The organism is Blastococcus sp. CT_GayMR20 (assembly GCF_004570345.1).
In genome coordinates this window covers 1-55,935 of the sequence record NZ_SPQM01000003.1, presented here as the reverse complement: position 1 = coordinate 55,935, position 55,935 = coordinate 1, and the positions used below count along the sequence as shown (strand labels likewise).

The window sequence follows — 55,935 nt, the reverse complement described above, 5'->3', positions numbered from 1 at the left end:
TCATCGCCCGATGCCTGGACCAGCGGCAGTTCGCCGCGTGAGCGTTGCGAGGTCCTCGGGCCGCGGGAGGTGGACATGCCGTTCCGGGACAGTCAGCCGCGGGGCGGCCGATCGGTGTGGGGTCGGGTCGGCGTCCTGGTGTGCACGCCAGGTGTCCCGCTCCTGGGCGAGGCGGTCGGCCGGCTGGGCGAGGAGAGCCAGCTCGGTCGTCAGGCGCGTGATGCGAGCGCGGACGGCGGCCAGTTCTGCTCGCGCGGCGGTTATGGCCAGGTCGGTGTCGGTCAGCCGCTCCGCCGGGTCGAGGGTCCAGGCGAGGTGTCCGAAGCGGGCGAGCCGGTCCTCAAGCTGACGCCGGGCGTCGGTTGCCGCGGCCCCGGCGTGCCGGTGGGTCTGCTGCGCGGTGGCTGCGGTCGCGCGCAACTGCTCGTGCTCCGGGTGGGCGTGTTCGGCGTGGTGGCGGGCGTAGGAGTCGAAGGCAGTCCACAGCCGCGGTCGGTCGTCGGACCGGTCAGACAGGCGCGCGATCTGCTGCGGGTCGGTGGGCATGGTCGGGAGGTAGGGCCGCCAGGCGTCCGCCCAGTCGGCGAGCTGCTCGCCGGCCCGGTTCACCGCCGAGACCGACCGGATCCGCGACACGCTGCTCGACAGCTGGGACACCGGGCGTGACGCCGCCCGCGACGCCGCGCAGGTCGTGCTCGACGGCCCCGGCCGGCTCCAACTGCGGCGTGCGGCGGTGAACCGGGCCGGCGAGCAGCTCGCCGACTGGGCGGACGCCTGGCGGCCCTACCTCCCGACCATGCCCACCGACCCGCAGCAGATCGCGCGCCTGTCTGACCGGTCCGACGACCGACCGCGGCTGTGGACTGCCTTCGACTCCTACGCCCGCCACCACGCCGAACACGCCCACCCGGAGCACGAGCAGTTGCGCGCGACCGCAGCCACCGCGCAGCAGACCCACCGGCACGCCGGGGCCGCGGCAACCGACGCCCGGCGTCAGCTTGAGGACCGGCTCGCCCGCTTCGGACACCTCGCCTGGACCCTCGACCCGGCGGAGCGGCTGACCGACACCGACCTGGCCATAACCGCCGCGCGAGCAGAACTGGCCGCCGTCCGCGCTCGCATCACGCGCCTGACGACCGAGCTGGCTCTCCTCGCCCAGCCGGCCGACCGCCTCGCCCAGGAGCGGGACACCTGGCGTGCACACCAGGACGCCGACCCGACCCCACACCGATCGGCCGCCCCGCGGCTGACTGTCCCGGAACGGCATGTCCACCTCCCGCGGCCCGAGGACCTCGCAACGCTCACGCGGCGAACTGCCGCTGGTCCAGGCATCGGGCGATGAGGCCCACCCGTGGCGCCCCGCCAGGGACGCGGAGGCATGCGCTGCGCCCCGCAGCCGGTGCGGAAGCCGGACAGCAAGGCTGCGCTCGGGTTGACAGCGTCCGGGCTCGCTGGCCAGCCTGCGCCGCACGGCAATGCTGATCCGGGTGGAAAGCGGAAGCCGTGTCTCGAGGGGTAAGAGGACGGGGACGCACGCGATCTTGGTCCGCAGCCAGTCCGCAACTAGTCCGCAGAATGGCCAGTCACGGCACTCACCAGCTAGCGACTATAAACAGCAAAAGTCCAGCTCAGCGTTGCTTTCCGTCGATGATCGTACGTGGTCAAACGTCCGGAAGTAGTTCTGGGTCAACGAACCGGGCCGGGTGTTCATCGCCCGGCGCGGGCGCAGCGAACTGACGACGACGATCCTCGGGCACGGGGAGCTCGCCGACCTCGTCGAGCGGATGCTCCGCACGTCCGGACGGCGGATCGACATGAGCACGCCGTTCGTCGACGCGATGATGCCGGACGGCTCGCGCCTGCACGTGGTGATCCCCGACATCACCCGCCGCCACATGGCGGTCAACATCCGCAAGTTCGTGCTGCAGGCGCACAGCCTCGACGAGCTCGTCGCCCTCGGCACCATCACGACCCAGGCGGCCCGCTTCCTGGAGGCCGCCGTCGCCTCGGGGCTGAACATCCTGGTCTCCGGCGGCACCCAGGCCGGCAAGACGACGCTGCTCAACTGCCTCTGCGCAGCCGTGCCGGCCCGGGAGCGCGTGGTCACCTGCGAGGAGGTCTTCGAGCTGCAGGTGCCGCTGCCCGACGTCGTCTCGATGCAGACCCGGCAGCCCAACCTCGAGGGCGCCGGCGAGATCCCGCTGCGCCGCCTCGTGAAGGAGGCGCTGCGGATGCGGCCCTCGCGGATCGTCGTCGGCGAGGTGCGGCAGGAGGAGTGCCTCGACCTGCTGATCGCGCTCAACTCCGGCCTGCCGGGCATGTGCACCCTGCACGCCAACAGCGCCCGCGAGGCCGTGGTCAAGATGTGCACGCTGCCCCTGCTGGCCGGCGAGAACATCGGGACGGCGTTCGTCGTCCCGACCGTGGCCTCCAGCGTCGACCTGGTCGTCCACGTCGGCACCGACGTCTCCGGGCACCGCCGGGTGCGCGAGATCGTCGCCCTGCCCGGCCGCGCCGAGGGCGGCGTCATCGAGACCGCCGACGTCTTCACCTCCCGGGACGGGCGGCTCGTCCGTGCCGACGGCTACCCGCCGCACCCCGAGCGGTTCGCCGCCCTCGGCCATGACCTGCCGGCGCTGCTCGGCGACGGGCGATGACTGAGTCCGGCGCGCTGCTGGGGCTGCTCGCCGGGGTCGGCCTGCTGCTGATCTGGCGGAGCGGATCGCGGGCGCCGCAGCCCCGCACCGGGCCCCGGCAGCCGGGTCGTCGTCAGGTTCTGCTCGCCGAGGCGGGGCTGACCGGCATCAACGCCACCCAACTCCTGGCGCTGCAGCTCGGGCTTGGGCTGGCGGTGCTGGTCGTCGTCCTGCTGACCACCGGCACGGTGACCGTCAGTCTGGTGTTCGGCCTGTTCGGCTTCTTCCTGCCCTACGCGCAGGTCCGCCGGCTCGCCGCCCGGCGCAGGGCCGACCTCCGGGAGGTGTGGCCGGAGGTCGTCGACAACCTCGCCTCGGCCGTCCGCGCCGGGCTGTCGCTGCCGGAGGCGCTGTCGGCGCTGTCGACGCGCGGTCCCGAGGTGTTGCGGCCGCCGTTCGCCCGCTTCGCCACCGAGTACCGCTCGAGCGGCCGGTTCAGCGTGTGCCTCGACCGGCTCAAGGACGACCTGGCCGACCCTGTCGGTGACCGGATCGTGGAGACGCTGCGGGTGGCCCGTGAGGTCGGCGGCAGCGACCTCGGCCGGGTGCTGCGGACCCTGGCGACCTTCCTGCGCGAGGACGCCCGTGCACGGGCCGAGCTCGAGACACGGCAGGGCTGGGTGGTCTCGGCAGCGCGGCTGGCGGTGGCCGCGCCGTGGGTCGTGCTCCTGCTGCTGGCGACGCAGTCGACGACGCTCGCCGCCTACGACTCCCCCCTGGGGACGGCGATCCTGCTGGGCGGCGGAGCGGTGTGCCTCGTGGCCTACCGGCTGATGCTGCGGATCGGGCGTCTGCCCGAGGACGTCAGGGTGCTGCAGTGAGTGCGGGTCTCACGGGGATGGTGCTGGGACTGGTCGCGGCGACCGGCCTGGTGCTGGTGCTGACCTACGCCCCGCCGTTCCGCTCGGTGCGGCTGGTCGACCGGCTCGCGCCCTACGTGCACGACACCCCTCCGCCGTCCCGGCTGCTGGGCACCGCGACCGAGCCGGGCCTGCTCACCGCCGTCCGCCGGGTGTTCGGCCCGGCCGTCGGGGACGGCGCACGGCTGGTCGACCGGCTGCTGGGCGGACGGGCCGCGGTCCGCCGCCGGCTGGACGCGCTGGCCGACGAGGCGACCGTCGAGGACTTCCGCGTGGAGCAGGTGGTCTGGGGCGGAATCGGGCTGCTGGGGGCAGCCGTGGTCGCCACCGTCGGCTCGGTCGCGGCCGGCGGGCTGAACGTGCTCTCGGCCGGGCTGCTGTGCGTGGCGGGCCTGCTCGGCGGGGTGCTCGGCCGCGACTGGTGGCTGACCCAGCAGGTGCTGAAGCGCGAGGAGCTGCTGCTCGCCGAGTTCCCGGTCGTCGCCGAGCTGCTCGCCCTGGCCGTGACGGCGGGGGAGAGCCCCACCGCGGCGATCGCCCGGGTCACCCGGCTCTCCGGCGGGGAACTGGCGCGCGAGCTCGGGGCGGCCCTCGGCCGCGCGCGCGCCGGCGTCCCGCTCGTCGACGCCCTGCAGCAGGTCGCCGACCGCACGTCGCTGGACCCGCTGGCCCGGTTCATCGACGGGCTGCTCGTGGCGATCGAGCGCGGCACCCCGCTGGCCGAGGTGCTCCGCGCCCAGGCAGCCGACGTCCGGGAGGCCGGCAAGCGCCGGCTGCTCGAGGCGGGCGGCCGCAAGGAGATCGCCATGATGGTGCCGGTCGTGTTCCTGGTGCTGCCGGTCACCGTTCTCTTCGCCCTGTTCCCGGGGCTGATCAGCATCGTCTCGCTGGCGCAGTGACAGCGGACCTGGAGGAAGGAACACGGATGCGCGGTTACGCGTACCTGACCGCCGCACTGGCTGCGCTCTCGGCCCGGGTGACGGGCGACGATCCCGAACGGGGCGACGTCCCGGGCTGGGTCATGATCACGGTGATGACCGCGGCCCTCGTGCTCGCCATCCTCATCCCGTTCCGGGAGGCGATCGTCTCCGCCGTCGAGAACGCGCTCACCTCCGTCACGAGCGGTGGCTGAACCGTCGGTCGTACCGACGGACGACGACGAGCGGGGCAGCGCCGTCGTCGACTTCGTCATGGTCTCGATGCTCATCGTGGCGCTGCTGCTCGCGGTGCTGCAGGTTGCCGTCTACGTGCACGTGCGCAACGTGGTGACGGCGAGCGCGCAGCAGGGCGCCCGGTATGCGGCGAACGCCGACGTCGACCCGGCCGCCGGGGCCGCGCGCACCGTGGAGGTGGTGGCGCAGGCGACGTCGACGCAGACCGCCGAGGGGCTGGCGTGCACGTCGGCCGAGGAGGTCGACGCCAGCGGGTTGACCCTCGTGGTGGTGCAGTGCTCGGGCTCGGTGCCGTCGCTGCTGTCGGCGCTGGGCAACCTGCTGCCGCTGGACGTCACGGGCCGCGCGGTCAAGGAGGGCCCGTGAGCCGGCTGCGCCGCCGGCTCGGGATGCTGCGCGAGGAGCGGGGGTCGGCACTGGTCGAGTTCGTGTTCATCGCACTCGTCGTCTTCGTGCCGCTGGTCTACATCGTCGCGGGGTTCTCGGCCGTCCAGCGCGGGGTGTTCGCCTCGACGGCGGCGGCCCGTGAGGCAGGCCGCGCGATCGGCACGGCGCCGGACCCCGTCACCGGGCAGGAGCGGGCACTGCGGGCGGCGGAGCTGGCGGTCGAGGACCAGTCGGTCGACGCCACCGACCTGCAGCTGGCCTACGCGCCGGCCGGCGCGGACTGCGCGTCCGCCGGGGGATACACGCCGACTCTGGTGCCGGGCGAGGAGTTCTCCGTGTGCGTCACCGTGACCGTGCGGATCCCGCTGCTGCCGGAGTTCATCGAGTCGAACACCGCGACCGGCCAGTTCGTCGTCGAGCGCGACCGATACGTCGACGGCTGATCGACTGGTCGCCGCGGCGGCCACCCCAGGATGATGCGGCGGTGGGCAGGGGCGCGCACAGGCGGCGGTCGAACCACCGCGTCGGTGGTCTGCTGCTCGGCGTCCTGCTGATCGCCGTCCTCGTCGTGGTACTGGCCGAACCCGTCGCGGAACCGCGCGGGGACCGGCCGTCGGCCGACGCCACCACTGCCCCGTCGGAACCGCCGACCACCACCGCCCCGGTGGTCGAGGAGACGTCGCCCTACGCCGGCGTCGGCACGTGGCTGTCGCGGTACCGGTTCACCCGGGAGTTCGGCGGCGCGGTTCCGCCGGTGACGCCGGCCGTCGTCGACACGATGGCCGAGGCGGGCATCCGCACGATCTACCTGCAGCCGGCCGCCGACGACCCCCGGTACCCCGGGCTGCTGAGCACGGACGTCCTCGGCGACTTCCTCGTGCGGGCGCACGCGCGCGACATGCAGGTGGTCGCCTGGTACCTGCCGCGCTTCGGCGACATCGCCGGCGACCTGCGGAGGCTGGAGGCGATCGCGGAGTTCCGCGTCGACGGACAGGGCTTCGACGCGGTCGCCGTCGACATCGAGTTCACCGACGCCGTCGCGCTCGCACCGCGGAACGCGGCGCTGATCGAGCTGTCGCAGCAGCTGCGGGCCGCGCTGCCCGATGTCGAGCTCGGCGCCGTCGTGCTCCCACCGGTGGTCACCGACGTGCTGAACTCCGGGTACTGGCCGGAGTTCCCATGGGCGGAACTGCGCGACCTCTACGACGTCTGGCTGCCCATGGCGTACTGGTCCAACCGGTCGGAGGAGGGGTTCACCGACCCCCACTGGTACGTCACCGAGAACATCGAACGGGTGCGCCGGCACCTCGACGACCCGTGTGCGACCGTCTCGGTGATCGGCGGCTACGACGCCCAGGAGACGTCCGACGACTACTCGGCCATGGCCCGGGCGGCGACCGAGCAGCAGGCCATCGGCGTCTCCATCTGGGACTGGCCGACCACTCCGCCGTCCGCGTGGCCGGCCGTCGAGGACTACGACGTCTCCGGCTGCTGACGCCTCGCGGAGAAGCAGCGCATGCTGGGCACATGGCCTGGCTGCCACCGGAGGACCTGCCGCCGCCCCGGGTACCGACGTCCGAGGTTGCCGCACTGGTGGACGCAGGCCCTCCCGGACCGGACAACCCGGTGACCGTGGCCGCCGTCTTCTGGACGGCGGTCACCGAGCCCGACGGCCCGAACCTCGACGTCCTCAGCGTCATCGTCACCCCCGAGAGCTGGCGGGGGTGGGGCACCTTCGCCGGCCCCGCCGAGCTCCTGCTCGGCTACGGCATGGCGTCGGAGGCCACTCCGTCGGTCGACGACCCGGACGTCGTCTACATCACCTACCTGCGCGACACCGGCGAGACCACCGGGCCGCCGCCGGACATGGTCCTTGTCGGGGACATCGCCATCGCGACCCTGGTGCGCCGGCCTCGGCTGGGCGGCTGGCGGGTGCACGCGCTCGGCGACTACGTCAGGCCGGAGAACGTTCCGCACGACGACCAGGCCCCGCTACGTTGATCTCCCACTCGACCTGCTCGGAGGGAGCTCCCCGTGACATCTCGGCTGAACCCCTACATCGGTTTCTCGGGCAACGCACGCCAGGCCGCGGAGTTCTACCGGGACGTGTTCGGCGGGGACCTCGCCGTGGACACCTACGGCGGGAGCGGCATGGCCGCCCCGGGTGACGAGGACAAGGTCATGCACGCCCAGCTGGAGACGCCGGCCGGCTACACCCTCATGCTCTCGGACGCGCCCGCCGGCATGGAGCCCAGCACCGGCAGCAACATCTCCATCAGCCTCAGCGGGGACGACGCCGACGACCTCCGCGGCTACTTCACCAAGCTCGCCGAGGGCGGCAGCGTGACCATGCCGCTGGAGAAGCAGGTCTGGGGCGACGAGTTCGGCATGTGCGTCGACCGGTTCGGGATCCAGTGGATGGTCAACATCTCCCAGCCGTCCTAGTCCTCGATCACGTCCAGCCCCTGCTCCCGCAGCTGCGCCAGGTGGTCCAGCATCCCCTTCAGCACCTCGGGGTCGTGGCCCTCCCAGTCGTCGACCTCGCCGACGACGCGCAGCGGATGGCGGGTGCGGTAGGACTCCGTGGGGTTGCCGGGGAATCTCTTGTTCGTCACGTTCGGGTCGTCCTCGAAGGGGCCGACGGGCTCGACGACGTAGATGCGTCCCCGCTCTCCGTTCCCGGCCGGCGCGGTCGCCAGCTCCGCACCCCAGATCGCGGTGTCCACGAGGGCGGTGAAGTAGATGTGGTTCGACACCCGGCCCGCCTGGAAGTTGGAGCCGTAGCCGGGGACCAGTTCGTCGCCGACCTCGAGCACGGACCTCGTCCCGTGGAAGAAGGGTCCCTGGATCTGCTCGCAGTGGTCGTAGGTCACGGGGACGTACGTGCTGCCGTTCTCGCCCATCCCGTCACCGTATGGGGACCCACGACAGGCCGACGAGGGCCAGAGGTGGTACTCCCTGTCCATGAGCGGGAGTGAGTACGTGATCGGTCGGCGAGCAGGTGCCGGCGGCGGTCCGGTCGGGGAGCGGCACGCGGTGGTCGCCGTCGCCACGCGCAAGGACGGGCCGTACCGGGCGGAGTGCGGCGCGAAGGTCGACGTGGTCGACGGCGACTGGCCCCCGGAGGGCGGGGACGAGCACGCCTGCCCGGTGTGCGTCCGTGACACCGGGACTCCCTGGGGCTGACCCGCTCAGCGGCGGCGCCGGCGGTTGCCGAAGATGCCGCGCGTCAGCTCGCGGCCGAGCGCCGAGGCCGCCGAACGCGCGAAGGACCGGAACGCCGCGGACCCGAGCACCGTGCCGACGACGTCGTCCCCGGGCGGTTCCTCGGCCCGGCTCCGCCGACGCTGTGCCGGCTCGCGGATCTCCGGCCACGGGTTCGGCAGCTCGGGCTCCGGTGCCTAGGCCGGCGGGGGCGGCGGCGGGGGAGCGAGGCGGGCGGCCAGGCGCTCGTAGGCCGACTCCCGGTCCACCGGCTGCCCGTACTTCACCCACAGCGGCGAGCCCGCGACGGCAGCCGACAGGACGGCGGGATCGACCGGTGCCATGAGCGAGCGCGGCGCGCGCAGCATCGTCCAGGCCACCGGCGTGGGTGAGCCGCGCTCGGACAGCACCGTCACCGCGGCCTCGCCCGTGCCCAGGGACGTGAGCATCTCCGCGACGTCGTAGTCGTCGGACTCGGGAAACGTCGACACGGTCCTGCGGAGGGCCTTGGCGTCCTCGGGGGTGAACGTGCGCAGGGCGTGCTGCACGCGGTTGCCGAGCTGGCCGAGCACCGCGCTCGGGACGTCGGTCGGGTTCTGCGTGACGAAGAAGATGCCCACCCCCTTCGACCGGATGAGCCGCACGGTCTGCGTGACCGACTCGAGGAACGCCTTGCTCGCCCCGCTGAACAGCAGGTGCGCCTCGTCGAAGAAGAAGACCAGCTTGGGCTTGTCGAGGTCGCCGGCCTCGGGCAGCTCCTCGAACAGCTCGGCCAGTAGCCACATGAGGAAGGTCGAGAAGAGGGCCGGGCGGTCCTGGACGGCGGCCAGCTCGACCGCCGTGATCACGCCGCGGCCGTCGGCCGCGGTCCGCAGGATGTCGGCCGGCTCCCACTCGGGCTCGCCGAAGAAGACGTCGCCGCCGAGCTCCTCCAGCCCGATGAGGTTGCGCAGGATCACGCCCGCGGTGGCCGACGACAGCCCGCCGAGGCTCTTCAGCTGCGGCTTGCCCTCGTCGCTGACCAGCCAGCTGACGACCGACCGCAGGTCCTTGAGGTCGAGCAGCGGCAGCCCGGCGTCGTCGGCGTAGTGGAAGATCAGCCCGAGCGAACTCTCCTGCGTGGGGTTGAGGTCGAGCACCTTCGACAGCAGCACCGGCCCGAAGTCGGTCACCGTCGCGCGCACCGGCACCCCCGGACCCAGTCCGCCCAGCGACAGGAACTCCACCGGGTAGGACGTCGCCGCCCACGGGTCACCGGTGCCGGTGGCCCGCTCCGTGATCCGGTCACCCGCGGCGCCGGGCTGGGCCAGCCCGCTCAGGTCCCCTTTGATGTCGGCCAGCACGACGGGCACCCCCGCCGTCGACAGCTGCTCGGCGATCACCTGCAGCGTCTTCGTCTTGCCGGTGCCGGTCGCGCCCGCGATGAGGCCGTGCCGGTTCATCATGGCCAGCGGCACCCGGACCTGCGCCTCGGGATGCGGCACGCCGCCGTGCATCACGGCGCCCAGTTCCAGCGCCGCGCCCTCGATCGCGTAGCCGGCCGCGACCCGGGCGGCGGTCTCCGCGCCGGCGTCCCGCGCCTGAGGGCTCGACTCGCTCACAGCGGGACCGTAACGGCCGGTCCCGCTGCCCGCTGCGGAATGCCGAGCACAACCGGACGCCGCACCAGTCGTTCCCATACCGGGCGGGCACGTCGCGCGCCCGGTGGAGCGGAGGAGTTCCTGTGCGCCGGAGTCCGTCCAGGCTGGTGATCGTGGCGGCCGCGCTGCTCGTCCTCTTCGGCGGCGGGACGGCGACGGCCACGCCCGCGCCGTCGGCCGGTGAGTTCGCGCCGCTGGACAGGCCCGGTCCCCGGCTCAGCGTGCCGGCCGCCCACTTGGACGCGGCGCTCACCTGCAACGGGTCCCTGAAGGGCCTTTCCCGTGACCCGATCCTGCTCGCGCCGGGCACGACCATGAACCCGGAGGTGAACTTCGCCTGGAACTACGAGCGGGCGTTCACCCGGCTCGGGTGGCGCTGGTGCGCGGTGACCCTCCCGTACGACGCCACCGGTGACATCCAGGTGGCAGGGGAGTACGTCGTCCACGCCCTGCGCACGATCAGCAGGCAGTCGGGCCGCGACGTGGACGTCGTCGGGTGGAGCCAGGGCGGCATGGTCCCGCGCTGGGCGCTGCGCTTCTGGCCCGACACCCGCGCGCTCGTCGACGACCTCGTCGGCCTCAGCCCCTCCAACCACGGCACGTCGGTCGCCGACGCCGCCTGTCAACGTGACTGCAACCCCTCGTTCCACCAGCAGGCGTCGCAGTCGCGCTTCCTGCAGGCGCTCAACAGCGGCACGGAGACGTTCGCCGGCATCGACTACACCGTCGCGTACACGAACGCAGACGAGGTCGTCGTGCCGAACGCCGGACCGGCCCGGAGCTCGGCGCTGCACTCCGGTCAGGGCCGGATCGCCACCATCGCCCTGCAGGAGGTCTGCCCGGCGAACGCGGCCGACCACTTCGCGATCGGCAGCTACGACGCCGTCGGCTACGCGATCGTCGTGGACGCACTGCTCAACGACGGCCCCGCCGTGCGCGCCCGGATCCCGCTGACCACCTGTGGCCAGCCGTTCCAACCCGGGGTCGACCCCGCGACGTTCCACCGCGACTACGCCGCCTTCCTCCGCTACGCCGGCGACGGCTCGGGCAACGCTCCGTCGGAGCCGGACGAGCCGGCCCTGGAGCCGTACGTGTTCGCCCGTTGATGACTCCTCGGGGCGGTCAGCCGTCCGCCGCGTGCTGCCAGTCCCGCGGGCTCAGGCCGTAGGCGGCACGGAACCGCCGGGAGAAGTGGCTGGCGTCGCGGAAACCGCACGCCCGGGCGGTGGCGGCGACCGCCCGCCGCCGTCCGGCCGGAGTCCGGAGTTCAGCGCGCGCGGCCTCGAGTCGCCGGCCGATGATCCACTGCTCGAGGCTCGTCCCCGCCCCCGCGAAAGCCTGGTAGAGCTGCCGCACGGACACGCTGTGCGCCGCCGCGATCCCCTCCGGCGTCAGCTCCGGGTCCCTCAGGTGCTGCTGGACGTAGGTCGTGACCCGCGTGAGCAGGGTGTCGGCCAGGACCGGCGGCAGGAGCCGCTCGTCCGCGGCGGCCGAGACCAGGAGAGCCCGCAGGAGCTCGGTGGTCGCCGTTCCCAGGATCGCCGCGGCCGGGTCGGCTGCCAGCTCGTCGGCGGACCGTGCGAGCCGGGCCAGGTGCCGGAGCACGAGCTCGTACAGCGGGCTCGCGGGTAGTCGCCCTGCGGCGCGTCGGACGACGTCCACCGGCAGGGCGAGCTGCTCGTAGGGGACCTGGAAGGCACGTGAGCCGCCGGTGCCCTCCCAGGAGAAGGAGTACGGGGCGGTCAGGTCGTTGAGCATCAGATCGCCCGCGCCGACGAGCTGGTCGCGGCCGAACTGCGTGAACCGGCCCTGCCCGTGCGGCTGGACCGCGATCGCCACCACGGCCGGCGCCTCCATCCGCACGTGCTTGGGCGTCCGGACGAGCCGGAAACCCGACGAGTCGGCCGTGAAGAGGTTCCCCCGGCCGCACATCCACAAGTTCATCCGTGCCTGGATCCGGTCGGCCGGGGCGAAATGCTCGATGCGGCACGGCACCGATGCCTGGCCCATGGCCGCGCGGAACGCGTCCACCCGCTCGTCGACCGGCAGACCGGCGGTGTCGAGAAGCAGCATGGCGACCCCCGGGGAGCGACTCGGCCGTCGCGGAATCACGCGGCGCGGACCGGCGTCCCCGTTGACCGGCCGAGCATCGCAGAGCGCTCCCGCGCAGGGAACGCCTCAGCGCGGGAGGAGGTCCTGCAGAGAGGGACCGGAGCTGTGCACGTACAGGCCACCTGCGATCCGGGCCGACTGCCAGGCTCGGCGATACGGATGAGCCGACAACTAATTCGCAGGGAGACAGGCATGGCCTTCTTCACGACCGACGACGCCACCGAGATCTTCTACAAGGACTGGGGCAGCGGTCAGCCGGTCCTCTTCAGTCACGGCTGGCCGCTCAACGCCGATGCCTGGGACGGCTCGATGCACCACATCGCGTCCCACGGCTTCCGGGCGATCGCCCACGACCGGCGGGGGCATGGTCGCTCGTCACAGCCGTGGGACGGCAACGACATGGACACCTACGCCGACGACCTGGCCGGGCTCATCGACTCGCTGGACCTGCACGACGTGATCCTGGTCGGCCACTCCACAGGCGGCGGTGAGGTGACCCGGTACATGGGCCGCCACGGCACCGCCCGGGTGGCGAAGGCGGTGCTGCTGGGTGCCGTTCCGCCGCTGATGCTGAAGACCGACGCCCATCCCGACGGCCTGCCGATCGAGGCGTTCGACGGGATCCGCGCGGGCGTCGCGGGGAACAGGTCGCAGTTCTACCGGGACCTGGCCGTCCCGTTCTACGGGATGAACCGGGACGGCGCCGACGTCCCGCAGGGCGTCGTCGACGCCTTCTGGATGTGGAGCATGCAGGCTGGTCTCGCAGGGGCGCTCGACTGCATCCGGGCCTTCTCCGAGACCGACTTCACCCAGGACCTGCACCAGATCGACGTCCCCGTGCTCGTCGCCCACGGCGACGACGACCAGATCGTGCCCTTCGCCGACTCCGCGCCGAAGACGGCGGAGCTGTTGAAGGACGCGACGCTGAAGGTCTACCCCGGCGCGCCGCACGGCCTGACCGGAGCCCATGAGCAGGAGTTCAACGCCGACCTGCTCGCGTTCGCGCGGGCGTGAGAGGAAGCGACATGACCGACATCCCTGCCCCGCGACCGGCCGACGGACCTGCGCCCGGCGGTCCGGACACGATCGTGCTCGTCCACGGCTTCTGGGTGACCCCCCGCAGCTGGGAGAACTGGAAGACCCACTACGAGGCCAAGGGCTTCCGTGTCCTGACGCCGGCCTATCCGGGTTTCGAGGTCGAGGTCGAGGCGCTGAACGCCGACCCCAGCGTCATCGCGGAGCTGACCCTCCCGACGATCATGGCGCACCTGGAAGGTGTCGTCGGTGCGCTGGGGAAGCCCCCGATCCTCATCGGCCACTCCGCCGGCGGCACGCTGGTGCAGCTGCTGCTCGACCGCGGCTACGGAGCCGTCGGTGTCGTCCTGAACTCGGCACCCACCGAGGGCGTGCGGGTGCTGCCGCTGTCCCAGCTGCGGTCGACCTTCACCGCGTTCAAGAACCCGGCCAACCGGCACCGCGCCGTCCCGCTCACCTACGAGCAGTGGCACTACGCGTTCACCAACACCTTCGACGAGCCGGAGTCCCGGGCGCTCTACGAGCGGTACGCGATCCCGGCGTCCGGGCGGATCCTGTGGGACTCGGTGCTGGCGAACTTCATGCCCGGTCCGCAGGACGCGGCGGTGGACTACGAGAACCAGGACCGGCCGCCACTGCTGTTCATCTCCGGCAGCGAGGACCACATCATGCCGCCGAGCGTGCAGCGCTCCAACGTCAAGCACTACACGTCCGGCGTCCTCACCGAGCACGAGGAGTACCCGGGGTACGCGCACCTGCTCCCGGCGCAGGAGGGCTGGGAGGCCCTCGCGGACCACGCGCTGGAGTGGGCGCTCGGGCACGCGGTCCAGCGGCAGGCGGCCGGCCAGCAGTGAAGGACGTGCGGCTCACCCACATCGGCGGGCCGACCGTCCTCATCGAGGTGCACGGCTGGCGGTTGCTGGTCGACCCGACGTTCGACGCCCCCGGCCGGAGGTACGCCTTCGGCTGGGGGACGTCGTCGCGCAAGGTGACCGGTCCGGCCGTGGCGGCCGCCGACGTGCTGCCGGTGGACGCGGTCCTGCTCAGCCACGACCACCACGCCGACAACCTCGACGACGCGGGGCGGGCGCTGCTGCCTGCCGCCGGGGTCGTGGTGACCACGCTGCCCGGCGCCCGGCGGCTCGGCTCCGCGCGGGGCCTCAGGGCCTGGGACACGACGGAGCTCACGGCCGCCGGGCGGCCGCCGATCGAGATCACCGCCACCCCGGCCCGGCACGGCCCACCGCTGAGCCGGCCCGTCGCCGGTGCCGTCGTCGGCTTCGCGTTGCGGTGGGCCGGTCAGGAGGACGGCGTGCTCTGGATCTCGGGGGACACGGTGCTCTTCGACGGCGTGCGCACGGTGGCCGAGCGCCTGCGGGTGGACACCGCGCTGCTGCACCTCGGTGGCGTCCGGTTCCCGGTCACCGGTCCGCTGCGGTACTCGATGACGGCCCGCCAGGCCGTGGAGCTGTGCCGCCTCCTGCGGCCGCGCACCGCCATCCCGGTCCACTACGAGGGGTGGTCGCACTTCCGGCAGGGACGCGACGCCGTGGAGGCGGAGTTCGGCCGGGCGCCGGGCGAGGCCCAGGCCCTGCGCTGGCTCCCGCTGGGGGTGGGCGTGGACCTGGCGGCGTGACGGGAGGTGGGCCCGTCACGCCGCCCGCCAGTCGTCGGGTCAGCCGCCGCGCTCCACCTCCGCCTGGACGACACCGCGCAGGGCGGTGAGCAGCGCCTCGTCCGAGGCGTCGCCACGGTCGATGGCCTGCCGCGCGCCGGCGGGCAGCAGATCGAGGTCCACGGTGTCCAGCCACGCCACGTCCGAGCCGTTGCGGCGGCCCACCTCGAGCCCCTCACCACCGCTGCGGAGGACGTACTCCTCGCTGTCGATCCTGATCGTCATGTCGTCGGTCATGACCGCCACCTACCCGCATCCCCCTCGGATCCACGCCAGGATGGCGGTGTGGAGGAAGAGTTCTGCGAGATCGTCGTGACCGGCCCGGACGCCGACTGGCTCGCCGGCTACACCCGGACCCTCGTCGACGAGCGGCTGGCCGCGTGCGGCCACACCCTGGCCGCCGTCCGGTCGGTCTACCGCTGGGACGGCGCCGTCCACGACGAGCCCGAGGCGCGGGTGGCGCTGCACACGCGCCGCTCGCTGGTGCCGGAGATCCTCGGGCGCACCGCGGAGCTGCACCCTTACGACGTCCCGTGCGTGATCGCCCTGCCGCTCGTGGGCGGCAACCCGGCGTACCTTCGCTGGATCGCCGACGAGACCAGGCCACCGGAGAGCTGAGCCCTCCGGCTCACCCGAGCGGGTGGGCCGGTCCCGTTCCGCTGCTCCTGCGGTCCCCCCTGCCGATGAGAGAAGCAGGGACGTCGGCCGGCGACGTCCGCGAGAAGGAGGGGGACGACGTGGGACCGCTCCCGGAACGCGCCGAGCCGTCCCTCGACGTGCGCCGCGCGGACGGCGCCGCCGCCGACGCCGGGCTGATGCGGTCCGTGCTCGACGCGCTGCCCTCGCCGACGGTCCTGCTCGACCCCGACGGCACGATCGTCATGGGCAACTCCGCGTGGACGGCGGCGGACGAGGAGTACGGCGGACACATCGCCGTCGGCGCCGACTACTACGCCAGCGCGCTGCGTCTCTGCGACGACGACGCCGCCCGGTACCTCGTGCACTCGCTCCGGGAACTGGCGCGCGGCGACCGCGCGCAGGTCTCCGTCGACCGCTCGCTGTCGAGCCCCGCTGGCGCCGGCACGCTGTGGTTCCACGTACAGGGCAGCCGGGTCGACCGGAGCGGGCACGTCGTCGTCACTCACACCGACGTCACCGCGCGCGTGCAGGCCGAGCGGACGTCGGCGTGGCAGGCGCGCCACGACCACCTCACCGAGCTGCCGAACCGGGCCCACCTCCACGAGCTCATCGACGCCGAGCTGCAGCGGGCCGACCGCCCCTCGGTCGCCGTGCTCTTCCTCGACGTCGACGGGTTCAAGGACGTCAACGACTCCCTCGGGCACGACGTCGGCGACGAGCTGCTCCGGCAGCTGGCGAGCCGGCTCCTGGCGGGCACCCGCGCCCAGGACACGGTCGGCCGCCTGGGTGGCGACGAGTTCGTCGTCCTCTGCCGTGACTGCGACACCGACGGCGCGGAGCACCTGGCCGCGCGGTGCCAGGCGGCCCTGGAGAAGCCGTTCGACCTCGGCGGCCGTGCCGTCCGGCTCAGCGCCAGCATCGGGATCGCCGCCGTCGGCCGGACCGACGACCACAGCTCCCGGTCGACCGACCTCGTGCGGGACGCCGACCTGGCGATGTACGCGGCGAAGGCCGCCGGCCGGAACCGGGTCCGCGTCTTCAGCCCCGACCTCAGGTCCGCGGTGCAGCAGCGGATGCAGCTGGCAGCGGAGCTGCGGGACGCGATCGAGAGCGACCAGCTCGTGCTGCACTACCAGCCGGTCATCCACCTGCCGACCGGCCTCGTCGACGGCGCCGAGGCCCTCGTGCGCTGGCGGCACCCGGAGCGGGGCCTGGTCCCGCCGTGCGAGTTCATCCCCCTCGCGGAGCAGTACGAGCTGATCGGCCCGCTCACCCGCTGGGTGCTGGCGACCGCGACCCGGCAGGCCGCCGCCTGGCACTCCTCGGGGCTGTCCCTGCTCGTCGGGGTCAACGTCAGTGCGGTGACGATCGCCGGTGGGACGCTCCTCTCCGACGTCGCCGCGGCGCTCGCCGAGTCGGGGCTGCCGGCCGACCGCCTGGTCATCGAGCTCACGGAGACGACGGTGGCCGACGACCCGGAGCGGGCGGCCGAGCAGTTCGCCTCCCTCCGCGTCTCCGGCGTCGAGGTCGCGATCGACGACTTCGGGAGCGGCTACTCCTCGCTCGGGCAGCTGGTCAACATCCCGGCAGGCGTGCTGAAGATCGACCGCAGCCTGGTGGCCGGCTCCCCGGACCGCCGGAGCCAGTCCGCCGCGGCGATCGCGGCGGTCGTCGCGCTCGCGCGCGCCTGCGGCATGCGGAGCCTGGCCGAGGGCGTGGAGACGGCCGAGCAGCTGGCGCTGGCGCAGGAGCTCGGCTGCACCTACGCGCAGGGCTTCTTCATCGCGCGGCCGATGCCGGCCGAGGACGTGCCCGCCTGGGTCGGCGCCCGGTCCGACGGGCTGCGGGCGCCGAGCGCGCGGCGCTGAACCCGCTCAGCCCGGCTCGCCACGGGCCTTGCGCCGGATGATCACGACGAGGTCCACGAGCGCGACGGCCGCGAGCACGAACAGCGCCACCGCCGTCCAGACCGGGAGTCCGGCCGCGAGGAAGATGATCCCCCCGGCGACGCAGACGACGAGACCGAAGCCGGCGAGCACCAGCCGCAGCGTCAGCGCGGACCGGGCCGGTGCAGCGCCGCCGAAACCGGCCGTCGGGTCGTGGTGGTCGGGGAGGCCCTGTTCGTAGTCCTCCCGCGACCGGGGTCTTCGCGGCTCGCTCATGCCGTGAATCCCTACCCCCGCGAGGGGCGCACTACCCTGGCTAGACGTGGCTGCCGACTTCGCCGTCGTACTCGACGAGCTCAACACGACCCTGAAGTCGATCGAGGCCGTCCTGCGCATCGACGACATGCGCAACGAGATCGCCGACCTCGAGCAACAGGCCGCGGCGCCCGACCTCTGGAACGACGTCGAGGCCGCGCAGGCGATCACCTCGAAGCTCTCCTACCTGCAGGGCGACCTCCGCCGCGTCGAGGAGCTGCGCAGCCGACTGGACGACGTGGCGCTCCTGCACGAGATGGCGGAGGAGGAGGGCGACGACGCCACGACCGCCGAGACCGAGCGGGAGCTGACCAGCATCCGCGCCGTCATCGACGAGCTCGAGGTCCGCACCCTGCTCAACGGCGAGTACGACTCCCGCGAGGCGCTCGTGACGATCCGCTCCGAGGCCGGGGGAGTGGACGCCGCGGACTTCGCCGAGATGCTCATGCGCATGTACCTGCGCTGGGCCGAGCGGCACAAGTACCCCACCGAGGTCCTCGACGTCAGCTACGCGGAGGAGGCGGGGATCAAGTCGGCCACCTTCGCCGTCAAGGTGCCCTACGCCTACGGCACCCTCTCCGTCGAGCAGGGCACGCACCGGCTCGTCCGCATCTCGCCGTTCGACAACCAGGGCCGCCGGCAGACGTCGTTCGCCGGTGTCGAGGTGCTGCCGGTGGTCGAGCAGACCGACCACGTCGAGATCCCCGAGAACGAGATCCGGGTCGACGTCTTCCGGTCCTCCGGCCCCGGGGGGCAGAGCGTCAACACCACCGACTCCGCCGTCCGGATGACGCACATCCCGACCGGCATCGTGGTGTCCTGCCAGAACGAGAAGAGCCAGATCCAGAACCGGGCCGCGGCGCTGCGCGTGCTCCAGGCCCGGCTGCTCGTCGTCCGGCAGGCCGAGCAGCGCGCCGAGATGGACGCACTCAAGGGCGAGGGCAGCAGCTGGGGCAACCAGATGCGCTCCTACGTCCTGCACCCGTACCAGATGGTCAAGGACCTGCGCACCGAGCACGAGACCGGCAACACCGCCTCGGTGCTCGACGGCGACATCGACGCCTTCATCGAGGCCGGCATCCGGTGGCGCCGTCAGCAGGAGACCGCAGCCCTGAACTGAGCGTCGCCGCCCGCGGGAACGAGTCCGGAGAGTTCCCGTGCGTCCGCCTCGGACGAGCAGCCGGGGCAGGTACCGTGGCGCCTCGTGATCGAAATGCAACACGTCACCAAGCTCTACCCGGCCAGCGGCCGGCCGGCCCTCGACGACGTGTCCACCGAGATCGACAAGGGCGAGTTCGTCTTCCTGATCGGGTCCTCCGGTTCGGGCAAGTCGACGTTCCTGCGCCTCCTGCTCAAGGAGGACACCCCCACCTCGGGCACCGTCGTCGTCAACGGCAAGACGCTGAACACGATGAGCAAGTGGCAGGTGCCCAAGCTGCGCCGGACCATGGGCTGCGTCTTCCAGGACTTCCGCCTGCTGCGCGACCGCACGGTCGCCCAGAACGTGGCGTTCGCCCTCGAGGTCATCAACAAGCCCACGCGGACGATCAAGCGGGTCGTGCCCGAGGTGCTGGAGATGGTGGGCCTGGAGGGCAAGGCGCACCGGCTCCCCAGCGAGCTCTCCGGTGGTGAGCAGCAGCGCGTGGCGATCGCCCGGGCCTTCGTGAACCGGCCGCTGGTCCTGCTCGCCGACGAGCCCACCGGAAACCTCGACCCGGAGACCAGCGAGGGGATCATGCTGCTGCTGGAGCGGATCAACCGCACCGGCACCACGGTGATCATGGCGACGCACGACTACCACATCGTCGACTCCATGCGCCGCCGCGTCATCGAGCTCAACGGGGGCCAGATCACCCGCGACCAGTCGCGGGGCGTCTACGGCGTCGGCCGCTAGTCCGGCCCGGCCCGACCGACCCCTCACGAACCCACTGACAGGGAATCCATGCGCGTCAACTTCGTCCTCTCCGAGGTGGCCACCGGGCTTCGTCGCAACCTGACCATGACGGTCGCGATGATCCTGACGACGGCCATCTCCCTCGGACTCATGGGCACCGGCCTGCTGATCGCCGGGATGATCTCCGACATGAAGGAGATCTACTACGACAAGGTGCAGGTCTCCATCTTCCTGGCCGACGACGTCACCGAGGAGCAGCGCACCGCCATCCAGACGGAGCTGGAGGGCTCGAACGAGGTCAAGAGCTTCATCTACGAGTCCAAGGACGAGGCCTACGAGCGCTTCCAGCAGCAGTTCAGCCAGCAGCCCGAGCTGGTCGAGAACACCCCCGCCGACGCGCTGCCCGAGAGCTTCCGCGTGGAGCTGGAGAACCCGGAGCGGTTCCGCGTCATCGCCGAGGAGTTCCCGAACGGGCAGAACGGCGTGGACCAGGTCCGCGACGAGGGCGAGTTCCTCGACCGCCTGTTCAGCCTGCTCAACGGCGCCCGCAACGCGACGATCGCCGTGGCGGTGGTCCAGGCGCTGGCGGCGCTGCTGCTGATCTCGAACACCATCCAGCTGGCCGCGTTCAACCGCCGCAACGAGACGAACATCATGCGGCTGGTCGGCGCCTCGCGCTGGTACACCCAGCTCCCGTTCATCCTCGAGGCCGCGGTCGCCGGCCTGATCGGTGCGCTGCTGGCGATCGGCGGGCTGATCCTCACCAAGGTGCTCTTCGTCGACAAGACGCTCGCCGGGCCGATCAAGGCGGGGATCATCCCGCCGGTCGACTGGTCGGCGATCGCCTTCATCAGCCCGATCATCGCCGCCGCCGGCGTGGGTCTGGCCGGCATCGCCGCCTACGTGACGCTCAGGCTGTACGTGCGCCTGTAGTTCGGCCCCTGCTCTTCCCACCGAGATCGGCGATCTGGTCGCTTCCTGCGCCTCTTGGCGACCACATCGCCGATCTCGCGGTGTTCCGAAGGCAAGATCGCGCTCCCCGGTAGCCTTGAGGCATGCCGCGGGAACAGGGGCGGAAGTTCATCGCCCAGAACAAGAAGGCGCGGCACGACTACTCCATCCTCGACACCTACGAGGTCGGCCTCGCGCTGACCGGCACCGAGGTCAAGAGCCTTCGTGCCGGCCGTGCCTCCCTCGTCGACGGGTTCGCCTCGATCGACGACGGGGAGGTGTGGCTGCAGCACGTCCACATCCCCGAGTACGTACAGGGCACGTGGACCAACCACGCCCCGCGCCGCAAGCGCAAGGTGCTCATGCACCGCAGCGAGATCGACAAGCTGGTCAGCAAGATCAAGGAAGGCGGGCTCACGCTCGTCCCGCTCGACCTGTACTTCAAGGACGGCAAGGTCAAGGCGACGCTCGCCCTCGCGAAGGGCAAGAAGTCCTACGACAAGCGGCACGACCTCGCCGAGCGGGACTCCCGCCGCGAGATCCAGAAGGCCTTCGGGCGGTACGTGAAGGGACGCCGTTGAGGGGTATCGCCTACGACCGGTTCGGCGACGAGAGCGTCCTGCAGCTGCGCGACGACCTGCCCGAGCCCCCGGTCGGCCCGGACACCGTCCTCGTCCGCGTGCACGCCGCGGGTGTGAACCCGGTCGACATGGCGATCCGCGAGGGCCACCTCGCCGGCGCGTACCCGCACCACTTCCCGATCGTCCCGGGGTGGGACGTGTCCGGGGTCGTCGAGGCCGCCGGTCCCGCGGTGACCGGCCTCGCCGCCGGCGACGAGGTGTTCGGCTACGTCCGCCGGGACGACGTCCAGTGGGGGACCATGGCCGAGCTCGTGCCCGCCCCGCAGCGCTGCCTGTGGCACAAGCCGGAGTCGCTGTCGTTCGCCGAGGCCGGGGCGCTGCCGCTCGCCGGGCTGACCGCGTACCAGGCGCTCACCGAGGCCCTCGACGTGGGCGAGGGTGACCGCGTCCTCGTCCACCGGGCGGCGGGCGGCGTCGGCTTCACTGCCGTCCAGATCGCCGTGGCGCTGGGCGCCCACGTGATCGGCACGGCCAGCCCGAGGAACCACGGCTTCCTGCGGGACGCCGGTGCGGCCGAGGTCCTCGACTACTCCGCCGGCCCGATCAGCGAGCAGCTGTCGGAGCCGGCCGACGCCGTCCTCGACCTGGTCGGCGGGGAGACGCTGGCCGACTCCCCGAAGCAGGTCCGCAACCCCTCCCGGATCGTGAGCGTCGTCGACCCCTCGGTCCGCGACCTCGGCGGCCGCTACGTGTTCGTCCGGCCCGAGCAGCACGACCTCGAGGAACTGGGCCGGATGGCCGACGCCGGCCAGCTGCGGGTGCCGATCGCCAAGGCGTTCCCGCTGGAACTGGTCGCCGAGGCCCAGCGGCTGGTGTCCGGCGGGCACGTGCGGGGCAAGGTCGTCGTCACGCTCCGATGACCGCGAGAGCGACGCCCGAGCGAGCACCGCAGGGAGCGCCAGCGACCGAGGAGCGGAACGAGGGCGGAGCCGAGCAATGACCTCGCTGCACCCGCCGGCCGACGACGCCGACGTGCCGCGGTACTGGCGCGAGCTGGGGCTGCCCGGGCTGGTCGACGTGCACGTGCACTTCCTGCCCGACCCGGTGCAGGCCAAGGTCTGGCAGTACTTCGCGCAGGCCGAGACGCACTACGGCGCTGGCTGGCCGATCACCTATGCGCTGCCGGTGGACGAACGCCTCGCCGTCCTCGACCGGCTGGGTGTGCGCGCCTTCCCGACGTTGCCGTACCCGCACAAGCCCGGCATGGCCGCCTGGCTGAACGAGTGGTCGGCCGCGTTCGCACGCCGCGACCCGCGGGTGCTGCGGTCGGCGACCTTCTACCCCGAGCCGGAGGCCGCCGGGTACGTCGCCGAGGCACTGGCCGGCGGCACGCGGGTGTTCAAGGTGCACGTGCAGGTGGGGCGCTTCGACCCGCGCGACCCGTTGCTCGACGAGGTCTGGGCCGGCCTGGAGGAGGCCGGGACACCGGTGGTCATCCACTGCGGGTCCGGTCCGCTGGCGGGCGAGCACACCGGGCCCGAGCCGGTGACCGGGCTGCTCGAGAGGTATCCGCGGCTGCAGTTGGTGGTCGCGCACCTGGGCATGCCCGAGTACCGCGACTTCCTCGAGCTGGCCGAGCGGTACGAGCGCGTGCACCTGGACACCACGATGTTCGCCACCGACTTCACCGAGCGGCTGATGCCGTTCGACCCTGCGGACCGGCCGCGACTGTCGGCCCTGCGTGCCAAGGTGCTCCTCGGCAGCGACTTCCCGTCCATCCCGTACCCGTACGCCCACCAGCTGCAGGCGCTGCACCGGCTCGGGCTGGGGGAGGAGTGGCTGCGCGCCGTCCTCTGGGAGAACGGCGCCCGGCTGTTCGACCTGGAGGCCTGATGCCCAGCTTCACCCTGACCGCCGCCGTCCTCGGCACGCCGGACCCCCGTGGACTGGCCCGCTTCTACCAGCGGCTGCTCGGCTGGCCGCTGCGGGACGACACCGGCGAGTGGGCGACGCTGCGGCCGGCCGACGGGAGCACGGGGCTGTCCTTCCAGCTGGAGAACGACCACGAGCCACCGGTGTGGCCGCCCGAGCCGGGCACGCAGCAGATGCAGCTGCACCTCGACATCCTGGTCGACGATCTCGAGGGGGCGTGCGCCGTCGCCGAGGACGCCGGTGCCACGCTCGCCGGTGGCCACGAGGACGACGACGAGATCGTGCGCGTCTACCGCGACCCTGCGGGTCACCCCTTCTGCCTGTTCGTGCGCCGCTGAATTCGGTGGCCGTCACCGCCTGCGCTGCCTAGCCTCGGCGTCCGTGGCCGAGCTTCCCGCGGTACCCGAGGGCCTGACCGTCCGGCCGATGTGCGCCGACGACGCCGTGCCCGTCGCCGCGCTGCTCACTGCGGCCGAGCAGGTCGACCGGACCGACGAGAACTTCTCCCCCGAAGACCTCACCGAGTGGTGGGACGGCTGGCAGGCCGACCTGGGCCGGGACGGCATCGCCGTCTGCGACGCCGCCGGCGTGGTGGTCGGTTTCGCCGTGGCCTTCGCGCCGCCCACGTTCCGGGACGCCTACCGCGTGTACCTCGAGGGGCGGGTCCGTCCTGATCTGCGCGGGCGCGGACTGGGTCGCATCCTGCTGGACTGGGAGCTACGGCGCGGGGCCGAGATCCACGTCGAGCGCCAGCCGTCGGCGCCGGGAAAGCTCGTGCTCAACGTCGTGGAGACGATGCCGTCCCTCGAGGGACTGGCGCGCCGGGCAGGGCTGACCGCCGAGCGCTGGTTCCGGGACATGGAGCGTTGGCTGACCGACCTGCCTGCCGCGCGGGCCGTCGACGGGGTCGACCTCGTCCCGTTCGCGTGGGACCGCGACGACGAGGTGCGGCGCGCGCACAACGTCGCGTTCGCCGAGCACCACGGTTCGGCCGAACGCGACCCGGACACGTGGACGGCGCTGTACACCGGGCAGCGCGCGTTCCGGCCCGACCTCTCGGTGCTCGCGATCGAGGACGACGTCCTGCTCGCCTACGTCCTGGCCTACGTGTACGAGGCCGACACCCAGGCGACCGGGCGCCAGCAGACGTACTTCGGCCAGATCGGCGTCCTGCCGCACGCCCGGGGCCGTGGGCTGGCGACGGCGGCCATCGTCGAGGCGCTCCGGGTCGCGGCCGGGGCCGGCTGCGTCGGCGCCCGCCTCGGCGTGGACACCGAGAACGTCACCGGCGCGCTGCGCCTCTACGAGAACCTGGGCTTCTCCACCGTGCTGACGCAGGTGGCGTGGTCGCAAGACCTCGCGCCGGAAGAGGCGGGCAGCGCTCAGTAGGGTGCGGCGCATGGTCAGTGTCGATCAGCCATCGTCCGTGCTCGAGCCCGCGATGGTGGCCCGCGCCCACCGTGCGGTGGAGCCGCTGCACTCACACATGTACTTCGCGCCGGAGCACGACGAGAAGCTGGGCGCCCTGGGGCTCAAGCCGGGCCGGATGAGCTACTTCGCCGGGCGGGCGGCGCCGATGGGCGCCGTCGGGGCGGGCGTCGTGACCGCGACCTTCTACAACTTCTCGCCGTCCCTCGTGGCGCACATGATCCCGCGCGCCTGGAGCCTGGCGTCACCCGAGCACATCCTCGCCGCGCGGCTCGACATCGCCCGGTCGTCGCTCACCAGGCTGCTCGGCGCCGAGGCCGCCGGGTCGGCGGAGGTGGCGGAGCTCGCCGAGCTGCTGCGCGAGGCGTGCGCCGTCCTGACGCCGGAGGGCCGGGCGCTCTACGCCGGCCACGCGGACCTGCCGTGGCCCGAGGAGCCGCTGCTGGCGCTCTGGCACGGGGCGACCCTGCTGCGCGAGCACCGGGGCGACGGTCACATCGCCGTCCTGCTGCACGCCGGGCTCACCGGTCTCGAGGCGCTCGTCACGCACACGGCCACCGGCCGGGGCTTCACCGAGCCGGCCGCCCGGGCGACCCGCGGCTGGAAGGAGGACGAGTGGGCCGCGGCCTGCGCCGCGCTCGCCGACCGGGGTCTCCTGGACGACGCAGGGCTGACCGACGACGGCACGAGCCTGCGGGCACACATCGAGACGCAGACCGACGCGCTGTCGGCCGATCCGTGGCTGCTGCTCGGACCCGAGCGCACCGCGCGGGTCGTCGAGCTGGGCAAGGGTCTGTCCCGCCGGCTGGTCGCGTCCGGCGCGTTCGGGGCAGGGATCTTCGCCGGGAGCTGACGAGGTCCTTCCTTTAGGGTCCGGGAAACGACCCGTCACGGGAGGTGCCATGACCGCAACGGAGCGGGCATCGGGGGAGCAGGTACAGCGCACCGACGTCGACGCCGCCTTCCGCGGCAGCGCGACCTACCGGAGCCTGGGGGAGCAGGAGCTCAGCCCGGCCGAGGAGCGCTTCGAGAAGGGGCGCCGGACCGTCGGGCTCTTCCTGGCCCCGGTGGTCACGATCGTCTTCGCGTTGCTGCCCATCGACCTGCCCCGGGACCAGCACCTGCTCGCCGCGGTCCTGCTCGGCGTCATCGTCCTGTGGATCACCGAGCCGGTGCCGATCCCGATCGGCGGCCTCATCGGCGTCGCGGCGATCGTCATCCTGGGCGTCGTCCCGTCCGACGACGCGCTGGCTCCGTTCGGCTCCCCGACGATCTTCACCTTCATCGGCGCGTTCATCCTCGCCATGGCGATGCTCAAGCACGGCCTGGCCCGTCGCTTCGCGATGTTCGTGCTCTCGCTGAAGTGGGTGGGCACCTCGACGTACCGCACGATCATCGCCTTCGGTGCGATCACCTGCCTGCTCTCGGCCTTCGTCAGCAACACCGCCACCGTCGCCATGCTGCTGCCCACCGCGCTCGGCATCCTCTCGGTCATCGCCAAGCTCCTGCAGGACAAGGAGCTGGTGAAGCCGGACTTCGACCCGCTGCGGCTGCGGGTCGGCGCCGCGCTGATGCTCATGCTCGCCTACGGGGCGAGCGTCGGCGGTCTGCTGACACCGGTCGGCACGCCACCCAACCTGATCGGCCGCGGGCTCATCGAGGAGGCGACCGGGGAGCGGATCGGCTTCCTCGACTGGATGCTCATGGCGCTGCCGATCTGCGCCCTGATGTTCGTCGCGCTGATCGTGGTGCTCCTGCTGCTCAACAAGCCGGAGATCAAGCGCATCGAGGGCGTCAGCGAGTACGTGCAGAAGGAGCGGGCCGAGCTCGGGAGCTTCTCCCGCGCCGAGAAGAACACCCTCATCGCGTTCGGGATCACCGTGTTCTGCTGGATCTTCCCCGGCATCATCGCGCTCACCGCCGGCACGGAGTCCGACCTCTACACCACGATCAGCGACCGGATGGACGAGGGCATCATCGCCGTCGTCGGCGCCTCGCTCCTCTTCCTGCTGCCGACGGACTGGAAGAACCGGGAGTTCACGCTCAACTGGAGCGACGCGGCGAAGATCGACTGGGGCACGATCCTGCTGTTCGGCACCGGCATCATCTTCGGCTCGCTGCTGGCCAGCACCGGCCTGGCCGAGACGATCGGGACGGCGTCGGCGGACACGCTGGGACTGAGCAGCACCTTCGCGATCACGATCTTCGCGGTGATACTCGCGATCATCATCAGCGAGACGACCAGCAACACCGCCTCCGCGGCCGTCGTGGTGCCGATCATCATCCCGGTGGCGATGGCCGCCGGCATCAACCCGTTCGTCCCGGCGCTCGCGGCCACCTTCGCCGCGTCGTTCGGCTTCATGCTGCCGGTGTCGACGCCCCAGAACGCGATCGTGTACGGCTCGGGTGTCGTGCCGATCACCAAGATGATCCGTTCCGGCATCTCGTTCGACGTCCTCGGTGCCCTGCTGATCGTGCTGCTGCTGCCGGTCATGGTGGAGCTGGTGCTGGGATCGGTCGGCTGAGGCCCGGTCACCCGGACGGGCGACGCCGGCTGGACAGCTCATGACACGATGGACGACGGCCTCCTCGACGGAGGGCGGCCCCGACGGGAGGGAGCGACGCATGCGCAGCGAACCTCCGAGTACCGATCCCGAGGTCCTCCCCGCCTAGCGCCCGCCCCCGACCGGACGGCGTCGTGCGAGGACCTCCCGGTGTCCCTCGTCGTCCCTGCCCTCCGGGAGTCCGTCATGACCGAGCGCCGCCTCGCGCCGCTGACCGCCCTCACCACGCTCGCCCGCCGTCCGGTGCGGGTGGACGCCCGTACCCCGGTGACCCGGGTGAGCCAGCCGCCGTCCCCGGCGGGCCGGTCGCGCGTGGTCGACAACGCCGTCTACTCCGAGGGCCGACGGGTGGCGACCCCCGAGACCGCGGCCGAGAGCCGCGAGGAGCTGGCCGCCGGCGAGGACCGCCTCGCCTGGTTGGGGCTCTACCGCCCGGAACCGGGTGAGCTCGGCGAATTGGCCGAGCTCTACGATCTGCCGGAGCTCGCCGTCGAGGACGCGATCAAGGCGCACCAGCGGCCCAAGTTGGAGCGGTACGGCAACACGCTGTTCGTCGTCCTCAAGGCGGCCCGGTACCTCGACGCCGTCGAGGAGGTCGAGTTCGGGGAGCTGCACCTGTTCCTGGGCGCGGACTTCGCGATCACCGTCCGGCACAGCGAGTCGCCGGACCTCTCGCGGGTGCGGCGCCGGCTGGAGAGCGAGCCGGCGCTGCTGGCCAAGGGCAGCGAGGCGGTGCTCTACGCGACGCTCGATGCCGTCGTCGACGGGTACCGGCCGGTCGTCGACGGGCTGGCCACCGACATCGACGAGATCGAGACCGAGGTCTTCCGCGGTGACCCGGGCGTCTCGCGGCGCATCTACGAGCTGTCGCAGGAGGTCCTCGAGTTCCAGCGGGCCTCGGTGCCGCTGACCGGGATCCTCGCCGCGATCACCGCCGGCTTCGACAAGTACGGCGTCGACGAGGAGCTGCGCAGTTACCTGCGCGACGTCGCCGACCACGTCACCCAGGTCAACGAGCGGGCGGAGGCGTTCCGGCTGCAACTGCGGGACATCCTCACCGTGAACGCGACGCTGGTCGCGCAGCGGCAGAACGAGGAGATCCGGGAGCTCACGGAGGCCTCGATCGCGCAGGGCGAGGAGGTCAAGAAGATCTCGGCGTGGGCGGCCATCCTGTTCGCGCCGACCCTGGTCGGCACGGTCTACGGGATGAACTTCGACGAGATGCCCGAGCTGGGCTGGCAGTTCGGCTATCCGCTGGCCCTGCTGCTGATGCTCGGGGTCAGCCTGACGCTGTACCTGGTGTTCAAGCGACGCGACTGGATCTAGAAGGACGCCCCTGCCCCCACCCCTCGCGCTCTCGTGGTGGCACCCGGCCCGGGCCGGCCTGGCCGCACCGGTCTGTCGCCGCGCGAGGCGGTGACGTGGGCGCGCCGGGAGCACCACGCGCGCGGTGGAGACGCCGTGGCAGCGCTGGTGGCTGCACCGCGTGCGCTGACCGGGGGACACCCCCGTGCGGGGGAACACAGCGCTGGACGCAGCCGTTACGCTTTCTGCACAACTACACAGGGGGTGAATGGTCTCGACTTCGGTCGGGTGACCAGGGGAAGCGAGCCGAGGAAGGCAACGATGAGCTCGTTAACCATCCGTTGCAAAAAACACAAGCGCCGACTCTGATCAGCGCGACTTCGCTCTCGCTGCCTGACGGCAGCTAGGCGAGTCTGTCAGCCCGGGTTCGTCATCGGCCCGGATCCTGGCATCAGCTAGATGACTCACTGCGCCTACCGGTCACGGGTAGGCGCGGGACATCCAACAGTGACTGGGCCCGTCACACCGACTCGTCTGCATGATCGGTGGGGTCGAGCAGAGGCAACGCGGACTGCGCTCGGAGAAGCCCTGGTGATGCGTCGAAGGACGCGGGTTCGATTCCCGCCACCTCCACCACCCCTCGCAGGACGACGAACCGCCCCGGACCGGAAGGTCGGGGGCGGTTCGCTGTCGTCCGGGATCAGCCGGCCGGACGTCGCCAGCTCGACGAGCCCCCGAGCAGACCGGGCCCTCTCACGTCACCCGGGGAGGACCCACGGCGCGTTCCCGAACGGGGTGCCGGTGCGCTTCCCGCACCGCCGGCAGATCTTGTCGTCCGGACTCGAGGGCCCCTCGCGGGTCGCGGGTCGGCGGACGTAGGAGTGAAACCGAACCGGCACCGCAGTGGCTTCCGAGTCATGGACCGACGCTAGGAGTCGTCGGTTCCGCTGAGAAGGGGCGTACTGCCTTGCGGGCCACGCCTGCGCCGCCACGGTGCACGGTGCTGATCTCGCGACCTCGTCGGCGGCGGTCGGTCAGCCGGTCCTGGCATGGAGCAGGCTCGACACCCGCCGGGCAGCCGTCAGCCCGGACTCGATGGCGCCGTCCATGAATCCGTTCCAGCCACTGGCCACGTCGGAGCCGGCGAGGACGACCCGCCCCTCGGGCGCCTGCAGGGCCTCCAGCGACGCCAGTTGGCCGGGCCGCCACACCGACCACGTGCCGCGGGAGAACTCGTCTGCGACCCAGTCGTGCCCGGTGACCGCTTCGATCCGCGCCGTCGAGGGCAGCAGGTCGCGGAAGCCCGCCCGGACGGCACGCTCGTCGCCGGGCGGCAGGCGACCGGCGTCGGGTCCCAGGGCGAACACCAGCTGAGCCCCGTCCGGGCGCGTGTCCCAGCTGCACACGAACGTCAGTGGCTGGTCGTCGGGAGCCATGGCGAAGATCGGCTCCCGCACGCCGGTGACGACCGCCCAGAGCTTGACGCCGTGGCTGGCCTGCCCCTGCGCCACCATCGTCCGCTTGGCATCGCTGAGAGCCGGGCGGAAGTCCACGGCATCCAGCGTGTTCAGGGGAACGGCGACCACCGCCGCCGACGCGGTGAACGACGATCCGTCCCGGGTCGACACCATGACGAGGTCGTCCTGCTGCTCGACCGCGGTCGCGGGCATGGAGCTCCGCACCGCCGGGTCCCCGTCAGCCGCGATCGCCATGACCAGGTCCGCCGTGCGGATCCCCAGGAGACCCGATGCGTCGAGCATCAGGCCGAAGTCCCAGCCGGAGAGTGCCAACTCGCGCATCACGGTGAGGAGTCCCGCCTCCGAGCAGGGCGCAGAGCACGTGGTGCTCAGGACGGGATTGACCAGATCCACTTCCTCGGCGGTGAAGTGGCTGGCGTCGATGCGGTCCTGGACGGACAACTGGTCGAGCGCAGCGACGGCATCGGGAAGCGCGAGCGGTTGATGCGGCAGCGGGAACGTCTCCCGGGCGTCGGGGAAGAGCCGGGCGAACAGCTCGGCCACCCGCGGCCCCAGGTCGGCCACCGTGCTCTCGTGCAGCTGCCCGCCACTGCGGTAGTTCCACCGGTCGGGCATCGGCAGCGGACGGTACGGGATCCGGTAGCGGGTGAGCTCCGCGAAGACGTGCGGCTGGAACCAGTGGACCTGGGCACCGCCGAGCTCCACGTCCCTGCCGACCAGCTGGCTGGTGCAGGTCCGTCCCCCGAGTCGGTCACGGGCTTCCAGGATCAGCACGTCCCGGCCGGCATGCCGTAGCTCACGAGCCGCGGTCAGCCCGGCGAGGCCGCCGCCGATCACGATGACGTCCCGCTCGTGCGTGTTCGCGACCATGACGGGCCTCCTGCCCGCCCGGCGACGCGTGGGGCCGTCCGCCTCGACCGGGCACAGCGCGACTCGGCAGCAGAGGGCGCCACTCTAGGGCGGATCGGGTGGGAGGGACAGCCCGTGGAATCCGCCGGCGCCGCACGACTGCGCGGTCGCGCGGTCCTCCAGTGGGCAGGCCCCCGTGCATTCAGGACCGGGGCTCGACCCATTCGGTGATCATGCGGTCGTGCAGGTGGAGGCAGGTCATCCGCAGGGTTCCCCCGGGCGACGCGGTGAAGCCGTGCACCTCGCCGGGCGGCACGACCACGACCGAGCCCCCCGTCGCCTCGATCGTCTCCTCGCCGGCCAGGAACTCACCCGACCCCTCGTGCAGCACGAAGACCTCGGCGTACGGGTGGGTGTGCGGCCCTGGGCCATGGCCCGGCGGGCTCGCCTGGACGAAGAACGAGACCGGCACCCCGCCGTGGTCGCGACCGAGAAAGGTCCGCGACTCGTCGTTCCCCGGGAGCTCGGTGTTCCGGATGTGGAGGGCCACTCCCGCCTCCTCGCCTCGATGCGACGAGGACGCTAGCGGAGGAGGCAGGTTGCCTCGCTCGTGACCTACGGCTGGGGCATGATCCCCGTCCGGCTCGGCATCGGCGCGAGCCGGGCGACGACCTCGTGGTGACCGTCCGCCTGGCCGTCGACGTCTGAGCGGGGGCGGCGCCGGCCGGCGCGGCCGTCCGGGACCGGCGCCTGGTCTCAGCCGGGCGCCGGCTCGTCGGCGAGACCCTCGACGTCGCCGGCGGGAGCGCCGAACCGGGACAGGAACAGGGCGCTCCCTACGGTCACGACGAAGCCGAGGGCGGCCAGCCAGGCCATCCCGGAGGCGGGACGGTCGCCGACGGCCAGACCCAGCAGCGACCCGGACACGGCTTCCGTGGCCACCATGATCGTCGTCACCGCGACCACCGCGCCCCGTTGCAGCGCAAGGGCGCCGGCGGCCAGACCTGCGACACCGGCCACACCGGCGGCGTAGGCAGCGGGGTCGGTGAGCACACCGGGGATCGCGATCGGGCCGAGGACTCGGGCCGCGAGCGCGAGCAATCCGAAGCAGCTCCCGGCCAGGGCAGCGATCAGGCCGGCTGTCCGCGCGGAGGACCGGGTCCGCGCAGCCGCCAGGGTGAGCCCGGCCAGGAGGACGGCGGCCGCCAGCACCGCCCACCGCACGGCGCCGGGCACGACCGCGGGTCCCTGCGGGGTCGCCGCGAGGGCAACCGCGACGAGCCCGACGGTGACCCCGCCGAGGGCGAGCTTCTCGCGGTCGTGCAGTCCCGTCCCGAGGACGAGCGCGGCCAGCACGGCGGTGACCCCGAGGCTGGAGGCCCGCCCCGCCTGCACCACGAAGAGCGGGAGTGCCCGGATCGCGACGACGGACAGCAGGAAGCCCGCGACGACGAGGAACAGCCCGCCCAGGTACCGCGGGTCCCGTGCCAGCCCACCGAGCAGCCCGGTCAGATCGGTCCGGGCGGACCGTGCGACCGCAGCCGCCTGCAGCACGGCGCTCGCGCCGTAGCAGAGAGCCGCCCCGGCGACAGCCACGACCGCGAGGAGCACGGCGACCTTCTTCCTGCGTTCCGTGAGCAGCGGCCAGGTCCACCGATCGGTGAGCTGTTCCGGGTGGACGGTCGATGATCTCGTGAAGATGTCGACCCGGTTGCGAGTGTCGGTGTACTCGCATCCTCCCCCGACATAGATTTCCCGTGTGACGAGGCCTCTGAGCGGGAGGCTGGAGGGAATCCTCCGGCGCCTGCCCCTCTGGGCACTCGGTGCGTTCGCCCTCCTCGCCGCGTTCCTGTCGGTGCTCGGCTGGTCCATGGTCGGGGTCGTGGACGGACGCACGGAGTTCGCCCAGCTCGACGGACCCGGCTGGCTGGATGCGTGGTTCCAGGGGGACTCGGCCTGGTACCACCGGATCGCCGAGGAGGGCTACTCCTACGTTCCCGGCCAGCAGTCGCCGATCGCCTTCTTCCCCGCGTACCCGCTCCTGGTCCACGGTGTCGGCCGGTTGCTCGGCGGGGACTTCTCCACCGCCGGCGGCCTGCTGACGCTGGCGTGCGCGGCCGGGGGGGTCGTGCTGTTCGCCGACTGGGTGCGCCGCCGGGTGGCGCCCCGCACCGCCGTCGTCGCGGTGGCCCTCCTGCTGGTCTACCCCTACAGCTTCTTCCTGTACGGCAGCGGCTACAGCGACGCCTTGTTCCTGGTGACCGCCCTCGGCTCCTTCGCGCTGCTGGAGCGGCGGCACTACGTGCTGGCCGGGCTGGTCGGAGCGTTGGCGACCGCGGGTCGCCCGATCGGGGTTGCCGTGGCCGTGGGCCTGGTGGTGAGGGCCGTCGAGATGCTCGCTCAGGACAGGGCGGCGCGCCGCGACACGGAGGTGGCTGTCGGGAGCGCCGGCGGCCCGTTGCCCCCTCCCGGGCGACCGGTCGACGCCCCCCTGACCGCGAGTTCCGCGCACGTGTCGTTCCGGGACCTCGTGCAGGCGGTCCGGTTCGTGCGGTGGCGCCAGGCCGCCCTGCTGTCGTCCGGTTTCGGCCTGCTCGCGTGGATGGTCTACCTGGGCGTCCGGTTCGACGACCCGCTGGCGTTCGCGAGCGTCCAGGCCGCCCCCGGCTGGAACCAGGGTGCCGGTCCGTACACCTGGTTCAAGGTGCCCTTCATCGGCACCGTGCTCAAGGGGATCTGGGGGGACGCGGTCCTGCTGGTGCCGCAAGCGCTGGCCTGCCTCGCCGCCGTCCTGCTGATCCGCACCGTGTGGCGGCGGTTCGGCTGGGGTTATGCCGCCTATGCCGTGATCTCGCTGGCCATCCCGCTCATCGGGACCAAGGACTTCATGGGCACCGGCCGGTACGTGCTGGCCGCCTATCCTGTCCTGGCCGCCGCTGCGGTGGTGCTCACCGACGAGCGGCGCCCCCGCTGGCTTGCCCCGAGCGTGCTCGCAGTGCTGTTCATCGGGCTGTGCATCGCCACAGTCGCATTCGTCAACGGCGTGGAGGTCTCGTGAACGCGTCCGCCAAGGTCGACCTGCTGTCGGTGTTCTTCCCGATGTGGAACGAGGAGGACTACGTCGAGCGGGCGGTGCGCGCCGCCGAGGACGAGTGCCAGCGGCTGATCGACATCGGCGAGATCGCCGCCTACGAGCTGATCATCGTCGACGACTGCTCGACCGACCGCACTCCCGAGATCGCCGATGCCCTCGCCGCGACCGACCCCCGCATCCGGGTGGTGCACCATCCCGTCAACCGCGGGCTGGGCGGCAGCATCAAGACCGGGTTCGAATCGGTGCGCGGCGACGTCGTGCTCTACACCGACGCCGACCTGCCTTTCGAGATGCTCGAGCTGGGTCGCGCCCTGCGGGTGCTGCGCCACTACGAGGCCGACATGGTCAGCGCCTACCGGCTGGACCGCACCGGGGAGGGTCCCCGGCGCGCCATCTACTCCTTCGTCTACAACTCCCTGGTGCAGGTGACCTTCGGCACCCGCGTGCGGGACATCAACTTCGCGTTCAAGCTGGTCCGCCGCCACGTCCTCGAGGCCGCCCGGCCGGTCAGTGAAGGCTCGTTCATCGACGCCGAGTTGGTCATCCGGGCCCAGAAGCTGGGCTTCCACATCGTCCAGATCGGCGTCGACTACTTCCCCCGCTCCCGCGGAGTGTCCACCCTCTCCTCCCTGGCCGTGATCCGCCGGATGCTGAAGGAGATGCGGGAACTGCGGGCCGAGCTGGCCCACCTCACGCCGGTCGCCCGGTGACCCGGCTGCTCGTCATCAACGCCGACGACATGGGCCTCACCCGCGGGGTCTGCCGAGCGGTCGCGCGCGCCCACGAAGGCGGGATCGTCACCTCGACGTCCGTACTCGCCGTCGGAAGGGCGTTCGAGCAGGCCGCCACCACGGTGAGGGACGCCGGCGACCTGGCCGTCGGCGCCCACCTGGCGATCGTGGGGGAGGACCGCCCGCTCCTGTCGGCCCGGGAGGTGCCCACCCTCGTCGACCGGGAGGGCCGTTTCCCACTCTCGTACCGCACGGTGGTCGCCCGCGGGGCCGCCGGGCGGATCGACGCCGACGACGTCGCCCGGGAGTTCCGCGCCCAGCTCGAGCGGGTGCAGGGGATCGGGGTGCCGGTGACCCACCTCGACACGCACCAGCACACCCATCTGTGGCCCGCTGTTGCTGCCGTCGTCGTCGACCTGGCCCGGGAGGCCGGGATCCGCGCCGTCCGGTTGCCCAGGAGCCGGCGCCGTGGGCCGCTCGGCACTGGAGTGACGCTGTTGGCCGGGCGGCTGCGCCGCCGGCTCGACCGGGCCGGCCTGGTCACCACCGGCGCCTACGCCGGGCTCGACGAGGCCGGGCACCTGGACGGCGAGCGGTTCGCCGGTGTCCTGGAGCGGCTGACCGCCGGAGGGGCGGCGACGGCCGAGGTCAACTCCCATCCCGGCGAGGCGGGGGACCCCGAGCTCGCCCGGTTCGAGTGGGGGTACCGCTGGGCCGACGAGCAGGCGATGCTGACCGCGTCGTCCACCCGGGCGCTCGTCGAGCGGCGGGGCTGGCGGCTGGGCACGTTCGCCGACGTGGCGGCAGCCGCGTGAGCCGGTGGCCGGACGCGGCCGCACGGGCTGCGCTGCGCGGCTATCGGGCGGCGCCCCCCGGCGACCGCGTGCACGTCGCCGTCCGCTGGTTCAGCTGCCCGTTCCCTCCGGTCGTCGAGGCCCTCCCGTCCCAGGGCCGGGTGCTCGAGGTCGGCTGCGGGCACGGGTTGTTCAGCGCCTACCTGGCCCAGCGGCGGACGGGGCTGCACGTGCACGGGGTGGACATCGACGAGGAGAAGATCGCCGTCGCCGCGAAGTCCGAATTCCCCGCAGGGGGCCGGCTCGACTTCGCCGTCGCGGACTCCGGCTCGGTCCCGTCGGGGCCGTGGGACGCCGTCGTCCTGGTGGACGTGCTCTACCTGCTCGACGAGGCGGCCCAGCGGGCCCTGCTGAAGTCCTGTGCGTCGGTACTGGCGCCGGGCGGGGTGCTGGTGATCAAGGACATGGCCACCCGGCCGCGCTGGAAGGCCCGGTGGAACGCCGCGCAGGAAGCGCTCTCGGTGCGGGTCCTCAAGATCACCGAGGGCTCGCCGGAGTTCGGATTCGTCGACCCCGACGAGCGGGCCCGCTGGCTCGTCTCGGCCGGGCTCCAGCGCGTTCGCGCCCGGCGACTGGACCGCGGCCGGGTGCATCCGCACCACCTCCTCGTCGGCGAGGCGCCCCGATGACCGCGCCCGTGCCGGTCGCGGTCACCGGTGGTGCCGGGTTCATCGGGGGGCACGTGACCGAGGCCTTGGCCGCGGCCGGGCACCGGGTGCTCGTCGTCGACGACCTGTCGACCGGCTCGGCCGGGAATCTCGACGCCGTCGCGGGCGACGTCGACCTGCTGGAGGCCGACGTCGCCGGACCGGAGCTCGGGCCGGCGTTGCAGGCCGCCGGGATCCAGGTCGTCTGCCATCTGGCCGCGGCGATCGACGTCCGCGCCTCGGTCGCCGACCCGGTCCAGGACGCGCAGGCGAACGTCGTCGGCACGGTCGCCGTGCTGCAGGCGGCGTGCGTGGCGGGGGCCCGGAAGGTGGTCTTCGCGTCCTCAGGTGGCTCGATCTACGGATCGGTCACGCCGCCGCCCGTCCCGGAGTCTGCCGTGATCGCCCCGGAGTCGCCGTACGCCGCGAGCAAGGCGGCCGCCGAGCTGTGGCTGCAGACGTTCCAGCGGCTGCACGGCCTGCGGTGGACGGCGCTGGCGCTGGCCAACGTGTACGGCCCGCGCCAGGACCCGGCTGGGGAGGCCGGCGTGATCTCGCTCTTCGGCGCGCGCATGCTGGCCGGCCTGCCCACGACGATCTACGGCGACGGCAGCCAGACCCGGGACTTCGTCTACGTCAAGGACGTCGCCGACGCGTTCCTGGCGGCCTGCGAGCTCCCGGTGGACGGGGTGCGGCTCAACATCGGCACGGGCGTCGAGACGTCGGTCCGGCAGCTGCACAGCGAGCTGGCCGAGCTCTGCGATGCGCGTGACGAGTTCGTGACCGAGCCCGCCCGAGCCGGCGAGCTGCACCGCTCGGCCCTGGACGCCTCGCGGGCGCGGCGGCTCCTGCAGTGGGAGCCGCGCACCGGACTTCGGACGGGGCTGGCCGAGACGGTGGCGTGGCTGCGCGGTGACCTCACACCCGCTCCCCAGGGCGGCTAATGCGTTGACGCGCCGTCCCGCACCCGGCCACGCTGCCGGCAGTCGGAGCGCCACGGCGCGGGACGAGGCGGTCTCATGCGAGTCGCGATCATCGGAGCCGGCCCGGCCGGCCTGTTCGTCGGCAGTGCCCTGGCCCTGCGCGGCCACGAGGTGGTCGCGGTGGACCGCGACAGCCGCCCGCCGCCGGGGCACTGGGCGCGGCCCGGCGTCATGCAGTTCCACCACGCACACGGCTTCCGGCCGCAGGTCGGGCTGGCGCTGAAGCGGGAGTGGCCGCAGGCCCTCGACGCCTGGCTCGCCGCCGGCGCCGAGCCGATCGAGTTCGACGTGCCCGGCATGGGCCTGGTCCGGGCCGGGCACCGGTCGCGCCGCGACACCTTCGAACGGGCGCTCCGGACGGCTGCGGAGAGGGTGCCCGGCCTGACGATCGGCAAGGGGCACGTGGACGACGTCGTCTCGTCGGCCGGCCGGGTGCGCGGCATCGTCGTCGACGGCTCCCCGGTCGCGGCGGACCTGGTCGTGGATGCGTCCGGACGCTCGGGTCACAGCGTCGACGCGCTGCGAGCGCCCGCGTCCCTCGGCGGCCCGTGCGGCATGGCGTACGTCGACCGGCAGTACCGCCTGCTCGAGGGCGCGGAGCCGGGCCCGATGTCGAACCCGCTGGCCTGGCAGGGCGACTTCGACGGCTACCAGGTGCTGGTCTTCCTGCACGAGCAGGGGCACTTCTCCGTGGTCCTGGTCCGGCCCACCGCCGACGCCGCCCTCAAGGACCTGCGGCACCGGGCCGCCTTCGAGGCCGCCTGCCGGGCCATCCCCGGCCTGGCCGCGTGGACGGACCCCGAGCGTGCGGTGCCCGTGACCGACGTCCTCCCGGGCGGTCCGCTGCGCAACACCTACCGGGGGCAGCGCGGGCGCGACGGCCGGCCCTGCATCCCCGGGCTCGTCAGCGTCGGCGACGCGGTCGCGACGACCACGCCCATCTTCGGCCGGGGGGTGGCCACGACCTTCGTCCAGGCGCTCCAGCTGTTGTCCCTCCTCGACGGCGAGCCGGACCCGGCCCTGGTGGGGGAGCCCTTCGACGCCTGGTGCGGGGACAACATGCTGCCGTGGGTCGCCGACCACGTGGAGATGGACCGGGACGTCGTCCGTCGGTGGGAGGGCGGCGACGTGGACCTCACCCGGCGGCTGCCGTCGGACCTGATCCTGGCCGCTGCCCGACGGGACCCCCGGATCGGGCCGGCCACCGGCGGCTACTTCTCGATGCTCGAGCTGCCGGCGTGCCTGGATCCCGTCGAGCCACTCGCCCGTGCGGTCTACGAGACCGGATGGCGGCCGGAGTTCACCCCCGGACCGACCCGTGGGGAGCTCCGGGACGTCGTCGCCGGAGCCCTCCGGAAGGACGAGCGGACCGCGAGCCGCGCCTGACGTGCGTCGGACGGGGGGTTCCCTGGCTCTCCGGAGCGTCCAGCGCGGCGGGTGATGCGTCCGCCGCTCCGACGTCGGTCAGACGATCTCCTGCGGGGCCTGCCGCCACGGGGCGAGGACTGCGTCCGGGTCGCTGTACTCGCTGGGCAGGTCGTCGGTCATCGCGAGGACGGCGCCCATGCGGCCGTACCCGACGAACGTCGCCACCTGGAAGCAGAGCTCCATGACCTCCTGGGTCGTGAAGTGGTCGTACAGGGTCGCGAACATCTCGTCGGTGATCGACAGGTGGTCGGTCGCGAACGCGTCCGCGAACGCGATCGCTGCCTTCTCGGCCGGCGTCAGATCCTCGGACTCCTGCGGCTTCTCCAGCGAGCACACCAGGCCCTCGGTCAGACCGCCGTCCAGGCCGTCGGTGTACCGGATGGACATGCAGGAGCGGCACTGGTTGTGGAAGGACACCCGGAGACGCACGAGCTCCACCAGCCTGGGTGGCAGCGTCCCGTTCGCGCGGAGCGCCTTCATGTACGTGAGGTAGGGGCCCACGATGCCCGGCGCCTGCGCGTAGACCTGCTGCCGCAGCGGAGCGTCGGCGCCGACCAGGGGCGAGTACTGCTCGGCTGGAGCGGGCGGAACGCGGGACATCGCGGCCTCCATGGGTTCGGGGATGCGGCCAGTATTGGGTTCCGCCGGGACGTCGCGCAAGACGTTAAGCGGAATTAAGATTCCGCATAAGGTTGGCGTGTCCAGGAGGGGCCGGTCATGGAGGACGTCGGCAGTGACGGCGGGAAAAGCGCGCCCGTCCGGCGGCGCGCGGTCCGGCGCGAAGCCGTCGAGAACCGCGCACGGTTGCTCCAGGCCGCTCGCGAGGTGTTCGCCCAGCGGGGACCGGACGCACGGGTCGAGGAGATCGCGCAGGCAGCCGGCGTCGGGATGGGCACCTTCTACCGGAACTTCACCACCAGGCAGGCGCTCGTCGACGAGCTCGTGGCCGACGTCCGCCATCGCCTGCTCGAGCTCGCCCGGCGGGCACGGGGCGCCCAGGACGGCACCGGGCTCGAACGACTGCTCCGCGACGCCGGGCGGGCGCAGGCGCGCGACCCCGGCTACATGCAGTTCCTGTGGAGCCGGTCCACGGTGGAACAGGCTGCGGTCGACGAGTTCCTCGTCCTGCTCGCCGACCTGCTCGCCGACGCGCAGGAGGCCGGCCGGATCCGCCCGGACCTCGCGGCCACTGACGTGTGGATGACGCTCTGGTCCCTGCGCGGCATCCTCGAGATGACCCGGACGGCGGCACCTCGCGCCTGGCAGCGCCACGTCGACCTGATGATCGCCGGTCTCCGAGCCCGCCCGGACGGCGATGTCGGACTGACGACGAGACCGATGACCGTCACCCAGGCGCGCCGCTGCATCCAGGAGGCCAGCCATTAGCAGCCACATCGACGGCCCGGTCAAGGTCTACGCGTTGATGGTGAGGAGGGACGGCCTCACCGACGAGCAGTTCCACGCCCACTGGCGCGAGCCGCACGGCCGGCTCGCGATGCGGGTCCGCGACATCCGGCGCTACGTGCAGGACCACACGTTCGGGGCAGCGCCCGACGTGGCCGGCTGGCCGCACACTCGTTACGACGGTCTGCCCGCTGTCTGGTTCGACAGCCTGGCCGATGCCCGGGCACTGCACACCAACCCCGACTTCCGGGAATCCCACGCGGACGAGACGAACCTCGTCGACCGCGACCGCCTGGCCTGGCTGTACTGCACCGAGCACGTCGTCCTCGCCGGTCCGCCGATGGCGACCGGCGACCCGGAGGGCTGGAAGCTGACGCTGCTTATCGGCCGGCGCGCCGACACACCGCGGGGAGAGTTCGACGCCGCGATCCACGCCGCGACCGCACTCGGCTCGACCTCGCTGCCGGCGGTCCGGCGAGCCACGTACGCCCTACCCCGTCCCGACGACGCCGGCTCGCCCCGGTTCGACGCCGTCGTCGAGTTCCTGTTCCCCGGTCGGGCCGAGCTGGAGGTCGCGACGGCGTCACCGGCGGCGGGAACGGTCCTGGACGGGCTGACCCCGGTGGCGGAGCCGGCCGCATCGGAACTCGCCTGGACGTACGAGGAACGCTGGCTGTGGCCCTGAGGGGCGCGGACGGACGTCTTGTCCCGCCTCGCCCGCGGAGAGGACCCTTCCGGCGGGGTGACCTGTCCACGAGGGGCGAAGCGATGGACGTCGGAGATCCCGGGGGACACCGGCTCGACGGTGCAGGCCATCGCGGTGGCCGGCCGGCTCCGCGACCCGGACGGGATGCAGTGGGGCAGGTGCTCCGCACCGCGCTGACGGCGTGCGAGAGGGGATCGCGATGGCGAAGGACGTCGACGTCCTGACCGAGACGGTGATCCGGCGTCCGGTCCGCGAGGTGTCCGCGTACGCGGCCGACCCCACGAACGCGCCCGAGTGGTACGTCAACATCGCCTCGGTCGAGTGGGAGACGCCGCCACCGGTCGCCGTCGGTTCCCGCATGGCGTTCGTGGCGCGCTTCCTCGGCCGCCGGCTGGCCTACACGTACGAGGTGACCGAGCTCGTCCCCGGTGAGCGGCTCGTGATGCGCACCGCGCAGGGTCCCTTCCCGATGGAGACCACCTACACGTGGCAGGCACTGGACGACGGGGCGACCCGCATGACGCTGCGGAACCGCGGCCGTCCCAGCGGGTTCGCCGCCGTGGCCGGCCCGGTCATGGCCGCGGCGATGCGCCGGGCCAACCAGCAGGACCTGGCGAGGCTGCGCTCGCTGCTCGAGCAGGGGTGAGTCGTCGTCCCCCGGCCGGGGGACCGGCCGGGCACCATCCCGGCTGCTCCGCGATCATGAGCCGGTGACCAGTCCGGACGACCCCGAGACGGTCCGCGACGACGGCGCCTGGACCTACTGGGCGCCGTCCGGTCGCGGGGCCGTGCCGGCCATCGTGCTGCTGGTCATCGTGGCGAACCTGGTCGGGGTGGCCACCGTCGTCCTCCTGCTGATCGGCGTGGACGACGGCGCCGGGGACACCGGCCGGGGTCCGGTGCTGCTCGCCGCGGCGATCTACCTCGCGGTCGCCTTCCCCGTGGGCACCGTCGCCGGCCTCCGGCGGCAGCGGGTCACCAACCGCTGGCTCATGGAGGGGCGACGCCCGACCGGGGACGAGGCCGCGCACGCCCTGCGGCTGCCGGTCGACACCGCCCTGATCGCCGGCTCCATCTGGCTGGTCGGCGCCGTCCTCGTCGGACCTGTCACCGCCGCGTCCTTCCCCGATCCGCTCGTGGGCCTGCGCACGAGCGTGGCGACGCTGCTGGGCGGCATGGCCACGGCCGGGGTCACGTACCTCCTCGTCGCGCGGGCGGCCCGGTCGGTCACCGCCATCGCCCTCGCCGCCCACCCGCCCGCGGGCGCCCTGACCCTCGGCGTGCGCCCCCGCCTGCTGCTCACCTGGGGGCTCACCAGCGGGGTCCCGATGCTCGGCGTCGTCCTGCTGTACCTGGACCCCAGCAATCCGCAAGGACCGGGGAAGGGGGCGGTGGTCTTCCTGGTCGTGGTCGCGCTGCTGGTCGGCGGGCTCGCGACCGTGCTCACCGCCCGGGCCGTCGGGCAGCCGCTGCGCGACCTGCGCCAGGCGGTGCAGCGGGTGGGCCACGGCGACTACCGGGTGAGCGTGGTGGTGGACGACGCCGGCGAGATCGGCCTCCTGCAGGAGGGCGTCAACACCATGGCCGCCGGACTGGCCGAGCGCGAGCGGATGCGGGACCTGTTCGGCCGCCACGTCGGGACGACGGTGGCGCAGCGGGCACTGGACACCGGCGTCTCCCTGGGTGGGGAGGAACGCACGGTCGCGGCGCTGTTCGTCGACATCGCCGGTTCGACGTCACTGGTCCGGCGCACCGGTCCGGCGGAGATGGTGGGCCTCCTCAACCGCTTCTTCGAGATCGTCGTCGAGACCATGACCGACGGCGGCGGGCTGGTGAACAAGTTCGAGGGCGATGCGGCCCTCTGCGTCTTCGGCGCCCCCACCGACCACCCCGACCCGGCCGGGGCCGCCCTCGCGGCGGCCCGCCGGATCTGCGACGCCGTCCGCAGCGCGGGCGAGGTCGACGTCGGCGTCGGGGTCGCCTGCGGCCGGGTCTGGGCCGGGCAGGTCGGCGCGGCCAGCCGCCTCGAGTACACGGTCATCGGCGACCCGGTGAACGAGGCGGCGCGGCTCACCGAGCTGGCGAAGGACCACCCCGGCCGGGCGGTGGCGAGCGAGGCCACCGTGCTGGCCGCGGCCGACGGCGAACGCGCGCACTGGCAGCCCGGCGCGCAGGTCGAGCTCCGCGGCCGCGACGAGACGACGACGACCTGGGTGCGCCGCGACGTCTAGGCCCGGCGTCCGAGGAAGTCCCGGGCCGTCTGCTCGCCCTGCTCGATGAGGCGGCGGCGCTCCTCCGGCCCGATGCCGAACTCGGTGATGGCGGTGCCCGCCGTGTCCACGGTCATCGTCCGTTCCCGGACACCCGGCCGGTCCAGGTGCGTCTGGTCACGGCCGACCAGGGCGGTCGCCACGACCTGCTCCAGCAGCCGCACCGCAGGCAGCATCGGGACCCCGAAGAACGGGACCAGGTCGCCGAGCCCCGCGGGGAGGTCTGGGAGCAGCCGGACCCCGAACGTCGGCCACCGCGGCGGGCGGCCGTCGGTGCGGTCGAAGATCTCGATCGCGAAGTTGGAGAGCACCCCGCCGTCGACGATCGTGGCGACGTCCCCCGTGTCGGCGTTGCGCAGCGTGCAGGGCCGGAAGAAGAACGGGATGGACAGCGACATCCGGACGGCGTCGGCGACCAGCTGCTCGTCGGGATCGAGGCCGAAGCGCGGATAGTCCCAGGGCAGCCGCAGCAGCCGGCCGTTCGTGACGTCGGTGGCCGTCACCACCAGGCGGTAGCGGTGGTCGGCCGGGTCGGCTCCCGGATCCTCGCGCCGCAGGTCGCCGAAGGTGCGCACGCCGAGGTCCTCCAGTTCGCGCAGGAGCCAGTCCCGGACCCAGTCACCCGCGTAGGCGCCCCGGCGCGCCACCAGCGAGAAACCCTCGCTGAGCAGGGGTAACGGCACCTGCCGATCGGGGATCCGCCGCAGGTCCAGGCGTCCGAGGACCTCCCGGAACGTCGCGGAGTCGGTGCCGGTGGCGGCGAACGCGGCGGCCACCGCGCCGACCGAGGTGCCGGCGACCCGCGGGAACGTCCAGCCCGCGTCGAGCAGCCCCATGACCACACCCGCGGTGCCCAGCCCCTTGACCCCGCCACCCTCCAGCACCAGGTCGGCCCGGCGATCGGGGTGCGTCATCGCATCGGTCCCTGTTCCGTGTCGGTGGTGCCGGACCCCCGCGCATGTGGTCGAGCAGCGTCCGCCGAAGCCCTGGGGCCGTCAAGGGTCCGCCGGCCCCGCGGACCGCTCCTGCCGCGTGTCGCGGGTTCGCCCCGCGCGTCGGGTCCGGCGCGGGCGACGATGGGGCAAACCCTTGTGATCTCGGGAGCCCGGGAGGAACCTGTGCGCCGCCGGGGGCAGACCCGGTGCGCCATCCACCCAGGGGGAATCCGGCCCGGTCCCTGTCGGAACCGGGATGCGCGCGACGCCAGATCCCTGTTCCGCGCCGCGTGCGTTCCCGCGTGCCCTCCTCCGACGAGTTCGTCCGGTGCGAGCCGGGCGGGGAGGACCGGAGTGTCCGCCATCGGAGCTCTCGGCACGGCCGCCCGTTTCGTCCTCGGGGGCGTCCGCGTCCTGGGCGGGACGGCCGGACTGCTCGCGCCCGCGATGATCATCGGCCGTTTCGGCGACGAGGACCCGGCCCACAACCCGGCCGCGATCTACGGGCTGCGGCTGTTCGGTGTCCGGAGCGTGGTGATCGGCACCGATCTCTTCCGGCTGGAGGGGCGCGCGCTCGAGCGGGCGCTGCGGGCAGCACCCCTCATCCACGCCGGCGACCTGGCCACCGTCCTGACGCTGTGGAGGAACGGGCAGGTCTCGTCCGGTCAGGCCCGCCCCCTGGCCGTGCTGTCGGGGGCGAACACCGCCCTCGCCGTCCTCGCGCTCGCGGGGTCCCGCAGGGGCGGGGGATGACCTTCCGTCGCCCCTGTCCCGCCCCGACCCCGCAGGCCCCCGCCCCACCGCCGTCCAGGAGATCCGATGAGCACCGAGACCCCCGGCCCCAGGACCCTCTCCGGCACGACCGTGCCACAGCCCCGGGCCCACTCCGACGGCCATCCGGCGACCGGCCGCGTCGAGCCGCCGGCCCCCTCGCCCGTGCCCGGCGGGGACTACCGCGAGTCGCTCTTCTGGCGCCTCTACGACACCGTGGCCGAGATCGTCGACCGCAGGGTCGGCTGGGACCGGCTGCCCCTGCCGGGCGGGCTCGCCGTCCTGATCGGCGTCCGCAACGTCCTCCGGAGGGAGAACCTGCACGACCCCTCCACCGTCGTGCCGATCGTCGGCGGCCCCACCGCCCCGCCGCGGACGCCGCAGCACCTGGTGAGCCGCAGCGCCGACGGCTCGCACAACGACCTCGGCTTCCCCGAGATGGGAATGGCGAAGGCCCGCTTCGGCCGCAACATCCCGCTGGACAAGGTCCTGCCGGTCACCCGTGAGCAGCTGATGGAGCCGAGCCCCCGGGAGGTCAGCCGCAGGCTGATGACCCGGACGACGTTCCTGCCGGCCGAGACCGTCAACACCCTGGCCGCCGCCTGGCTGCAGTTCATGATCCGCGACTGGTTCACCCACGGCGAGGGCGACACGACCCGCCTGGTGGAGATCCCGCTGGAGCCCGACGACGACTGGCACCAGAACCCGATGACGATCCCACGGATCCTGCCCGACCCCAGCCGGCCGGAGAGTGCGACCGGCCCGGTCACCTCCGTCAACGGGATCACGCACTGGTGGGACGGCTCGTCGCTGTACGGCTCGACCGCTGCGGAGCAGGACCGGGTGCGCAGCCACGAGGACGGCAAGCTGCGGCTGACCCCCGAGGGGAAGATCCCGCTGCCGGAGGACCCGGAGCTCGACCCGACGCGGGTGCCCGGCTGGTGGACCGGCCTCGGCATGCTGGCCACGTTGTTCGTCCGCGAGCACAACGCCGTCTGCGACCGGCTCCGGACCGACTACCCGACCTGGGACGACGAGGAGCTCTTCCAGCGCGCCCGCCTGGTGATCGCCGCGCTGCTCGCCAAGATCCACACCGCCGAGTGGACGCCGGCCGTCATCAGCCACCCCACGACGGCCTTCGCCCTGCGGGCCAACTGGTTCGGCGTCGCGGGGGAGCGGATCGCCCGCTCGCTCGGCCGGATCAGCGACAGCGAGGTGATCAGCGGCATCCCGGGCTCGCAGACCCAGCACTACGGCGTCCCGTTCTGCCTGACCGAGGAGTTCACCAGCGTCTACCGGATGCACCCGCTGCTGCCCGACCTGTTCGACCTGCGGTCGCTCGACGGCGACCGACCGCTGGCCGAGCTCTCCTTCCCGGAGATGGCCGGGCCGCATTCGAAGGACGTCGACGCCCGGTTCGATCTGGAGGACGTCTTCTACTCCTTCGGGACGACGCACCCCGGGGCCATCGTGCTGCGGAACTTCCCGCACTTCCTGCAGGAGTTCACCCGGCCCGACGGCACCGTGATCGACCTCGCCGCGACCGACATCCTGCGGATCCGGGAGATGGGCGTGCCCCGCTACTGCGAGTTCCGGCGGCTGATGCACCTGCCGGCGCCGAGGACGATCGCCGACATCACCGACGACGCCGAGCTGGTCGAGGAGATGGAGCGGCTCTACGACGGCGACGTCGAGAAGGTCGACCTGATGGTCGGGCTGTTCGCGGAGCAGCGGCCGACCGGGTTCGCGTTCAGCGACACCGCGTTCCGGATCTTCGTCCTCATGGCCTCGCGCCGCCTCAACAGCGACCGGTTCTTCACGACGGACTACCGGCCGGAGATCTATTCACCGACGGGCCTGGCCTGGATCCGCGACAACGACATGCGCACGGTGCTGCTTCGCCACTTCCCGCAGCTGCGCCCGTCCCTGCGGGGAGTGGACAACGCATTCGTCCCCTGGAAGCGGGTCACCGCCTGACGTGACCCGGGCGCGTCACCGTGCGCTGGTCCACCTCATCCTGCTCCCGGGGTGGATCAGCGCACAGCCCGCGAACCGCTCAATGGTGCGAGCGCACGACGACCAGGACGTCCCCGCCCTGCAGGGTGCCGATCAACGGGTCGTCGAAGCGGAAGTTCTGCCCATTGCGCGTGACCGACAGGACGAGGTCGCGCAGCGACCGCGGGTCCAGGCCGACCTCGCTGGCGGACACCGAGCGCTGGTGCAGGTCCAGGCCCGCCCCGCCGGTGACGAGGTCCTCGACGACGTTGACCACCCGCGGTGCGTCGGTCGAGAGACCCAGCAGCCGGCCGGACGTCGCCGACGTGGTGATGACGGTGTCCGCGCCGGACTGCCGCAGCAGGTTGGCGTTCTCCTCCTCGCGGACACTGGTCGTGATCGGCACCGTCGGGTTGAGCTGCCGGACGGTGAGGGTGATGAGGACGGCGGCGTCGTCCCGGTTGGCCGCGACGATGACGGCGCGGGCCCGCTCGACCGACGCCCGGCGCAGCACCTCGGTGCGCCCGGCGTCGCCGACGATGCCGGTCAGCCCGAGGGAGTTCGCCTCGTCGATCGCCCGAGACTCCGGGTCGACGACGACGATCTTGTCCGGGGGCGTGCCGAGGGCCTGCAGGGAACGGATGGCGCTGCGGCCCTTGGTGCCGTAGCCGCACACGATGACGTGCTGGCGCACGCGGGACCTCCACCGACGGATCTGGAACTCCTCCCGGGAGCGCGCGGTCAGCGCCTCCAGGGTCGTTCCGATGAGGACGAGCAGGAACATGATGCGCAACGGGGTGATCAGCAGGATGTTGACCAGCCGCGCGGTCGGCGTGATCGGCGTGATGTCGCCGTAGCCCGTGGTCGAGAGGGTGACCGTCGCGTAGTAGAAGGAGTCGAGCAGGGTCAGGCCGACGTCGTCGCCGTCCCGGTACCCGTCCCGGTCGAGGTAGATGACCCCCACGGTGAAGAGCAGGAGGACCAGACCGATGAGCACCCGGCGCCACACCTGGCGGACCGGGGACTGCTCCTGGTGGGCGAGCCGTACACCGGTGTGCTCGGTCTCCGCACCGACGTGCCCGCTCTCCACCCGGGGGACAGTAGTGAGCGGCGGGCGCTGCTGCGCGCCGCCGCACCCGTTCGGGTCATGAACAGGTGCGGCGCTGCAGGTCAGCCGCCGACCTTCTCCCGCTCCTTGGCGGCCAGTTCACGCTTGAGCACCTTGCCGGCCGCCGAGACCGGGATGGCGTCGATGAACACGACGTCGCGCAGCCGCTTGTAGGGGGTCACCTCGGCGTTGACCGCGGCCATCACCGACTCCGCGGTCAGCGCGGCACCGTCGTCGTCCCCCTTGCGGACGACGTAGGCGATCGGCAGCTCACCGGCCTCCTCGTCAGGGCGCCCGACCACGGCCGCGCCGGCGACCCCGGGGACGCCGAAGAGGATCTCCTCGAGCTCGCGGGGGAAGACGTTGTAGCCCTTGTAGAGCAGCATGTCCTTGGTCCTGTCGACGATCGACAGGTAGCCGTCGGCGTCGAGGATCCCGACGTCCCCGGTGTGGAACCAGCCGTCGGGGTCGATCGACTCGGCCGTCGCGTCGGGGCGGTGGGCGTAGCCGCGCATCACCTGCGGGCCGCGGATGCAGACCTCGCCGCGCTCGCCGGGTGGTAGCGGGTCGCCGCCGTCGAGCGGCCGGATGCTGATCTCGGTGTCGAACACCGGGACGCCGACCGTGCCGGCCTTGCGGGTGCCGGACCGGAACGCCGGGTTGCCGGTCGCCTGCATGGTGACCTCGGTCAGGCCGTAGCCCTCGCCGATGACGGCGTTGGGCAGGAGGGTCTGCAGCTTCTCGATGAGCGTGACCGGCAGGGGTGCGGCGCCGCTGGAGACGCCGCGCACGCGGGACCAGTCGTGGTCGGCGAAGCCGGGCACCTGGAGCAGCGCGACGAACACCGGCGGGGCTCCGCCGATGGCGGTGACGTCGTACTTCACGGCGTCCTCGACGTACTTCACCGGGTCGAAGCGCATGTGGATGACTGTCGTCGTACCGCCCATGACCAGGCCGTTGAGGTAGCCGATCGCGCCCATGGCGTGGAACCACGGCGTCAGGTTCACGATCCGGGCCTGGCCGAGACGCGTGGGGCACTCGTCCTCGCCCAGGACCTGGCGGATGGTCACGTCGCCGGCGCCGTCCAGTTCCGGCACGGAGCCCGAGGTCCAGCACGCCGACTGCAGCACGTTGGTGACGACGTTGCGGTGCGGCAGTTCGACGCCCTTGCTGACGCCGGTCGTGCCGCCGGTGTAGGCCAGGTGGGCCAGATCGGCGGCCGGGTCGATGCCGGCGTCGAGTCGCCGGTCGGTGGGATCGGCGGTGAGCAGGTCGGCGAGGTCGACGTCGCCGTCCGTCAGGTCCAGGCGGGCCGCGAAGTCGACGATGTGTGCTTCGCCGGTGACCACGACGGTCGCGACCGGGGTCTGCGCGAGCGCGCTCCGGACGAAGGGCAGCACCTGGTCCCAGGTGATGAACACCGTGGCGCCGGCGTCGGTGAGCTGGGCGGCCAGGTCGGCCGCGGGAAGCAGCGGGTTGGTGGGGGAGAAGACCGCGCCCGCCAGCAGGACCCCGTAGTAGACCGGCGGGTACTGGCGGCAGTTCGGCATGTGGACGGCGACCACGTCCCCGCGGCCGACGCCGTGGTCGGCCAGCCAGCCGGCGACGGCATGCGCCCGCTCCGCCAACTCCGTGAACGTCAGCGGCTCCTCGTGGTCGATGAACGCCGGCCGGTCGCCCCAGCGCCGCGCGGCCGCCCGCAGGATCGACCCGACCGGTACCTCCGGGTAGTCCAGCGACCGGGGGAGTCCCGGCGGCCAGCTGGCGGTGGTGGGGTCGGACTGCGTGGCGGTCATGCGGAACCTCTCGTCGTCGGAAGGCGGGCACACAGCGTGGCTCAGGTCATACGCGGTGTCGACATCCGGGAGGCGGTCGGAGGATCTGTGAGGATGGCGCCATGAGCGACCAGCGCACCGCCCTCGTCCTCGGCGGCGGTGGCATCACCGGCATCGCCTGGGAGATCGGGCTCCTCGCCGGACTCGCCGAGGCGGGCACCGACCTCAGCGCGGCCGACCTCGTCGTCGGCACGTCGGCCGGGTCGGTGGTCGGGGCCCGGCTCGCGACCGGGGAGGACCTCGGCGAGATGTACGTCCGTCAGCTGGCGCCCGCGACCGGGGAGACGGCGTTCCGCCTCAACCGCGCGACCCTCGCCCAGTTCGGCTGGGCGATGCTGCGCAGCCGCGGTCGGGACGTCGAGTTCCGCCGCCGGATCGGTGCGCTGGCGCTCGCCGCGGAGAAGGCCGGCCTCACGCCGACGGAGCAGGAGCGGCTGGACGTCTTCGACGCGATCCTGGGCGGGAAGGACTGGCCCGAGCGGGACCTGACGATCACCGCCGTCGACGCGGGGACCGGCGAGTTCACGCCGTTCGACAGGTCCTCCGGCGTCCCGCTGCTGTCCGCGGTGGCCGCCAGCTGCGCCGTCCCCGGCGTCTATCCGCCCGTCACGATCGGCGGACGGCGGTACGTCGACGGCGGCATGCGCTCGGCGGCCAACGCCGATCTGGCGCAGGGCTACGACCGGCTCGTCGTGCTCGCGCCCATCCCGCGCGGCTTCGGTCCGATGGCGAGCGTCGACGCCCAGGTCACCGGGATGGTGTCGCGGGTCGCGGTGATCTCGCCGGACAAGGCCAGCCGGACGGCGATCGGGAAGAACGTGCTCGACCCCGCTGCCAGGGCGCCGTCGGCGAAGGCCGGCCGCGCGCAGGCCGCCACGGTGGCCGCGCAGATCGCCGACGTCTGGACCGGCTGAGTACGGCAGACCAGGATGATGGATGGGTCCGTCTCTGTGCAGTTGGGCGAGCTGCCGGAGCCCTGCCGCCCGCCGCCTCGATGAACGACCGTGCCGCGGATCTCCGCTTGACGACCCCTCGGAACATCCGGTCCTCACATGAGTCGTGCCGAACGGGGCGTCTGCATCTGAGGAACGCCCTGACTCACGCACGCAGGGGTGACGGCGACAGTGGCACGTAGAGGCCTGCGCGCTTGGCCCGCACCGCGGCGAGCGTCCTGGTGGCCGCATCGAGCTTGGCGAGGATGTGCTCCAGGTGCGCCGCGACGGTGCGCGGGGCCACCATCAGCGCCCGGGCGATCTGATGGTTGGAACACCCGTCGATCAGCAACCCGAGCACCTCCAGCTCCCGCGGCGTCAGGCCCCGGAGGTCGGTCACGGGCGAGAGGACGACCGTTCCGAGCAGGCGTGCCGCAACTCCATCGGGACTGGCGAGGACGGTCACGCGGACGTGCCCGTCCGGGGCGTGGCGGCCCCCGCGCGGCCACAGGAAGGACGCGTAGTACTGGCCATCGTCGATGCACGAGCGGGCGATGGCGACGACGGGCGATCCCTCCGCGAGCAGCGGGTCGCCGTCGAGGCCGGGCAGTGGTCCGGTGGCTCCGCTGCAGCACAGCACCGCGCCAGCGGTGGCCCCCCGCACCACCCGCGCCACCGCGGCCAGCGAGCGCAATGGATCGGCGCCGCTCGCCAGGACGGGGGTGAGCTGGTGCAGCCTGCGCCGCAGGACCTGGGGCGGTGGCTCCTCACTCCTGTAGAACAGCACCAGGTGTCCGACGTGGCGCTGCCCACCGGCGAACAGGGCGACGCCCAGGGCCTCGTGGAAGCCGGCAGGGATGAAGCACTCGGCCCAGGTCGGCACTTCGACGGCCGGGTAAGGCAGGTCGGACGGGCTCAGCGGCGCCCGGCCCCGGACGGTCTGGGCCCGCTCGATGTCGTGCGCCACGGTGGGGCCGTCCAGGTACTGCAGGATGCTCTCGTCGAGGTCGCTGCTGGCCACTGTGGGGTAGCTGCTGCTCATCGGGTCGGCGAGGGCCAGCCAGGCGGCGTCGAACGGCGCGAGGCGACGAAGCCTGTCCAGCATCTCCCGCGCCCGTTCGGGGAGGGGGCTGGTCGAATCGGCTATCTCGGCAAGCTCGAGGGTCGGCGTCGCCCCCATCGGTTCCCCCCGAGCCGCAGCGTCAGCAGGGCAGGACGTCTCTGCTCGACGTCGCCGGCGCCGGACCCATCCGCGTGCACGAGTACCACGAAACGCGACGGAGTAGTCCCGGTGACTGTGACGAGAACCTCCGATGGGTGAAGGCGCCCTGGACCCATCGGCATCACCCTTGTCAGCCGTCCTCAGGACCGGCTGACCCCTGCCTACGAACGACCGGCTGATCGACCTCAGCGACCGAGGCCGGCGTCCCGGGCCTTGACGATCGCCTGCGCCCGGTCGGCCACCTGCAACTTGGTGAAGATGTTGGACACGTGGTTGCGGACCGTCTTGGGGCTCAGCACGAGGACCGCGGCCAGTTCGGCGTTGCTCCGGCCGGCGGCGATCAGGTCGAGCACCTCGTGCTCGCGGGCGGTCAGCTGCGGGAACACCGTCTCCGTCCCGCGCGGCCGGTCCGCGGTGAAGAACTCGATGATCCGTGCGGCCACCGACGGGCCGAAGATGGCCTCGCCGCCGGCCACCGCGGCGACGGCACGCACGATCTCGGCCTGGTCCGCGCCCTTGAGCAGGTAGCCCCGGGCGCCGGCCCGCATCGCGGAGAAGACCGAGGCGTCGTCGTCGTACATGGTCAGCACCAGGACGGCGACGTGCGGGCTGGTCGCGACGATCCGGCGGGTGGCCTCGATGCCGTCGAGGCCCGGCATGCGCAGGTCCATGACGACGACGTCCGGCTGCCCGGCGTGGGCCGCGGTCACGGCTCCGACGCCGTCGGACTCCTCGCCCACCACCTGCCACCCGTCGTGGCCGGCCAGGAGTGCGGCCAGCCCGCGCCGGTAGAGCGGGTGGTCGTCCGCGACCAGGATCCGCACGGCCGGCTCGGTCACCGCGGGTCCAGCGGCAGGACGGCGACGACGCGCGTTCCGGTGCGACCCGCGGGCAGCACGGTGCAGACCCCGCCCACCTCGGCGGCCCGCTCGCTCATCGCGCCGAGCCCCACACCGGTCGGCGTTCCCTCGGGGATGCCGACGCCGTCGTCCGCCACCTCGACGTGCAGCGCGTCGTCGGCCGCGAGGGACACGCTGCACGTCCGCGCACCCGCGTGCCGGACGCTGTTGGTCACCGCCTCGAGCGCGATGCGGTAGGCGGCCACCTCCGTCGCGGCCCGCAACGGTGGCAAGGGCGTGCTCGCGTCCACCCGGATCTGCAGCCCCGGCGTGCGCAGCGCCAGGCGATCGGTCTGCTGCCGCAGCGCACCGAGGAGGCCCAGCTCGTCCAGCGCGGGCGGCCGCAGCCCGTGCACCAGGCGGCGGACGTCGTCCACGGCCGTGGCCGTCTCGCCCTTCAGCTCCCCGATCAGCGTCCGCGCGGCGGCGGGGTCGTCGTCGATCCGTGCCGCGACCAGGTCCAGCCCGAGTGCGACCCCGGCGAGCGTGGGGCCGACTCCGTCGTGCAGGTCGCGGCGCAGCCGGCGGCGCTCGTCCTCGCGCGCCTGGACCAGCCGCGAACGCGAGGCGCTGAGCGCGTCCGCCAGTGCGGCGGCCGCGACGGCGGCCCCCGCCGGCCGGGCGAGCTCGGTCAGCAGCTGGAGGTCCCGCGCGGACACCGGGCGGCGGTCGCGCCCCTCCAGCAGGAGTCGTCCGACCTGCTGCCCGTGCTGGGTCAGCGGCAGCTCGTGCAGCGGGCCGCCGCGCGGCTCGCCGGCGTCCGCCGACCCACCGGAGGCCACCTCGACCCGGACGTAGGGCAATCGGAGGGAGGCCGCGATCGCCTCGGCGAGCGCGGGCAGTGCGGCGCCGGGCGCCGCCGCTGCCTGCAGCCGGGCCGTGAGCCGGGACAGCGCGGCGTACGGATCCCCGCGGTCGCCGTACATGGCCCGGTCGACCAGCCGCTGCAGCCCGGTGCGCAGGGGCAGCACCAGCGCACCGATGATGCCGACGGCCACCGCGGTGGCCCAGCCGTCCGCGGCCAGCGGCCGGCCCAGCGCCCAGACCAGGGCCGTGTAGAGGACGACGATGGCGCCGGTCAGGCCCGCGTACACCAGCGACCGGTTCAGCACGACGTCGATCTCGTAGAGCCGATGTCGCACGATGGCCACGCCGATCGCGGCCGGCACCAGCGCCAGCACCACCAGGCTGCTCACGGCGAGCCAGACCGGCGGCTGGGCGTCGCCCGGGGAGGCGATGACCAGCAGGCACAGGGTCGCCGCGATCAGCAGGAGGACCAGCTGCCGGCGTTCCAGGCCGCCGGGCGCCGCCCGTCGCCAGCGCACGGCCAGCGCCGCGATGCCCGCGACGACCCCGAAGAGGACCAGCGGGAAGCCCAGCGCGCCCACCGCCTCCAGGACCGGCGCGGCGCCCTCGATGCCGATCGGGTTGGCGGCGACGGGATGGTTGAGGAAGGGCCCGGGCATCAGGGCGCCGGGGAGCACGAGGCAGCCGATCGTCAGCACGGCGACCGGGACCAGCCACCGCCAGCGGGGAGAGGGCACCCGGCCGTCGGGGTAGAGCAGCAGGCCGAGGGTGAACAGCGGTGCGAAGCCGAGCGCCCAGATCCAGGAGGACACCCAGGCCGCCACCGAGGCGCCGGGCAGCGAGCCGGGACGCGTGACCAGGCCGTACTGCGCGTACTGGTAGACGAACGCGGTGAGCGCCATGGCCGTCGCCGAGCCCAGGTAGAGCCGGCCGAGCCGGTTGTCCGGTCGCCGGGAGACGATGAGCGCACCCACCAGCGCGAAGCCGAGCGACAGCGGGACGTTGGCGAGCACCTCGACGTCGCCCAGCAGGCCGCTGTGGGTCCAGCGTTCCCACAGCACGGCGGCAAGGAGCAGGGCCGCGCAGACCGCCGGGACGATCCACGCGGCCCGTGCCCAGGCCTCGCGGCGCATGGTCCTCATGCTGTCCTGGCTGCACCCGCCGGAACAACCTCTGCCGGACGGCCGGGCCGGATCGGGTCCCCGGCCGGGCGGGCGCGGACGGTCAGGACGACGCTGACCGCGACGATCCAGACCAGGCCCAGCAGGAACGGGACCGGGACGTAGCCCGCCGGGTCGAGGATGCCCGCCGTCCCGGCCGCGATGGTCAGCACACTCACCACGACCCCCGCGGCGGCCAGCCACCGGGGAACCAGGCGGGTGACCAGGGTCGCCAGCGCGGCCGCCCCCACGAAGATCCCGAGCGTGTAGCCGCTGATCACGAAGCCGGCGCCGCCGATGTCCTCCATGGTGCGCGCGAGTTCGGGGGACAGGTCGTCGGCGCGGAACCGGGCGGCCAAGGCCGGCGCGACGGAGGAGATCTTCACCGCGACGGTCACCAGCCCGGCGCCGAGCGCCGTGGCGGCGAGCCATCCGTCGGCGGTCTCGGCGCGACGCAGCGTCCGGTACAGCGCGCCCAGGAAGACGAGGAACAGGGCGAAGCCGAGGATCTCGAGGGTCAGCCCGAAGGCCTGGACGGGGGAGAAACCGCGCTGCAGGTCGGCCAGGACGGCGGCGGCGTCGTCCCCGTCGCTGGTGCCGGCCTCGGCGAGGCCGTTGCCGATCAGGATGGCGAGGACGTAGACCGCCCCGCTCGCGAGTGCCAGCCGCTGGGATCGCATGGTGGTTCCTCTCGGTCGGTGCGCGGCCGGGCGCCGCGCCGCACGACCGACGGTGGTCGGACGGTGGTCCCGGCACATGGGACCGCCGTCCCGACTCCTGTCCCGGGCAGGCCCACCTACCCGAGCCCGGCAGCGGGGAACTGTGGTGGTCGTCGTCCTCCCCGCTGATCGCACCGATGAGTCATGACAGCTCCGACCGTCCATGCATGGGCGTGACCTCACCCAGTGAAGGAGCTCGTCATGACTCACCTGCCAACAACGATCCCGGCGGTCGGTACACGATGAGCGCCCCCGCTTCCATCACCATCACGCCAGTCCACGTTGCCGACCTGCGCGCCGAGGGGGAGCTGATGCCGGTCTACGTGCACGTCATCGACCATCCCGATGCGCGTGTGCTGGTCGACACCGGCATGACGGAGTTGCATCCGGCAGTGGCCGACATGGATCCCCGTCTCCGCCCGTTGAGCGAGCAGGACTTCGATCTCGCCGGCATCGACATCGTGGTCAACACACACCTGCACTTCGACCACTGCGGCGGCAACCACCTCTTCGCCGGGAAGCCGGTCTACGTCCAGCGGGGGGAGCTCGACGAGGCGCGCAGTGAGGACGACTACACCATTCGCGAGTGGGTCGAGGCGCCCGGCGTGCGGTACGTGCCGGTCGACGGCGAGCTCGAGCTGCTTCCCGGAGTCCGACTCGTCCCCGCACCGGGCCACACACGGGGCACCCAGGTGGTGGTCGTCGAGACAGGCGGGCGTCCGGTCGTCGTCGCCGGCGACGTCGCGGTGTGGTTCGGCGAGCTCGACGAGCCGCAGACCGCAGGCCAGCTGCGGGTGCGTGCGCTCGACCCCGAGCTGGTCTGGCTCGCGCA

The 55,935-nt window shown here is 72.7% G+C and carries 58 protein-coding genes, 1 other RNA gene and 1 pseudogene; 43 read left to right on the top strand and 17 right to left on the bottom strand.

All coding sequences use genetic code 11. From position 1 onward, the window contains the following. A complete protein-coding gene (locus E4P40_RS01440) occupies nt 1-657 on the bottom strand; it encodes a hypothetical protein (protein ID WP_245160085.1) in 657 nt (218 codons plus the stop codon). Between the two features lie 34 nt (nt 658-691). Between E4P40_RS01440 and E4P40_RS01435 the strand changes: the two genes are divergently transcribed. The 10 genes and pseudogenes from E4P40_RS01435 (at nt 692) to E4P40_RS01390 (ending at nt 7,560) form a co-directional block, all read left to right on the top strand. Beyond that, the gene (locus tag E4P40_RS01435) at nt 692-1,342 is read left to right on the top strand and encodes a hypothetical protein (protein ID WP_245160084.1); all 651 of its coding nucleotides are present in this window, start codon (nt 692-694) and stop codon (nt 1,340-1,342) included. Nucleotides 1,343-1,694: 352 nt separating this feature from the next. Continuing rightward, nucleotides 1,695-2,657: pseudogene (locus tag E4P40_RS01430) on the top strand (ATPase, T2SS/T4P/T4SS family); the annotation flags it as partial. Beyond that, nucleotides 2,654-3,517 carry a type II secretion system F family protein gene (locus tag E4P40_RS01425; RefSeq protein WP_135156912.1) on the top strand — a complete coding sequence of 288 codons (864 nt, stop codon included), beginning with the start codon at nt 2,654-2,656 and terminating at the stop codon, nt 3,515-3,517. The pseudogene E4P40_RS01430 and the gene E4P40_RS01425, both read left to right, overlap by 4 nt. Beyond that, nucleotides 3,514-4,455 carry a type II secretion system F family protein gene (locus tag E4P40_RS01420; RefSeq protein WP_135156910.1) on the top strand — a complete coding sequence of 314 codons (942 nt, stop codon included), beginning with the start codon at nt 3,514-3,516 and terminating at the stop codon, nt 4,453-4,455. The genes E4P40_RS01425 and E4P40_RS01420 overlap by 4 nt, the downstream gene beginning before the upstream one ends. A 26-nt stretch (nt 4,456-4,481) precedes the next feature. Then, on the top strand, nt 4,482-4,688 hold the full coding sequence (locus tag E4P40_RS01415; protein ID WP_135156908.1) for a hypothetical protein: 207 nt from the start codon (nt 4,482-4,484) through the stop codon (nt 4,686-4,688). Then, complete coding sequence (locus E4P40_RS01410; RefSeq protein ID WP_135156906.1) at nt 4,681-5,094, top strand: TadE/TadG family type IV pilus assembly protein; 414 nt, start codon at nt 4,681-4,683, stop codon at nt 5,092-5,094. Before E4P40_RS01415 ends, E4P40_RS01410 begins: the two co-directional genes overlap by 8 nt. Continuing rightward, nucleotides 5,091-5,558 carry a hypothetical protein gene (locus E4P40_RS01405; protein ID WP_135156903.1) on the top strand — a complete coding sequence of 156 codons (468 nt, stop codon included), beginning with the start codon at nt 5,091-5,093 and terminating at the stop codon, nt 5,556-5,558. The genes E4P40_RS01410 and E4P40_RS01405 overlap by 4 nt, the downstream gene beginning before the upstream one ends. 41 nt (nt 5,559-5,599) lie before the next feature. After that, nucleotides 5,600-6,610 (top strand): hypothetical protein, encoded by a 1,011-nt coding sequence (locus tag E4P40_RS01400; protein ID WP_135156901.1) that lies wholly within the window; start codon nt 5,600-5,602, stop codon nt 6,608-6,610. Between the two features lie 32 nt (nt 6,611-6,642). After that, nucleotides 6,643-7,116 (top strand): hypothetical protein, encoded by a 474-nt coding sequence (locus E4P40_RS01395; protein WP_135156899.1) that lies wholly within the window; start codon nt 6,643-6,645, stop codon nt 7,114-7,116. A 33-nt stretch (nt 7,117-7,149) separates the two neighbouring features. Then, nucleotides 7,150-7,560: a VOC family protein gene (locus E4P40_RS01390; RefSeq protein WP_135156897.1), complete on the top strand. Its 411-nt coding sequence runs from the start codon at nt 7,150-7,152 to the stop codon at nt 7,558-7,560. On the opposite strand, the gene arr is transcribed toward E4P40_RS01390, so the two are convergent. After that, the gene (gene arr, locus E4P40_RS01385) at nt 7,557-8,018 is read right to left on the bottom strand and encodes an NAD(+)--rifampin ADP-ribosyltransferase (RefSeq protein WP_135156895.1); all 462 of its coding nucleotides are present in this window, start codon (nt 8,016-8,018) and stop codon (nt 7,557-7,559) included. The two genes, E4P40_RS01390 and arr, sit on opposite strands and share 4 nt — an antisense overlap. A gap of 61 nt (nt 8,019-8,079) precedes the next feature. Here arr and E4P40_RS01380 point away from each other — a divergent pair, with 61 nt between their 5' ends. Next, nucleotides 8,080-8,301, top strand: a complete 222-nt coding sequence (locus E4P40_RS01380; protein WP_135156893.1) for a hypothetical protein — start codon at nt 8,080-8,082, stop codon at nt 8,299-8,301. 215 nt (nt 8,302-8,516) lie between these two features. Here the strand turns inward: E4P40_RS01380 and E4P40_RS01375 are convergent, their stop codons facing one another. Then, complete coding sequence (locus E4P40_RS01375; protein ID WP_245160082.1) at nt 8,517-9,920, bottom strand: helicase HerA-like domain-containing protein; 1,404 nt, start codon at nt 9,918-9,920, stop codon at nt 8,517-8,519. A gap of 122 nt (nt 9,921-10,042) precedes the next feature. Here E4P40_RS01375 and E4P40_RS01370 point away from each other — a divergent pair, with 122 nt between their 5' ends. Next, entirely contained in the window at nt 10,043-11,065 is a 1,023-nt protein-coding gene (locus E4P40_RS01370) for a lipase (RefSeq protein ID WP_135156885.1), read from the top strand. A 16-nt stretch (nt 11,066-11,081) separates the two neighbouring features. On the opposite strand, the gene E4P40_RS01365 is transcribed toward E4P40_RS01370, so the two are convergent. Beyond that, a complete protein-coding gene (locus E4P40_RS01365; protein ID WP_135156883.1) occupies nt 11,082-12,032 on the bottom strand; it encodes a helix-turn-helix domain-containing protein in 951 nt (316 codons plus the stop codon). Nucleotides 12,033-12,263: 231 nt separating this feature from the next. Here E4P40_RS01365 and E4P40_RS01360 point away from each other — a divergent pair, with 231 nt between their 5' ends. Genes E4P40_RS01360 through E4P40_RS01350 form a run of 3 tightly spaced genes read left to right on the top strand, consistent with a single transcriptional unit; the run spans nt 12,264 to nt 14,742 of the window. Further along, nucleotides 12,264-13,085, top strand: a complete 822-nt coding sequence (locus E4P40_RS01360; protein ID WP_135156881.1) for an alpha/beta hydrolase — start codon at nt 12,264-12,266, stop codon at nt 13,083-13,085. Between the two features lie 11 nt (nt 13,086-13,096). Continuing rightward, complete coding sequence (locus tag E4P40_RS01355; RefSeq protein WP_135156879.1) at nt 13,097-13,960, top strand: alpha/beta hydrolase; 864 nt, start codon at nt 13,097-13,099, stop codon at nt 13,958-13,960. Nucleotides 13,961-13,965: 5 nt separating this feature from the next. Further along, the gene (locus E4P40_RS01350) at nt 13,966-14,742 is read left to right on the top strand and encodes an MBL fold metallo-hydrolase (protein WP_209305161.1); all 777 of its coding nucleotides are present in this window, start codon (nt 13,966-13,968) and stop codon (nt 14,740-14,742) included. Between the two features lie 39 nt (nt 14,743-14,781). Here E4P40_RS01350 and E4P40_RS01345 read toward each other — a convergent pair whose 3' ends face one another. Beyond that, nucleotides 14,782-15,018 (bottom strand): hypothetical protein, encoded by a 237-nt coding sequence (locus tag E4P40_RS01345; protein WP_135156875.1) that lies wholly within the window; start codon nt 15,016-15,018, stop codon nt 14,782-14,784. 48 nt (nt 15,019-15,066) lie between these two features. On the opposite strand from E4P40_RS01345, the gene cutA reads away from it, so the two are divergent. Then, nucleotides 15,067-15,399 carry a divalent-cation tolerance protein CutA gene (cutA, locus tag E4P40_RS01340; RefSeq protein WP_135156873.1) on the top strand — a complete coding sequence of 111 codons (333 nt, stop codon included), beginning with the start codon at nt 15,067-15,069 and terminating at the stop codon, nt 15,397-15,399. Between the two features lie 65 nt (nt 15,400-15,464). Then, complete coding sequence (locus E4P40_RS01335; RefSeq protein WP_135156871.1) at nt 15,465-17,288, top strand: bifunctional diguanylate cyclase/phosphodiesterase; 1,824 nt, start codon at nt 15,465-15,467, stop codon at nt 17,286-17,288. Nucleotides 17,289-17,294: 6 nt separating this feature from the next. Here E4P40_RS01335 and E4P40_RS01330 read toward each other — a convergent pair whose 3' ends face one another. Continuing rightward, entirely contained in the window at nt 17,295-17,582 is a 288-nt protein-coding gene (locus E4P40_RS01330) for a DUF6343 family protein (protein ID WP_135156869.1), read from the bottom strand. A gap of 46 nt (nt 17,583-17,628) precedes the next feature. On the opposite strand from E4P40_RS01330, the gene prfB reads away from it, so the two are divergent. The 12 genes from prfB to ssrA all read left to right on the top strand — a co-directional run bounded on the left by prfB (nt 17,629) and on the right by ssrA (nt 28,912). Then, nucleotides 17,629-18,741, top strand: a complete 1,113-nt coding sequence (prfB, locus tag E4P40_RS01325; protein WP_135156867.1) for a peptide chain release factor 2 — start codon at nt 17,629-17,631, stop codon at nt 18,739-18,741. A gap of 93 nt (nt 18,742-18,834) precedes the next feature. After that, nucleotides 18,835-19,515 carry a cell division ATP-binding protein FtsE gene (ftsE, locus tag E4P40_RS01320; protein WP_209305164.1) on the top strand — a complete coding sequence of 227 codons (681 nt, stop codon included), beginning with the start codon at nt 18,835-18,837 and terminating at the stop codon, nt 19,513-19,515. A 48-nt stretch (nt 19,516-19,563) separates the two neighbouring features. Then, entirely contained in the window at nt 19,564-20,448 is an 885-nt protein-coding gene (gene ftsX / locus E4P40_RS01315; protein WP_135156863.1) for a permease-like cell division protein FtsX, read from the top strand. 122 nt (nt 20,449-20,570) lie between these two features. Further along, entirely contained in the window at nt 20,571-21,047 is a 477-nt protein-coding gene (smpB, locus tag E4P40_RS01310; protein ID WP_135156861.1) for an SsrA-binding protein SmpB, read from the top strand. Then, nucleotides 21,044-21,967, top strand: a complete 924-nt coding sequence (locus E4P40_RS01305; RefSeq protein ID WP_135156859.1) for an NADP-dependent oxidoreductase — start codon at nt 21,044-21,046, stop codon at nt 21,965-21,967. The genes smpB and E4P40_RS01305 overlap by 4 nt, the downstream gene beginning before the upstream one ends. 76 nt (nt 21,968-22,043) lie before the next feature. Continuing rightward, nucleotides 22,044-22,940, top strand: a complete 897-nt coding sequence (locus tag E4P40_RS01300) for an amidohydrolase family protein (RefSeq protein WP_135156857.1) — start codon at nt 22,044-22,046, stop codon at nt 22,938-22,940. Beyond that, nucleotides 22,940-23,317: a VOC family protein gene (locus tag E4P40_RS01295; RefSeq protein ID WP_135156855.1), complete on the top strand. Its 378-nt coding sequence runs from the start codon at nt 22,940-22,942 to the stop codon at nt 23,315-23,317. The genes E4P40_RS01300 and E4P40_RS01295 overlap by 1 nt, the downstream gene beginning before the upstream one ends. Nucleotides 23,318-23,360: 43 nt before the next feature. Next, nucleotides 23,361-24,368 (top strand): GNAT family N-acetyltransferase, encoded by a 1,008-nt coding sequence (locus E4P40_RS01290; protein WP_245160081.1) that lies wholly within the window; start codon nt 23,361-23,363, stop codon nt 24,366-24,368. A gap of 10 nt (nt 24,369-24,378) precedes the next feature. Further along, nucleotides 24,379-25,260, top strand: a complete 882-nt coding sequence (locus E4P40_RS01285) for a hypothetical protein (RefSeq protein WP_135156853.1) — start codon at nt 24,379-24,381, stop codon at nt 25,258-25,260. A 49-nt stretch (nt 25,261-25,309) separates the two neighbouring features. Beyond that, complete coding sequence (locus E4P40_RS01280; protein ID WP_135156850.1) at nt 25,310-26,932, top strand: DASS family sodium-coupled anion symporter; 1,623 nt, start codon at nt 25,310-25,312, stop codon at nt 26,930-26,932. A gap of 189 nt (nt 26,933-27,121) precedes the next feature. Then, the gene (locus E4P40_RS01275) at nt 27,122-28,297 is read left to right on the top strand and encodes a magnesium and cobalt transport protein CorA (protein WP_245160080.1); all 1,176 of its coding nucleotides are present in this window, start codon (nt 27,122-27,124) and stop codon (nt 28,295-28,297) included. A gap of 239 nt (nt 28,298-28,536) precedes the next feature. Next, nucleotides 28,537-28,912: a transfer-messenger RNA gene (gene ssrA, locus E4P40_RS01270) on the top strand. Nucleotides 28,913-29,310: 398 nt separating this feature from the next. Here ssrA and E4P40_RS01265 read toward each other — a convergent pair. The 3 genes from E4P40_RS01265 to E4P40_RS01255 all read right to left on the bottom strand — a co-directional run bounded on the left by E4P40_RS01265 (nt 29,311) and on the right by E4P40_RS01255 (nt 32,214). Then, a complete protein-coding gene (locus E4P40_RS01265; protein WP_135156846.1) occupies nt 29,311-30,624 on the bottom strand; it encodes an NAD(P)/FAD-dependent oxidoreductase in 1,314 nt (437 codons plus the stop codon). Between the two features lie 181 nt (nt 30,625-30,805). Beyond that, nucleotides 30,806-31,153 (bottom strand): AraC family ligand binding domain-containing protein, encoded by a 348-nt coding sequence (locus E4P40_RS01260; protein WP_167762074.1) that lies wholly within the window; start codon nt 31,151-31,153, stop codon nt 30,806-30,808. A gap of 206 nt (nt 31,154-31,359) precedes the next feature. Beyond that, a complete protein-coding gene (locus E4P40_RS01255) occupies nt 31,360-32,214 on the bottom strand; it encodes a hypothetical protein (protein WP_135156844.1) in 855 nt (284 codons plus the stop codon). A 148-nt stretch (nt 32,215-32,362) separates the two neighbouring features. Here E4P40_RS01255 and E4P40_RS01250 point away from each other — a divergent pair, with 148 nt between their 5' ends. The 6 genes from E4P40_RS01250 (at nt 32,363) to E4P40_RS01225 (ending at nt 38,298) form a co-directional block, all read left to right on the top strand. Further along, the gene (locus E4P40_RS01250) at nt 32,363-33,661 is read left to right on the top strand and encodes a hypothetical protein (RefSeq protein ID WP_135156842.1); all 1,299 of its coding nucleotides are present in this window, start codon (nt 32,363-32,365) and stop codon (nt 33,659-33,661) included. Beyond that, the gene (locus E4P40_RS01245) at nt 33,658-34,407 is read left to right on the top strand and encodes a glycosyltransferase family 2 protein (protein ID WP_209305160.1); all 750 of its coding nucleotides are present in this window, start codon (nt 33,658-33,660) and stop codon (nt 34,405-34,407) included. Before E4P40_RS01250 ends, E4P40_RS01245 begins: the two co-directional genes overlap by 4 nt. Continuing rightward, nucleotides 34,404-35,243, top strand: coding sequence for a ChbG/HpnK family deacetylase (locus tag E4P40_RS01240; RefSeq protein WP_135156840.1), 840 nt, complete (start codon nt 34,404-34,406; stop codon nt 35,241-35,243). Before E4P40_RS01245 ends, E4P40_RS01240 begins: the two co-directional genes overlap by 4 nt. Then, entirely contained in the window at nt 35,240-35,911 is a 672-nt protein-coding gene (locus tag E4P40_RS01235; RefSeq protein WP_135156838.1) for a class I SAM-dependent methyltransferase, read from the top strand. Before E4P40_RS01240 ends, E4P40_RS01235 begins: the two co-directional genes overlap by 4 nt. Then, on the top strand, nt 35,908-36,873 hold the full coding sequence (locus E4P40_RS01230) for an NAD-dependent epimerase/dehydratase family protein (protein WP_209305159.1): 966 nt from the start codon (nt 35,908-35,910) through the stop codon (nt 36,871-36,873). The genes E4P40_RS01235 and E4P40_RS01230 overlap by 4 nt, the downstream gene beginning before the upstream one ends. Before the next feature lie 75 nt (nt 36,874-36,948). After that, nucleotides 36,949-38,298, top strand: a complete 1,350-nt coding sequence (locus E4P40_RS01225) for an FAD-dependent monooxygenase (RefSeq protein WP_135156836.1) — start codon at nt 36,949-36,951, stop codon at nt 38,296-38,298. 78 nt (nt 38,299-38,376) lie between these two features. On the opposite strand, the gene E4P40_RS01220 is transcribed toward E4P40_RS01225, so the two are convergent. Continuing rightward, the gene (locus E4P40_RS01220) at nt 38,377-38,940 is read right to left on the bottom strand and encodes a carboxymuconolactone decarboxylase family protein (RefSeq protein ID WP_209305158.1); all 564 of its coding nucleotides are present in this window, start codon (nt 38,938-38,940) and stop codon (nt 38,377-38,379) included. A 117-nt stretch (nt 38,941-39,057) separates the two neighbouring features. Between E4P40_RS01220 and E4P40_RS01215 the strand changes: the two genes are divergently transcribed. The 4 genes from E4P40_RS01215 (at nt 39,058) to E4P40_RS01200 (ending at nt 42,681) form a co-directional block, all read left to right on the top strand. Further along, complete coding sequence (locus E4P40_RS01215) at nt 39,058-39,726, top strand: TetR/AcrR family transcriptional regulator (RefSeq protein ID WP_135156832.1); 669 nt, start codon at nt 39,058-39,060, stop codon at nt 39,724-39,726. Between the two features lie 37 nt (nt 39,727-39,763). After that, entirely contained in the window at nt 39,764-40,429 is a 666-nt protein-coding gene (locus E4P40_RS01210) for an EthD family reductase (protein WP_135156830.1), read from the top strand. Nucleotides 40,430-40,631: 202 nt separating this feature from the next. Then, entirely contained in the window at nt 40,632-41,096 is a 465-nt protein-coding gene (locus E4P40_RS01205; RefSeq protein ID WP_209305157.1) for an SRPBCC family protein, read from the top strand. A 64-nt stretch (nt 41,097-41,160) separates the two neighbouring features. Beyond that, nucleotides 41,161-42,681, top strand: a complete 1,521-nt coding sequence (locus E4P40_RS01200) for an adenylate/guanylate cyclase domain-containing protein (RefSeq protein WP_135156828.1) — start codon at nt 41,161-41,163, stop codon at nt 42,679-42,681. Here E4P40_RS01200 and E4P40_RS01195 read toward each other — a convergent pair. Continuing rightward, nucleotides 42,678-43,634 (bottom strand): patatin-like phospholipase family protein, encoded by a 957-nt coding sequence (locus tag E4P40_RS01195; RefSeq protein WP_135156826.1) that lies wholly within the window; start codon nt 43,632-43,634, stop codon nt 42,678-42,680. The genes E4P40_RS01200 and E4P40_RS01195 overlap by 4 nt on opposite strands. A 375-nt stretch (nt 43,635-44,009) precedes the next feature. Between E4P40_RS01195 and E4P40_RS01190 the strand changes: the two genes are divergently transcribed. Together E4P40_RS01190 and E4P40_RS01185 are read left to right on the top strand one after the other, a co-directional pair. Next, complete coding sequence (locus tag E4P40_RS01190) at nt 44,010-44,408, top strand: hypothetical protein (RefSeq protein WP_135156824.1); 399 nt, start codon at nt 44,010-44,012, stop codon at nt 44,406-44,408. A 66-nt stretch (nt 44,409-44,474) separates the two neighbouring features. Further along, nucleotides 44,475-46,403 carry a peroxidase family protein gene (locus tag E4P40_RS01185; RefSeq protein ID WP_135156822.1) on the top strand — a complete coding sequence of 643 codons (1,929 nt, stop codon included), beginning with the start codon at nt 44,475-44,477 and terminating at the stop codon, nt 46,401-46,403. A 79-nt stretch (nt 46,404-46,482) separates the two neighbouring features. Here the strand turns inward: E4P40_RS01185 and E4P40_RS01180 are convergent, their stop codons facing one another. After that, nucleotides 46,483-47,511, bottom strand: a complete 1,029-nt coding sequence (locus tag E4P40_RS01180; RefSeq protein ID WP_135156820.1) for a potassium channel family protein — start codon at nt 47,509-47,511, stop codon at nt 46,483-46,485. Between the two features lie 80 nt (nt 47,512-47,591). Further along, nucleotides 47,592-49,325 carry a class I adenylate-forming enzyme family protein gene (locus E4P40_RS01175; protein WP_135156818.1) on the bottom strand — a complete coding sequence of 578 codons (1,734 nt, stop codon included), beginning with the start codon at nt 49,323-49,325 and terminating at the stop codon, nt 47,592-47,594. A 101-nt stretch (nt 49,326-49,426) separates the two neighbouring features. On the opposite strand from E4P40_RS01175, the gene E4P40_RS01170 reads away from it, so the two are divergent. Then, nucleotides 49,427-50,278 carry a patatin-like phospholipase family protein gene (locus E4P40_RS01170; protein ID WP_135156816.1) on the top strand — a complete coding sequence of 284 codons (852 nt, stop codon included), beginning with the start codon at nt 49,427-49,429 and terminating at the stop codon, nt 50,276-50,278. 184 nt (nt 50,279-50,462) lie between these two features. On the opposite strand, the gene E4P40_RS01165 is transcribed toward E4P40_RS01170, so the two are convergent. The 4 genes from E4P40_RS01165 to E4P40_RS01150 all read right to left on the bottom strand — a co-directional run bounded on the left by E4P40_RS01165 (nt 50,463) and on the right by E4P40_RS01150 (nt 55,064). Then, on the bottom strand, nt 50,463-51,476 hold the full coding sequence (locus E4P40_RS01165; RefSeq protein ID WP_135156814.1) for a LuxR C-terminal-related transcriptional regulator: 1,014 nt from the start codon (nt 51,474-51,476) through the stop codon (nt 50,463-50,465). Nucleotides 51,477-51,703: 227 nt separating this feature from the next. Next, nucleotides 51,704-52,357: a response regulator transcription factor gene (locus E4P40_RS01160; RefSeq protein ID WP_135156812.1), complete on the bottom strand. Its 654-nt coding sequence runs from the start codon at nt 52,355-52,357 to the stop codon at nt 51,704-51,706. Continuing rightward, nucleotides 52,354-54,357, bottom strand: a complete 2,004-nt coding sequence (locus tag E4P40_RS01155; protein ID WP_135156810.1) for a sensor histidine kinase — start codon at nt 54,355-54,357, stop codon at nt 52,354-52,356. The genes E4P40_RS01160 and E4P40_RS01155 overlap by 4 nt, the downstream gene beginning before the upstream one ends. 5 nt (nt 54,358-54,362) lie before the next feature. Further along, nucleotides 54,363-55,064, bottom strand: coding sequence for a DUF4386 family protein (locus tag E4P40_RS01150; protein ID WP_167762073.1), 702 nt, complete (start codon nt 55,062-55,064; stop codon nt 54,363-54,365). Between the two features lie 281 nt (nt 55,065-55,345). Here E4P40_RS01150 and E4P40_RS01145 point away from each other — a divergent pair. After that, a partial coding sequence (locus tag E4P40_RS01145; RefSeq protein ID WP_135156806.1) for an MBL fold metallo-hydrolase occupies nt 55,346-55,935 on the top strand: 590 nt, incomplete at its 3' end.

What these genes read in the sequence shown, in the direction of transcription:
- E4P40_RS01155 (WP_135156810.1), bottom strand. Translation starts at nt 54,357, where the DNA reads ATGCGCCGCGAGGCCTGGGCACGGGCCGCGTGGATCGTCCCGGCGGTC.
- ftsX (WP_135156863.1), top strand. Translation starts at nt 19,564, where the DNA reads ATGCGCGTCAACTTCGTCCTCTCCGAGGTGGCCACCGGGCTTCGTCGC.
- E4P40_RS01330 (WP_135156869.1), bottom strand. Translation starts at nt 17,582, where the DNA reads ATGAGCGAGCCGCGAAGACCCCGGTCGCGGGAGGACTACGAACAGGGC.
- E4P40_RS01300 (WP_135156857.1), top strand. Translation starts at nt 22,044, where the DNA reads ATGACCTCGCTGCACCCGCCGGCCGACGACGCCGACGTGCCGCGGTAC.
- smpB (WP_135156861.1), top strand. Translation starts at nt 20,571, where the DNA reads ATGCCGCGGGAACAGGGGCGGAAGTTCATCGCCCAGAACAAGAAGGCG.
- E4P40_RS01355 (WP_135156879.1), top strand. Translation starts at nt 13,097, where the DNA reads ATGACCGACATCCCTGCCCCGCGACCGGCCGACGGACCTGCGCCCGGC.
- E4P40_RS01175 (WP_135156818.1), bottom strand. Translation starts at nt 49,325, where the DNA reads ATGACCGCCACGCAGTCCGACCCCACCACCGCCAGCTGGCCGCCGGGA.
- E4P40_RS01150 (WP_167762073.1), bottom strand. Translation starts at nt 55,064, where the DNA reads ATGCGATCCCAGCGGCTGGCACTCGCGAGCGGGGCGGTCTACGTCCTC.
- E4P40_RS01280 (WP_135156850.1), top strand. Translation starts at nt 25,310, where the DNA reads ATGACCGCAACGGAGCGGGCATCGGGGGAGCAGGTACAGCGCACCGAC.
- E4P40_RS01415 (WP_135156908.1), top strand. Translation starts at nt 4,482, where the DNA reads ATGCGCGGTTACGCGTACCTGACCGCCGCACTGGCTGCGCTCTCGGCC.
- E4P40_RS01195 (WP_135156826.1), bottom strand. Translation starts at nt 43,634, where the DNA reads ATGACGCACCCCGATCGCCGGGCCGACCTGGTGCTGGAGGGTGGCGGG.
- E4P40_RS01395 (WP_135156899.1), top strand. Translation starts at nt 6,643, where the DNA reads ATGGCCTGGCTGCCACCGGAGGACCTGCCGCCGCCCCGGGTACCGACG.
- E4P40_RS01230 (WP_209305159.1), top strand. Translation starts at nt 35,908, where the DNA reads ATGACCGCGCCCGTGCCGGTCGCGGTCACCGGTGGTGCCGGGTTCATC.
- E4P40_RS01165 (WP_135156814.1), bottom strand. Translation starts at nt 51,476, where the DNA reads ATGGGGGCGACGCCGACCCTCGAGCTTGCCGAGATAGCCGATTCGACC.
- E4P40_RS01215 (WP_135156832.1), top strand. Translation starts at nt 39,058, where the DNA reads ATGGAGGACGTCGGCAGTGACGGCGGGAAAAGCGCGCCCGTCCGGCGG.
- E4P40_RS01220 (WP_209305158.1), bottom strand. Translation starts at nt 38,940, where the DNA reads ATGTCCCGCGTTCCGCCCGCTCCAGCCGAGCAGTACTCGCCCCTGGTC.
- E4P40_RS01185 (WP_135156822.1), top strand. Translation starts at nt 44,475, where the DNA reads ATGAGCACCGAGACCCCCGGCCCCAGGACCCTCTCCGGCACGACCGTG.
- E4P40_RS01425 (WP_135156912.1), top strand. Translation starts at nt 2,654, where the DNA reads ATGACTGAGTCCGGCGCGCTGCTGGGGCTGCTCGCCGGGGTCGGCCTG.
- ftsE (WP_209305164.1), top strand. Translation starts at nt 18,835, where the DNA reads ATGCAACACGTCACCAAGCTCTACCCGGCCAGCGGCCGGCCGGCCCTC.
- E4P40_RS01380 (WP_135156893.1), top strand. Translation starts at nt 8,080, where the DNA reads ATGAGCGGGAGTGAGTACGTGATCGGTCGGCGAGCAGGTGCCGGCGGC.
- E4P40_RS01170 (WP_135156816.1), top strand. Translation starts at nt 49,427, where the DNA reads ATGAGCGACCAGCGCACCGCCCTCGTCCTCGGCGGCGGTGGCATCACC.
- E4P40_RS01295 (WP_135156855.1), top strand. Translation starts at nt 22,940, where the DNA reads ATGCCCAGCTTCACCCTGACCGCCGCCGTCCTCGGCACGCCGGACCCC.
- E4P40_RS01365 (WP_135156883.1), bottom strand. Translation starts at nt 12,032, where the DNA reads ATGCTGCTTCTCGACACCGCCGGTCTGCCGGTCGACGAGCGGGTGGAC.
- E4P40_RS01285 (WP_135156853.1), top strand. Translation starts at nt 24,379, where the DNA reads ATGGTCAGTGTCGATCAGCCATCGTCCGTGCTCGAGCCCGCGATGGTG.
- E4P40_RS01225 (WP_135156836.1), top strand. Translation starts at nt 36,949, where the DNA reads ATGCGAGTCGCGATCATCGGAGCCGGCCCGGCCGGCCTGTTCGTCGGC.
- E4P40_RS01210 (WP_135156830.1), top strand. Translation starts at nt 39,764, where the DNA reads ATGGTGAGGAGGGACGGCCTCACCGACGAGCAGTTCCACGCCCACTGG.
- arr (WP_135156895.1), bottom strand. Translation starts at nt 8,018, where the DNA reads ATGGGCGAGAACGGCAGCACGTACGTCCCCGTGACCTACGACCACTGC.
- E4P40_RS01360 (WP_135156881.1), top strand. Translation starts at nt 12,264, where the DNA reads ATGGCCTTCTTCACGACCGACGACGCCACCGAGATCTTCTACAAGGAC.
- E4P40_RS01335 (WP_135156871.1), top strand. Translation starts at nt 15,465, where the DNA reads ATGAGAGAAGCAGGGACGTCGGCCGGCGACGTCCGCGAGAAGGAGGGG.
- E4P40_RS01265 (WP_135156846.1), bottom strand. Translation starts at nt 30,624, where the DNA reads ATGGTCGCGAACACGCACGAGCGGGACGTCATCGTGATCGGCGGCGGC.
- E4P40_RS01345 (WP_135156875.1), bottom strand. Translation starts at nt 15,018, where the DNA reads ATGACCGACGACATGACGATCAGGATCGACAGCGAGGAGTACGTCCTC.